Source organism: Pandoraea sp. (assembly GCF_041919235.1).
Taxonomy (GTDB): Bacteria; Pseudomonadota; Gammaproteobacteria; order Burkholderiales; family Burkholderiaceae; genus Pandoraea.
In genome coordinates, this window is sequence record NZ_JAYRUC010000022.1 from 1 (window position 1) to 57,671 (window position 57,671).

At 64.8% G+C, this 57,671-nt stretch carries 41 protein-coding genes, 1 pseudogene and 1 riboswitch (1 of these 43 running past the window's edge); of the genes and pseudogenes, 28 read left to right on the forward strand and 14 right to left on the reverse strand.

The genetic code is table 11. The annotated features are described in order from the left end of the window. Positions 1-852 precede the first annotated feature (852 nt). Both ACE3UG_RS17150 and ACE3UG_RS17155 read left to right on the forward strand, forming a co-directional pair. On the forward strand, positions 853-1,893 hold the full coding sequence (locus ACE3UG_RS17150) for a porin (RefSeq protein WP_374626069.1): 1,041 nt from the start codon (positions 853-855) through the stop codon (positions 1,891-1,893). A gap of 90 nt (positions 1,894-1,983) precedes the next feature. Further along, on the forward strand, positions 1,984-3,276 hold the full coding sequence (locus ACE3UG_RS17155) for an NCS2 family permease (protein WP_374626071.1): 1,293 nt from the start codon (positions 1,984-1,986) through the stop codon (positions 3,274-3,276). 108 nt (positions 3,277-3,384) lie between these two features. On the opposite strand, the gene ACE3UG_RS17160 is transcribed toward ACE3UG_RS17155, so the two are convergent. Beyond that, a complete protein-coding gene (locus ACE3UG_RS17160; RefSeq protein ID WP_374626074.1) occupies positions 3,385-4,110 on the reverse strand; it encodes a GNAT family N-acetyltransferase in 726 nt (241 codons plus the stop codon). A 407-nt stretch (positions 4,111-4,517) separates the two neighbouring features. Between ACE3UG_RS17160 and ACE3UG_RS17165 the strand changes: the two genes are divergently transcribed. After that, a complete protein-coding gene (locus tag ACE3UG_RS17165) occupies positions 4,518-6,086 on the forward strand; it encodes a PLP-dependent aminotransferase family protein (protein WP_374626076.1) in 1,569 nt (522 codons plus the stop codon). Positions 6,087-6,104: 18 nt separating this feature from the next. On the opposite strand, the gene ACE3UG_RS17170 is transcribed toward ACE3UG_RS17165, so the two are convergent. Both ACE3UG_RS17170 and ACE3UG_RS17175 read right to left on the reverse strand, forming a co-directional pair. Further along, complete coding sequence (locus ACE3UG_RS17170; RefSeq protein WP_374626078.1) at positions 6,105-7,325, reverse strand: MFS transporter; 1,221 nt, start codon at positions 7,323-7,325, stop codon at positions 6,105-6,107. A gap of 179 nt (positions 7,326-7,504) precedes the next feature. Further along, the gene (locus ACE3UG_RS17175) at positions 7,505-12,544 is read right to left on the reverse strand and encodes an NAD-glutamate dehydrogenase (protein WP_374626080.1); all 5,040 of its coding nucleotides are present in this window, start codon (positions 12,542-12,544) and stop codon (positions 7,505-7,507) included. A gap of 129 nt (positions 12,545-12,673) precedes the next feature. Here ACE3UG_RS17175 and dbpA point away from each other — a divergent pair, with 129 nt between their 5' ends. Then, entirely contained in the window at positions 12,674-14,086 is a 1,413-nt protein-coding gene (dbpA, locus tag ACE3UG_RS17180) for an ATP-dependent RNA helicase DbpA (protein WP_374626082.1), read from the forward strand. A 100-nt stretch (positions 14,087-14,186) separates the two neighbouring features. Continuing rightward, the gene (locus ACE3UG_RS17185; RefSeq protein ID WP_374626084.1) at positions 14,187-14,798 is read left to right on the forward strand and encodes a hypothetical protein; all 612 of its coding nucleotides are present in this window, start codon (positions 14,187-14,189) and stop codon (positions 14,796-14,798) included. A 15-nt stretch (positions 14,799-14,813) separates the two neighbouring features. Here the strand turns inward: ACE3UG_RS17185 and ACE3UG_RS17190 are convergent, their stop codons facing one another. Further along, a complete protein-coding gene (locus ACE3UG_RS17190) occupies positions 14,814-15,773 on the reverse strand; it encodes a LysR family transcriptional regulator (protein ID WP_374626086.1) in 960 nt (319 codons plus the stop codon). Positions 15,774-15,992: 219 nt separating this feature from the next. Between ACE3UG_RS17190 and ACE3UG_RS17195 the strand changes: the two genes are divergently transcribed. The 6 genes from ACE3UG_RS17195 to ACE3UG_RS17220 all read left to right on the forward strand — a co-directional run bounded on the left by ACE3UG_RS17195 (position 15,993) and on the right by ACE3UG_RS17220 (position 24,983). Beyond that, positions 15,993-17,249 (forward strand): D-amino acid dehydrogenase, encoded by a 1,257-nt coding sequence (locus tag ACE3UG_RS17195; protein ID WP_374626088.1) that lies wholly within the window; start codon positions 15,993-15,995, stop codon positions 17,247-17,249. Between the two features lie 190 nt (positions 17,250-17,439). Continuing rightward, positions 17,440-18,342: a transporter substrate-binding domain-containing protein gene (locus ACE3UG_RS17200; RefSeq protein ID WP_374626090.1), complete on the forward strand. Its 903-nt coding sequence runs from the start codon at positions 17,440-17,442 to the stop codon at positions 18,340-18,342. 99 nt (positions 18,343-18,441) lie between these two features. After that, a complete protein-coding gene (locus ACE3UG_RS17205; protein ID WP_374626092.1) occupies positions 18,442-19,170 on the forward strand; it encodes an aspartate/glutamate racemase family protein in 729 nt (242 codons plus the stop codon). 430 nt (positions 19,171-19,600) lie between these two features. After that, positions 19,601-21,340 (forward strand): putative bifunctional diguanylate cyclase/phosphodiesterase, encoded by a 1,740-nt coding sequence (locus ACE3UG_RS17210; protein ID WP_374626094.1) that lies wholly within the window; start codon positions 19,601-19,603, stop codon positions 21,338-21,340. Positions 21,341-21,358: 18 nt separating this feature from the next. Next, a complete protein-coding gene (locus ACE3UG_RS17215) occupies positions 21,359-22,858 on the forward strand; it encodes an HDOD domain-containing protein (protein ID WP_374626096.1) in 1,500 nt (499 codons plus the stop codon). Between the two features lie 754 nt (positions 22,859-23,612). Beyond that, the gene (locus tag ACE3UG_RS17220; protein ID WP_374626098.1) at positions 23,613-24,983 is read left to right on the forward strand and encodes a nucleobase:cation symporter-2 family protein; all 1,371 of its coding nucleotides are present in this window, start codon (positions 23,613-23,615) and stop codon (positions 24,981-24,983) included. Between the two features lie 110 nt (positions 24,984-25,093). Here ACE3UG_RS17220 and ACE3UG_RS17225 read toward each other — a convergent pair whose 3' ends face one another. From ACE3UG_RS17225 to imuA, 3 genes are read right to left on the reverse strand one after another with little or no spacing between them, the layout of a single operon-like run. Further along, on the reverse strand, positions 25,094-28,414 hold the full coding sequence (locus ACE3UG_RS17225) for an error-prone DNA polymerase (protein WP_374626100.1): 3,321 nt from the start codon (positions 28,412-28,414) through the stop codon (positions 25,094-25,096). Between the two features lie 21 nt (positions 28,415-28,435). Next, on the reverse strand, positions 28,436-30,082 hold the full coding sequence (locus ACE3UG_RS17230; protein ID WP_374626102.1) for a DNA polymerase Y family protein: 1,647 nt from the start codon (positions 30,080-30,082) through the stop codon (positions 28,436-28,438). Further along, positions 30,012-30,890 (reverse strand): translesion DNA synthesis-associated protein ImuA, encoded by an 879-nt coding sequence (gene imuA / locus ACE3UG_RS17235; protein WP_374626104.1) that lies wholly within the window; start codon positions 30,888-30,890, stop codon positions 30,012-30,014. Before imuA ends, ACE3UG_RS17230 begins: the two co-directional genes overlap by 71 nt. A 208-nt stretch (positions 30,891-31,098) precedes the next feature. Between imuA and ACE3UG_RS17240 the strand changes: the two genes are divergently transcribed. Continuing rightward, complete coding sequence (locus ACE3UG_RS17240) at positions 31,099-32,445, forward strand: Nramp family divalent metal transporter (protein ID WP_374626106.1); 1,347 nt, start codon at positions 31,099-31,101, stop codon at positions 32,443-32,445. 71 nt (positions 32,446-32,516) lie between these two features. Here the strand turns inward: ACE3UG_RS17240 and ACE3UG_RS17245 are convergent, their stop codons facing one another. Then, entirely contained in the window at positions 32,517-32,993 is a 477-nt protein-coding gene (locus ACE3UG_RS17245) for a DUF1348 family protein (RefSeq protein ID WP_374626108.1), read from the reverse strand. Between the two features lie 305 nt (positions 32,994-33,298). Here ACE3UG_RS17245 and ACE3UG_RS17250 point away from each other — a divergent pair, with 305 nt between their 5' ends. The 3 genes from ACE3UG_RS17250 (at position 33,299) to ACE3UG_RS17260 (ending at position 35,101) form a co-directional block, all read left to right on the forward strand. Next, positions 33,299-33,940, forward strand: a complete 642-nt coding sequence (locus ACE3UG_RS17250) for a CsgG/HfaB family protein (RefSeq protein ID WP_374626203.1) — start codon at positions 33,299-33,301, stop codon at positions 33,938-33,940. Positions 33,941-34,067: 127 nt separating this feature from the next. Then, positions 34,068-34,439 carry a DUF4810 domain-containing protein gene (locus ACE3UG_RS17255; protein ID WP_374626110.1) on the forward strand — a complete coding sequence of 124 codons (372 nt, stop codon included), beginning with the start codon at positions 34,068-34,070 and terminating at the stop codon, positions 34,437-34,439. Further along, entirely contained in the window at positions 34,436-35,101 is a 666-nt protein-coding gene (locus tag ACE3UG_RS17260; RefSeq protein WP_374626112.1) for a DUF799 domain-containing protein, read from the forward strand. Before ACE3UG_RS17255 ends, ACE3UG_RS17260 begins: the two co-directional genes overlap by 4 nt. A 384-nt stretch (positions 35,102-35,485) precedes the next feature. Here the strand turns inward: ACE3UG_RS17260 and ACE3UG_RS17265 are convergent, their stop codons facing one another. From ACE3UG_RS17265 to ACE3UG_RS17280, 4 genes and pseudogenes are all read right to left on the reverse strand, one after another. Further along, positions 35,486-35,626 (reverse strand): DUF3563 family protein, encoded by a 141-nt coding sequence (locus ACE3UG_RS17265; RefSeq protein ID WP_374626114.1) that lies wholly within the window; start codon positions 35,624-35,626, stop codon positions 35,486-35,488. A gap of 493 nt (positions 35,627-36,119) precedes the next feature. Next, positions 36,120-36,500: pseudogene (gene cueR, locus ACE3UG_RS17270) on the reverse strand (Cu(I)-responsive transcriptional regulator); the annotation flags it as partial. Positions 36,501-36,507: 7 nt separating this feature from the next. Further along, positions 36,508-37,314: an endonuclease/exonuclease/phosphatase family protein gene (locus tag ACE3UG_RS17275; RefSeq protein WP_374626116.1), complete on the reverse strand. Its 807-nt coding sequence runs from the start codon at positions 37,312-37,314 to the stop codon at positions 36,508-36,510. Positions 37,315-37,488: 174 nt separating this feature from the next. Next, on the reverse strand, positions 37,489-40,062 hold the full coding sequence (locus tag ACE3UG_RS17280; RefSeq protein ID WP_374626118.1) for a heavy metal translocating P-type ATPase: 2,574 nt from the start codon (positions 40,060-40,062) through the stop codon (positions 37,489-37,491). Positions 40,063-40,332: 270 nt separating this feature from the next. On the opposite strand from ACE3UG_RS17280, the gene ACE3UG_RS17285 reads away from it, so the two are divergent. The 3 genes from ACE3UG_RS17285 (at position 40,333) to ACE3UG_RS17295 (ending at position 42,444) form a co-directional block, all read left to right on the forward strand. After that, positions 40,333-40,533 (forward strand): heavy-metal-associated domain-containing protein, encoded by a 201-nt coding sequence (locus tag ACE3UG_RS17285; RefSeq protein ID WP_374626120.1) that lies wholly within the window; start codon positions 40,333-40,335, stop codon positions 40,531-40,533. Between the two features lie 148 nt (positions 40,534-40,681). After that, positions 40,682-40,861: riboswitch (FMN riboswitch) on the forward strand. Positions 40,862-40,958: 97 nt separating this feature from the next. Beyond that, positions 40,959-41,711: a 3,4-dihydroxy-2-butanone-4-phosphate synthase gene (gene ribB / locus ACE3UG_RS17290; protein ID WP_374626122.1), complete on the forward strand. Its 753-nt coding sequence runs from the start codon at positions 40,959-40,961 to the stop codon at positions 41,709-41,711. A 166-nt stretch (positions 41,712-41,877) separates the two neighbouring features. Further along, positions 41,878-42,444: a PaaI family thioesterase gene (locus ACE3UG_RS17295; protein WP_374626125.1), complete on the forward strand. Its 567-nt coding sequence runs from the start codon at positions 41,878-41,880 to the stop codon at positions 42,442-42,444. Between the two features lie 107 nt (positions 42,445-42,551). On the opposite strand, the gene ACE3UG_RS17300 is transcribed toward ACE3UG_RS17295, so the two are convergent. Continuing rightward, the gene (locus ACE3UG_RS17300; RefSeq protein ID WP_374626127.1) at positions 42,552-44,333 is read right to left on the reverse strand and encodes a cation:proton antiporter; all 1,782 of its coding nucleotides are present in this window, start codon (positions 44,331-44,333) and stop codon (positions 42,552-42,554) included. Positions 44,334-44,789: 456 nt separating this feature from the next. On the opposite strand from ACE3UG_RS17300, the gene ACE3UG_RS17305 reads away from it, so the two are divergent. The 4 genes from ACE3UG_RS17305 (at position 44,790) to ACE3UG_RS17320 (ending at position 48,385) form a co-directional block, all read left to right on the forward strand. Further along, positions 44,790-45,476, forward strand: a complete 687-nt coding sequence (locus ACE3UG_RS17305) for a DUF2848 domain-containing protein (RefSeq protein WP_374626129.1) — start codon at positions 44,790-44,792, stop codon at positions 45,474-45,476. Positions 45,477-45,496: 20 nt separating this feature from the next. After that, positions 45,497-46,225, forward strand: a complete 729-nt coding sequence (locus ACE3UG_RS17310) for a GntR family transcriptional regulator (protein WP_374626131.1) — start codon at positions 45,497-45,499, stop codon at positions 46,223-46,225. A 2-nt stretch (positions 46,226-46,227) separates the two neighbouring features. Beyond that, positions 46,228-47,613: an amidase gene (locus tag ACE3UG_RS17315; RefSeq protein WP_374626133.1), complete on the forward strand. Its 1,386-nt coding sequence runs from the start codon at positions 46,228-46,230 to the stop codon at positions 47,611-47,613. Positions 47,614-47,872: 259 nt separating this feature from the next. Next, positions 47,873-48,385 carry a disulfide bond formation protein B gene (locus ACE3UG_RS17320; protein WP_374626135.1) on the forward strand — a complete coding sequence of 171 codons (513 nt, stop codon included), beginning with the start codon at positions 47,873-47,875 and terminating at the stop codon, positions 48,383-48,385. Between the two features lie 137 nt (positions 48,386-48,522). Here ACE3UG_RS17320 and ACE3UG_RS17325 read toward each other — a convergent pair whose 3' ends face one another. Beyond that, positions 48,523-49,488: a LysR substrate-binding domain-containing protein gene (locus ACE3UG_RS17325; RefSeq protein ID WP_374626137.1), complete on the reverse strand. Its 966-nt coding sequence runs from the start codon at positions 49,486-49,488 to the stop codon at positions 48,523-48,525. Between the two features lie 188 nt (positions 49,489-49,676). On the opposite strand from ACE3UG_RS17325, the gene xdhA reads away from it, so the two are divergent. The 6 genes from xdhA to guaD all read left to right on the forward strand — a co-directional run. Further along, positions 49,677-51,149: a xanthine dehydrogenase small subunit gene (xdhA, locus tag ACE3UG_RS17330; RefSeq protein ID WP_374626139.1), complete on the forward strand. Its 1,473-nt coding sequence runs from the start codon at positions 49,677-49,679 to the stop codon at positions 51,147-51,149. Positions 51,150-51,162: 13 nt separating this feature from the next. Then, a complete protein-coding gene (xdhB, locus tag ACE3UG_RS17335; protein ID WP_374626141.1) occupies positions 51,163-53,511 on the forward strand; it encodes a xanthine dehydrogenase molybdopterin binding subunit in 2,349 nt (782 codons plus the stop codon). Further along, a complete protein-coding gene (gene xdhC, locus ACE3UG_RS17340) occupies positions 53,511-54,590 on the forward strand; it encodes a xanthine dehydrogenase accessory protein XdhC (protein WP_374626143.1) in 1,080 nt (359 codons plus the stop codon). Before xdhB ends, xdhC begins: the two co-directional genes overlap by 1 nt. Positions 54,591-54,668: 78 nt before the next feature. Then, positions 54,669-55,709, forward strand: a complete 1,041-nt coding sequence (locus ACE3UG_RS17345) for an adenosine deaminase (protein ID WP_374626145.1) — start codon at positions 54,669-54,671, stop codon at positions 55,707-55,709. Between the two features lie 263 nt (positions 55,710-55,972). Continuing rightward, on the forward strand, positions 55,973-57,397 hold the full coding sequence (locus ACE3UG_RS17350) for an NCS2 family permease (protein WP_374626147.1): 1,425 nt from the start codon (positions 55,973-55,975) through the stop codon (positions 57,395-57,397). 18 nt (positions 57,398-57,415) lie between these two features. Continuing rightward, positions 57,416-57,671, forward strand: partial view of a guanine deaminase gene (gene guaD, locus ACE3UG_RS17355; protein WP_374626149.1) — the beginning only. It continues 1,073 nt past the right edge of the window; only the first 256 of its 1,329 coding nucleotides appear in the window; it begins with the start codon at positions 57,416-57,418; its stop codon lies beyond the right edge, outside the window.

Here is a 57,671-nt window from a genome sequence, read left to right on the forward strand (position 1 = left end):
CGCTTTGGAAAACGGGTGCCGGCCCGACGACACGAAACACGCCTACGCATCGTCGCACCCCACCTCCCTTCCCCCCTCGCGTCACGCACCATCGTCGCCGTCTCGACGACACCGTCTCTTCATGCGCACAGGCGCTCGTCGACCGCCCCCGCGTGCTTTGCATCTGCGAGGAACGATCGCCGAGCACCTCGTCACCCCCAGAGCACATCTCCCCTCCCGGTATCGCAGTCGCATCGTGGCGCGATTGCGCCAGGGGGCACCGAATGTGTTCCTGCGTTGTCGGTAGCCACGGCGTTCGCAGACAGGGCGACGCCTGCACCGACGCGATGTCGAGGGTCTCGCCGCCCGTCACCAGCAGATGCAGAGCACGTGGGGACGGGCGGCGAGACCCTTGGCGCATGAAGAGACGGTGTCAACGTGACGAGGAGGTCACGGCGAGTGGCGAGGCCTGGTTTGGGGGTGGTGGCGGGGGTTGGGTGGGCGGGGGGTGGCCGGGGGGGGGGCCCCCTTTTTCCAAAGCGAATTTCGTGGAGCGACGAAAACGGGGACCCCGCCGGCGGCAGACCGCAGACGTATGCATAGGGGGGCCAGCGGCAGACCGCAGAAGCACGCATAGGGAGTGCCGCCGCCAACCCGCAACACGTGACTCAAGCAACGGAATACCGAGTATCAACGCCGAGTGATATGTCGTGTGACGCATCTTGATAATAATGATCACGCCTCGAAGCAACACCGATATCCGCGCAACGTGAAGTCAGTGTGTCAATGACTCAGGCGTGCCCCCTTGCACTCTTCGGTGAAAAGAGCGGTACAGAGGCACGCACAAATCAAAAACGAGACGGAGACACATTCATGAGCAAGGCAGCAAGTTGGCTGCGGGGCACGCTCGCCCTAGCGGTTTGCGGTGCAGTGGGCGTCGCCCACGCGCAATCGAACGTATCGCTGTATGGCCAGGTCGACGCCTGGGTCGGTGCCGCGAAAGCTCCGGGCGGTGAACGCGCATGGACGCAGGGTGGCGGCGGGATGTCCACGTCCTATTGGGGGATGAAGGGCTCGGAGGATCTTGGCGGCGGCCTCAAGGCGATCTTCACTTTGGAGGACTTCTTTCTGCCGCAGCGCGGACAATCCGGGCGCTTCACGGGCGACAGTTTCTTTTCCCGCAACGCTTACGTCGGCCTCCAGTCGGATACGCTCGGCACGGTGACGATGGGTCGCCTCACCACGTCGTATTTCGTCTCGACGATTCTGTTCAACCCGTTCGTCGACTCCTATACGTTCAGCCCGATGGTGTATCACACGTTCCTTGGACTCGCGGGTCAGGGCATCGTCGGCGATTCGGGATGGAGCAACGCGGTGATGTACGCCACGCCCGATTACAAGGGGCTCGGCGCCAGTGTCTCTTATGCCTTCGGCAACAAAGCCGGTGAAACGGGCCAGAACAAGTGGAGCGCCGCCGCGATGTACTTCCACGGCCCGCTCGCTGCGTCGCTCGCGTATCAACAGGTGAAGTTCGATTCGACGCCCGACGATCAGGCGGGTATCACGGGCTTTCGCAATCAGCAGGCATTACAAGCCGGCCTGACGTACGATTTTCAGGTGGTCAAGCTCTACGGCCAGTATCAGTACATCAAGAACACGATTACCGGCGGCAACCTGACCTCGAACGGCGCTCAGTTGGGGGTGTCGGTGCCGCTTGGGGGCGGCAGTGTCATGGCGTCGTACGCCTATACCCGGAATTCGGGGATGAACGACATCAGCCGAAACACCTGGGCCGTCGGTTATGACTACAACCTCTCGAAGCGCACCGATCTGTATCTGGCCTATCTGAACGACAAGGTGTCCGGGCTGGAAGCCGGAAATACTTTTGGGGTGGGCATGCGCACCAAGTTCTGACAAACTCGGCGGCACGGTCGCGCTCGCAGTACAATGCGCGCGCCCCGCTGCACACGGACAACGGCATAACAACGTCACAAGGAGAGAGCGTTGCTGACCAAATTTTTCAAACTCGAGGAGCACGGCTCCAGTGTACGCACCGAAATGGTGGCAGGTCTCACGACCTTCCTCACCATGTCGTACATCATTTTCGTCAACCCCAATATTCTCGGCACGACGGGCATGGACAAGAGCGCCGTGTTCGTGGCGACCTGTCTCGCCGCCGCGATCGGCTCGGTGGTGATGGCCTTCGTCGCCAACTACCCGATCGGCATGGCGCCCGGCATGGGGTTGAACGCCTTCTTCGCTTTCACCGTCGTGGGCGCGATGGGTTACACGTGGCAGCAGGCACTCGGGGCCGTGTTCATCTCCGGGTGTCTGTTCATTATCCTGACCGTCACGGGCATACGCTCGTGGCTGATTGCCGGGGTGCCCAAATCGCTACGATGTGCGATTGCCGCCGGTATCGGGCTGTTCCTCGCGATCATCGCGCTCGGTAACGCAGGCGTGGTCGTTGCCAATCCGGCGACGAAGATCGGCCTGGGCGATCTCCACTCGCCGCAAGCCCTGCTCGCGATCTTCGGCTTCTTCCTGATTGCGGTGCTCGACGCGCTGCGTGTACGCGGCGCCATTCTGATCGGCATTCTGGCGGTGACGATTCTCTCGATGGTGCTAGGTCTGAACCAGTTCCAGGGCGTATTCGCCATGCCGCCAAGCCTGGCCCCAACGTTCCTCCAGCTAGACATTCCGGGCGCACTGCACGCAGGCTTCGTTCACGTCATTCTGGCGTTCGTGCTGGTGGAAGTGTTCGACGCGACAGGTACGCTGATGGGCGTGGCCAAGCGCGCCGGTTTGCTTGAAGGCACGCATTACAAGGGCCTCGGTCGCGCGCTCTTCGCCGACTCGATTGCGATTTTCATCGGGTCGCTGCTGGGCACGAGCAGCACGACGGCTTATGTCGAGAGCGCCTCGGGCGTGCAAGCGGGCGGACGCACCGGCCTGACCGCGCTCACGATCGCCGTGCTCTTCATTCTCGCCCTGTTTATCGCGCCCCTCGCCGGCTCGGTCCCCGCTTACGCGGCTGCCCCGGCACTGCTCTATGTGGCCGGTCTGATGCTGCGCGAGCTGCTCGACGTGGAATGGGACGACATCACCGAAGCAACCCCGGCCGCATTGACCGCGCTGGCAATGCCGTTCACTTACTCGATCGCGACGGGCCTCGCCTTCGGCTTCATTTCGTACGCCGTACTCAAGCTGTTCACGGGCCGCGCGAAGGAAGTCCACCCAGCCGCCTGGGTGATCGCGGTGCTCTTCGTGCTGAAGTACGTGTTCTTCCCGGGTTGATCGCTGCGACATCCCCGTAGTAAAAACGGCCCGCCGGCGATGTCCCCGGCGGGCCGTTTTACTTGGCGGTGCAAGCGCGTACCGACGGTGGCCGCCGCGACTCGCCGCCTACGCTTTCGCTGCCGAAATCAATGCGGCCAGCCCCGCACGTTGCCGGCCCTGTGCGTCGAAATTCTCCGGCGAGAGCCATTGTTCGAAGCCACGACTGATGGCCGGCCACTCACCATCAGTGATGGAGAACCACGCAGTGTCGCGGCTGCGGCCCCGGTAGACGATCGCCTGCCGGAATATGCCCTCGAACGTGAAGCCGTAACGCGCCGCAGCGCGACGCGATGGGGCATTGAGCGAATCGCATTTCCACTCGTAGCGACGATACCCCATCTCGTCGAATACACGCCGCATGAGCAAGTACTGCGCCTCGGTGCCCGCACGCGTACGTTTGAGCAACGGCGAGTACGCCACGTGCCCGACTTCGACCACCCCATTCGCCGCATCAATGCGCATGAGCGCCAACGTGCCCACCGCTTTTCCCGTCGCCAGATCGATGATCGCGTGATGCAACGGGTCCGCAGACGCCGCCATCTTGGTCGCATGCGCGTAATAGCTGTCGAAGTCCAGGAACGGCCCCACACTCATGTACGTCCAGTCACGACCGTCCGCAGCACTTGCGTAGGCCTCGTACAGGTCCTTCACATGACGCTCCACATCGATCGGCTCAACCCGACAGTACCGCCCACCAATCGACGCCCTCGGCGGCTGCGCTCGCGGCACCCAATCAGGCAGCGGCCTGCCAATCGGTTGGTCGTATTCGTTGAAGTTCGGCGCGTCAGTCATGTCGTTTGTCTCCAGAAATCGACTCGGCACTCAGATCATGACGCCCACAGTATCGCGTCGGTGGTACGATGAAAAGCACCACGATCACGGAATCTCATGGTGCCAACGCCTCAGCTACCCAAACCTCGGCCCCATCCCGCCACCCACATATCTCCGCAAGCCGGACCGGAAGCCCTCCCCCGTCCCCCAAACCCGTCTGCAAGCCAGGGACCCGAAGCCCCTCCCAACCCCCAACCCCCTCAGCAAGCCAGACCGGAGCCCCATCCCGCCACTCAAACAGTGACCCAACTCGTTGCAGGATGGGGCCCCGGTCCGGCCTCAAACGCCCACAGTCAGGCCTGAACACCTCCCCCCCATTCCCCATTCCCTATTCCCTATTCTCTTTCTCACCCTTCTCCTTCGCCACCATGCCCGCGCCCCACGATCAAACTCCCCAAAACGTCGCCGATCTATTCGATAGCCCCCTGAACACCACGCCCGAACGCAGTTCCTCCCTCCAAAAACAACTCCTCACCCGCCTCAAACTCGCCATTCTCGAAGGCCGTCTACCCGCCGGCGCTCGACTCCCCGCCTCCCGCACCCTCGCCGATAACCTCGCTATCTCGCGCAACACCGTTTCCATCGTCTACGATCAACTCGCCGCCGAAGGCTTCATCCTGCCCCACCGACTCGGCACCCATGTCGCCCACCTCTGCCTCGATCCGCTCTCCGCCACCAAAGCCACCCAATCCGCTCAGCCCAAATCCCCCAACGACTCACCGTCACCTCCCCCTCCCTCCCCCCCCAACGACACCCCTCCCACGCCGCGCGCCTCCCGCCGCATCCAACGCCTGCCCGCCACCCGCCACGCAGCGCGCGCCGATGAATCCCCCCTCCCATTTACACCCGGCGTCCCCGCCCTCACCCGCTTTCCCTCAAGCACCTGGCGCCGCACGCTCGAACGCGTCATGCGCGAAGCCCAACCCCGCCACTACCATTACGGCGACCCACTCGGCGAACCCGCGCTGCGTGATGCCATCGCCGCACATCTGCGTATCTCGCGTGGCGTCCGTTGCCACCCCTCGCAAGTCGTAATCACGGAAGGCGCTCACGAAGCGCTCATCCTCTGTGTCCGCCTGCTCACCGACCCAGGCGACACGGTTTGGATGGAAGACCCCGGCTATCGCGGCGCCAAGGCCGCGTTCCACGCCAGCGACGTCCGGCTCCAACCGCTGCGAGTCGATAATGAAGGTGTCATGATTCCAAGTGAACTATGGGAACGCGCGCCCCCACGACTGGTGTATGTCACTCCCTCGCATCAATATCCGCTCGGCAGCGTGCTCTGCGCATCGCGCCGCCTCGATTTGATCGCTCAGGCACGCCGTCACGGCACCTGGATTCTGGAAGATGATTACGACAGCGAATTTCGCCATCAAGGCGAACCGATCGCCGCCATGCAAGGAATGGTGCCCGACGCACCCGTGGTCTACGTAGGGACGTTCAGCAAGACGATGTTTCCCGCGCTGCGTCTGGGCTTTCTGATTCTGCCCGCGACGCTCGCCACGCAAGCGCGCGACGCGCTCGAAGAACTCCTGCGCGGCGGACACCGCTTCGAACAACTCGCGCTGGCCGATTTCATCCGCAGCGGTCAGTTCGCACGGCATCTCGGTCGCATGCGCCGCCTCTATCGGGAACGCCAGACCGCGTTGCGCAACGCATTGGCCTCCGACTTCGACCCGGCATATGCCGTGATCGGCGAGCGCTGCGGGCTTCACCTGACCGTGCGGCTCGACCCCGCTTTCCCCGATCAGACCATCGTGGCGGCAGCACAGCGCGAAGGCATCGGCCCCCGCGCCCTATCAAGCTTTGCACTCGATCCGCAACCAACGGATAACGGCCTCGTGATCGGCTATGGCGATACGGACGCGACGCGTATACCCGAACTGGTCAAACGACTGGCCACTCTTGTGGCCGCCCACCGAAGCAAGGCGACCTAGGCACACCGTTGAAGGGCATTACGCGGTTTGGACGACTTTCTTGCCTGCGTCGCGCGCCTGTTCGGCACGCGCCATCCACAGTGTGAGTACGACGGCCGCGAGGGCAGCCACGGCAGCACACAGGTAGACTTCGGCGTACCCGTAGGCACCCACGATCAAGCCAGCCACCGGTCCCGTCACGCCAAGCGCGACATCGAGAAACACGGAGTACGCGCCAAGCGCCGCGCCACGGTTTTGTGCCGGGACCAGGTTGACCGCCGCCACACCCAGCGACGGGAACACCAGCGAGAACCCAGCCCCCGAGAGCGCCGCACCAAGCAATGCCGTGAATCCCGTCGGAGCGATGCCGAGCACGATCAAACCGAAGGCCTCGAGCGCAAACGACGTCATCGCTACACGGTAACCGCCGAAGCGGGCAATGCTGCTGCCCAGGATCAGTCGTACCCCCATGAAGCACACGCCGAATGCGGTCAACGCAAGCGCCGCGTTGTCCCAATGATGGCTGGCGTAGTACAACGTGATGAACGTGGAGATGGCCCCAAAACCAATGGAACCCAAGGCAAGGCCCATGCCAAACGGCAACACGCGGCCGAGCACAGCCCGAAACGCAAGACGCTCGCCATGTATGACTGGCGTCGCACGCTTCATGCGCGCCAGCAGCAGACCGGCCACGCCGGCCAGCGCGACGGCACCGCCAAGCACTTCGATGCCATACGCATTGTCGAGGGCAACGCCCAGCGGAGCACCCAGCGCGAGCGCGCCATAGGTCGCTACGCCGTTCCATGAGATAACGCGCGCAGTGTGCGACGGACCCACCTGGCCTATCCCCCACATGATGGCGCCCGTCGATACCCAGCTCTCGCCGAAACCGAGCACGAGACGTCCGACGATCAGCGTGAGGAGCGACAACCACGGCACGCCGGAGAACACGCCGCCCAAGGCCACGAGCAACCCCGATGCGCCGCACGCCACGAGCCCGCACAAGACCGTGCGCTTGGGCCCCCAGGCATCTGCGGTGCGCCCGGCGTAGGGGCGCGAGAGCAACGTCGCAAGGTACTGGACACTGATGGCCAAGCCGGCGATGACCGAACTGTATGCCAGATCGACATGCACGAACGACGGCAGCACCGCGAGCGGCAAACCGATCGTCAGATAGCAAAGGAACGTGAAGAACACGGTGGAGACGATCTGCAACGTCGTCGCGAACTGTCCGTTCGCAGGGCGGGTTTCGTTAGGCATTGCGCAGGAGTTCAGGAATCGACGAAACCCCAGGAAGCGCCAACCTGCACGACGGGCAAGCATTCGCGCAGGTCAACTCAATCCTAGGGTTTTCCCGGATGATACGCCGTTTCACGCGTTTTGTGTAAACGCTTAAAAGTGGACGTTGCTTGGAGGCGTATTGCGGGGGGTTCTGGGCGTCAGCTCCCCACTTCCGCAAGCGCTTTCAGGCTGACCGATAACATCGCGAGGTCGGCATTGCCGGATGCGACTTGATCGGCCAACACACGGTGGTAGCGCGCCAGCGACTCCGCATGTGCCGCCTCCCAGTGGGCAACGCGCTTGGCCGCGGGACTTCCGTCGGCACCCTCGGCGGCATGGCCGTCATCGCGAGACGCCACATCGGTAGCCAGCACGCTCGCCGTCACGCGCCGGCGCAGCACCGACAATTCCTCTAACAATGTGGCACGCGCCAGACGCTGCCAGTGCGTCTGCATCGGAAGCCCCAGCACGCCGGCCTGCAACCAGCCATAGCCGAGCGGCGCATCGAGCGCGAAATACACCTGCGCGGCAAGCGCCGGTTCGCACCCGCTGGTGTTCGCCACTTCGGCAACGTCGAGCAACGCCACCCGCGCGCCAATGCCCGCCGCCGTTTGGGCGAGCGACGGCGGCACCCCCGCATCGATCATGGCCTGGCATCTGGTGCGCGCTTCATCGGCCGCCTCGCCGCTCACCAGCGTGTCCAGCGTCGGCAGAATCGGGGCGAGCACGTTGCGCAAACGCTCGACCGTCTGCGGTACGTCGGTCAAGCGCCGCCGCAGGAACCACAAGGTGGCTTGCTCATGCCACTGCGCAATGGCGGCGAACAACGCCGCCTGCGTCTCGTGCGAGACCCGCGCGTCGAGCGCGTCGATCTCGCCCCACAGCGTGTCGAGGCCGTAGGCCCCACGCGCTGCCAGGCTGGCCCGCACGACATCCGCCGGCTCGGCGCCGGTCTCCTCGCTGAGCCGATGCACGAACGTCACCCCCGCCCGGTTGACGAGCGCATTGGCGTGCATTGTCGCGAGTATTTCCCGCTTGAGCGGATGACGCAGCATCGCCGCCCCGCATCGGCTCGCGAGCGGCGTAGGAAAGTACGAAGGAAGGTCTTCGGCGACGTACTCGGCATCGGGCAGATCGCTCGCGAGCAACACGTCGTAGAGCCACATCTTGCTGTAGGCCATGAGTACCGCGCGCTCAGGGGACGTCAGCCCCGCGCCAGCCGCACGCCGCGCGTCGAGCGCGTCGTCGTCAGGCAGAAACTCGATGGCGCGCGCAAGCCGCTGCGCCCGCTCCAGATACCGCATGAAGCGCGCATCGTCGTCGAGCGACGCCACCGAACGCAGCCGCCCGAGCGACAGCGCCTGTGTCTGTAGATAGTTGTCGCGCAGCACAAGCGTGCCGACTTCCTCGGTCATTTCGGCGAGCAACGCGTTGCGCTGCTTGAGCGTCATTTCACCATCCGTCACGACAAGGCCTAGAAGTATCTTGATGTTGACTTCGTGATCGGAACAATCGACACCCGCCGAATTGTCGATGGCGTCGGTGTTGATGCGACCGCCACGCTGCGCATACTCGATCCGCCCGAGCTGCGTCAGCCCGAGATTGCCCCCCTCGGCCACCACCTTGCAGCGCAGCTCGGCACCATTCACGCGCAAGCCGTCGTTGGCGCGATCGCCCACCTGCGCATGCGTCTCGGTGCTCGCTTTCACGTATGTACCGATGCCACCGTTGTAGAGCAGATCGACCGGCGCTTTGAGCAACGCGCGCAACAGGTCGTTCGGCGCCATCTCGGTGGCCTCGGTGCCGAGCAGTTCACGCACCGGCGCCGACAGGGCGATGGCCTTGGCCGTGCGTGCGAACACGCCGCCCCCGTCCGATATCAGCCGCGTGTCGTAGTCGGCCCAACTCGAGCGCGGTAGCTGAAACATGCGCTCGCGCTCCGCGAACGACGCCGCAGCATCGGGCGTAGGGTCGAGGAAGATGTGCCGATGGTCGAATGCCGCTACGAGACGAATGTGCTTCGAGAGCAACATGCCGTTGCCGAACACGTCGCCCGACATGTCGCCAATGCCCACCACCGTGAAGTCCTGTGTCTGCGTGTCGACCCCCATCTCGCTGAAATGACGCTTGACGGACTCCCACGCGCCACGCGCCGTAATCGCCATCTTCTTGTGGTCGTAACCGACCGACCCGCCCGACGCGAAGGCGTCGCCAAGCCAGAACCCATACTCCGCCGAGATGGCGTTCGCATAATCGGAAAAGGTCGCCGTTCCCTTGTCGGCCGCAACGACGAGATAGGGATCGTCTCCATCGATGCGCACGGTTTGCGGCGGCGGCACCAGTTGGCCGTCGACATAGTTGTCGGTCAGATCCAGCAAACCGCGCAGGAAGGTCTGGTAACACGCCACGCCCTCCGCCAGGTACGCATCCCGGTCGCCCTGCGGCGGCGGCTGCTTCACCACGAAACCGCCCTTCGAGCCGACCGGCACGATGACGGTGTTCTTCACCATCTGCGCCTTGACGAGCCCCAGCACCTCGGTGCGGAAGTCCTCGCGGCGATCCGACCAGCGCAGGCCGCCACGCGCGACTCGCCCGCCCCGCAGATGCACCCCCTCCACACGCGGCGAATACACCCAGATCTCGAACATCGGCTTGGGCTCGGGCAGGCCCGGCACCTTCGACGGATCGAACTTGAACGACAGGTAAGTCTTTTGCGTCACGCCATCGTCGCCCGTCTGGAAGTAGTTGGTGCGCAATGTCGCCTCAAGTACCCCCAGGAATTGGCGCAGAATGCGGTCCTCGTCGAGATTGGGAACGTCTTCCAGCGCCGCATGAATTTGCCCACGCAGTCGCTCTGCATGCGATGCCCTCGCCTGCGCCTCCAGCGACGGATCGAAGCGCGCAAGGAATAAACGCACCAGCATGCCCGCAATCGACGGATTGCCCGTCAACGCATTCTCGATGTACGCGTTGCTGAACGTCGAACCCACCTGGCGGATGTACTTCGCGTAGGCACGCAAAATACGCACTTCGCGCCAGGTCAGTCCGGCGCGCAAGACCAGCCGGTTGAGGTCGTCGTTCTCGACGTCGCCCGCCCAGATACGCGCGAAGGCTTCCTCGAAACGCAAGCGGCCATGCTCCAGATCGACATCCGCACCGTCGAGACTCGTCATCCCGAAGTCGTGCATCCAGACAACGCCCCCGTCGGCAGGCTCGATGCGATACGGGCGCTCGTCGTTGACGCGCACGCCGAGGTGCTCCAGCATCGGAAGGCTGCGCGAGAGCGCAATGGGCTCGCCCGCCTGATAGATCTTGAAGCGCAATGTGCCCGGCGCGGCCTCCAGCGGCCGGTAAAGCTGCATCGCAAGCGGCGTGGCGACGCCAGACTCCGCTTGCTCTCCCTGCTCCGCCTGCACGGCGCTCAGCAGCGGCTCGATCAGTTCGACGTCGCGTACCGCCACGCGTGCAACGTAGTCCTCTCGATACCCGGAGGGAAACGCGTGCGCGTACCGTCGTAGTGCACGCGTGCCGCGCTCTTCGCCCAATTGCTCGCGCAGCGCGTCGGACAGGTCGTCTTGCCAGCGGCGGGTGGCCTCGACGATGCGCGCTTCCAGTTCGTTCACGTCGACATCCGGCACATGCCCCGGCTCGGTGCGCACGGTGATGTGAATGCGTGCGAGCATCGACTCGGAGAGCTGCGGTGTGAACTCGACACTGGTCCCGTGATAGGCCGCCTGCAACAGATTCTGCACGCGCACGCGCAGATCCGTGTTGAATTTGTCGCGCGGCACGAACACGAGGCACGACACGAAGCGATCGAAACGGTCGCGCCGCACGAACAGCCGCGTGCGCTGACGCTCCTGCAAACGCAGTATGCCCAGCGCGATGTCGGACAGCGGATCGACATCGATCTGGAAAAGTTCGTCGCGCGGGTATTGTTCGAGGATCGTGGCGAGCGTCTTGGCCAGATGCCCGTTGGGCAGGAAACCGGTGCGTCCGATCACTTGCGCAACCTTGCGCCGCACGAGCGGAATTTCGTCGGCCGGCACCATGTAGACGTTCGACGTGTACAGCCCAAGGAAGCGCCGCTCGCCGCACACGCGCCCTTGCGCATCGTAACGCTTGACACCCACGTAATCGAGATAGCCGGGACGGTGCACGCTCGCCCGCGAGTTCGCCTTCGTCAGAAAGATCGGCGCACTCGTCTGGATGATGCCGATCGCGCCGGGCGACAGCGGCGTCATATCCGGCGCGCTGGCATCGCGGCGTGCCTCGCGCAGCACGCCGAGGCCGGTGCCGGTCACCCCTTGCAGATAGTGCTCGCCGTCCCGTACGACCAGTTCGTAGTCGCGATAGCCGAGAAATGTGAAGTGGCGTGCCAGCATCCAGTTGAGAAACGCCTGCGCTTCGTCGATCTCTGCGCGCGCCTGCGGACTCACCCCCGGTTGCTCGGCACGCTGCGCAAGCGCTTCCACAGCGGCCTGAGCCGCGCCCTGCATCGCACGCCAGTCCTCCACCGCCGCGCGGACATCGCCAAGCACGCGCTGCAACCCGTCGGCCAGCGCCTGCATGCGCTCGGGCTCGGAAAATCGGTCGACTTCAATATGGATATAGGATTCGAAACGGCCGCCGTCGGCCGTGGCATCGACGCCGTTGGACACCGTCTCGCGAGCCTCGCCGGGCGCGAGTAACGCCCCAACGTCCGCCCCAACGTCCGGCCCGGCGTCGGCACGCTCACCGGCGAACGCCGCCTGCCCCAGACCGCCGCCCGGCGCCACCGAGAGGCGCTTACCCGAGGCATCGCGCTTGATGCGATAGACCGGGTGAAACGCGGAATGCAGTGCAAGGCCCTGCCGGTTGATCTCCATCGTCACCGAATCGACGAGAAACGGCATGTCGTCGTTGACGATCTCGACGACGGTATGGCTGCAATGCCAGCCGTGCTGATCGAGGGTGGGATTGTAGATGCGCACGCGCGGCTCGCCGCTGACGAACTTCTGGCCGAGTTGCCAGTGCGCCATCGCCGCGCCATAAAGATCGGCGACACTGCGTGAGACAACGTCCTCGGGATCGGCCAAACCGTAGTAATGCCTCACGAACGGCTCGAACAGCGCCGCGACATCGGGCGCGCGCTCGCCAGCCATCGTGACGACTTCCGCCATGTGCTGGCGGACCTTCTCTTCCGAATTCGCGGGCATGGGCAACCTCTGCTGGAATGGACCCGACATCGACAGGCAAGGCCATGCTACGCCCAGCGGCCCCGGACTGGCAACGCCGCATTCGCTTAACCGATACTTGCGGCCCCGACCTGCCCGGTATAATTGCGCATGAACTCAAAAGCCACCGATTCGCGCACCGACAGCGCCCCCTTCTCGAGCCTGCCGCTCTCGCCTGCCATGCAGGAGAACCTCGCACGGCTCGGTTACAACGCGATGACGCCCATTCAACAGGCGTCGCTGCCCGATATCCTCGCCGGGCAGGACATCATCGCCCAAGCCAAGACCGGCAGCGGCAAGACCGCAGCGTTCGCGCTCGGCCTGCTTCAGCGCGTCGACGCCCGGGATTTCGCGGTTCAGGCCGCCGTACTCTGCCCCACGCGCGAACTCGCCGAGCAGGTCGCGCAGGAAGTGCGACGCATCGCCCGCGCCGAAGACAACATCAAGGTACTCACCCTGTGCGGCGGCTCGCCGCTGCGTCCGCAGGCGGAAAGCCTCGCCCACGGTGCCCACGTCGTCGTCGGCACGCCGGGCCGCATCATGGATCACCTCGAACGCGGCACGCTCTCGCTCGCCGGGATCAAGACATTGGTGCTCGACGAAGCCGATCGCATGCTCGATATGGGCTTTTTCGACGACATCGCCACGGTCGCACGCCAAACGCCCGCCTCGCGCCAAACGCTGCTCTTCTCGGCCACGTATCCGGAGGGCATCGGCAAGCTCGCACAGCGCCTGCTGCGCACGCCGCGCGAAATTCGTCTGGCCGAGAAGCACGACGCGAGCAAGATTCGCCAGCGCTTCTATGAAGTGCGCGACGAGGAACGGCTGCACGCCGTGGGCCAGTTGCTCGATCATTTCCGCCCGGTCAGCACCATCGCGTTCTGCAATACCCGCGCGCAATGCCGCGATCTGACCGACGTGCTGCACGCCGAGGGCTTCCACGCCCTGACGCTGCACGGCGAACTGGAACAGCGTGAGCGCGACCTGGTGCTGATTCAGTTCGCGAACCGCAGTTGCTCGGTGCTGGTCGCCACCGATGTGGCCGCGCGCGGGCTGGACATCGCGCAACTCGAAGCCGTAATCAATGTCGACGTGACGCCCGACCCCGAGGTGTACGTGCACCGCATCGGCCGCACCGGCCGCGCCGACGAGGAGGGCTGGGCCTTCAGCCTGGCAAGCATGGACGAGATGGGCCGCGTGGGCAACCTCGAAGCCGCGCTCGGGCGTGAAGTGCCATGGCACAAGCTCTCGGAACTCACGCCGTCGGGGAGCGGGCATCTGCTCCCACCGATGGTCACGCTCCAGATGCTGGGCGGGAAGAAGGACAAGATCCGTCCGGGCGACGTCCTCGGCGCACTCACCGGAGAGGCCGGCTTTGCCGCCAGCCAGATCGGCAAGATCAATGTGCTGGATAACTTCACGTATATTGCAGTGGAGCGCGACATCGCCCCCGTGGCGTTGCGCAAGTTGTCCGACGGCCGCGTCAAGGGCCGCAAGGTCAAGGTAAGATTCCTGCAGGACTGACGTTCGCCCCTGTTCGTTCGCCCCTGTTCGTTCGCCCCTGTTCGTTCGCCCCTGTTATCGGGTCGTCCCCCTGAGCGCCGCGCGCGGCGAGGAGGCAGCAATGAGGTCATTGCGTACCCTGTGGTGCTCTCCTGTCGCGCGGCGTGCGCGACGCGCAGCCCTCGCCCTACCCGCCGCTGGCTGGCTGGCCGCGTGCAGTACTCAGGGCGTGCCGCCGAACCCGGCCCTCACGGCGGACACGCTCGACGAGTACGCCATCGTCATCGTCGGCCTCGACACGCCGCTGCAAAGCACCTGGGGTCCGTGGAATTATTCGGACTTCTCGCAGACGGTCAACGGCATTGTCGGCGGCAAGTTCACCCGCACCCTCAACACCAATCCGCCCACGCACGGCTTCGTGGCAATGCGCGTCTCGCCCCTCATGCGCAACGAGCGCTTCGGTCCGATGGAGTTCACCCCAGCCGACAACAGCTATCGCTTTCGCTATTGCAAAGGCCGCAAGGTGCCCACGGTGCAGGTGCGCCGAGGCGACGTGATCTACGCGGGCACGCTGGCACTCGATAGCCATGACGGCAAAATCTGGCTGCGCACGGCGTTCGACATGGCGGGCGCGCGGCGCTTCGTGCAAGCGAACTATCCGTCGTTGGCCAGCAAGCTCCAGCCTCAGCCGTTTACCTACTTTGAAGTGAAAAGCGAACCCGGCTGCCGGTGAGCCTTGGCGGCAGACTCACTGCTCGTCGGCATCCTCGTCCGGCGCCAGCACGATCTCCCGCGCTTCGCACAGCGCATCGGCGCGTTCGCTCAGTTCGCCGGCCACGTCCGCCAGATGCCGCCGCAGCGTGTCGGCGAGTACGGACTCCGGTTCGTGCGACGGTCGCAACATCTCGACCGGAAATTCGATGGCCGGTGCGACGCGGTAAAGTCGCTGCGCCTGCACATGCGCACTTGCCGCCGTGAATTGATCGAGCAGCGCATAGCCCAAACCGTGCTCGACGAGCGCGGCGGCGAGCGAATAGGTCTGCACCATCACCTCGGCGTCCTGCAGCAATTCGGTCTGCTCGAGACGCTCGTTGATCAAGGCGCCAAGCGGCGTGTCATCGTGCAACTTGATGAGATCGCGCCCCGCGAGCGCGTCTGCACTTGCCGGCCCGCGACGCGAGAGCTTCGGCCACGACGCAGGCACCGCCAGCACGATATGCCCCTGCGCCACCGGACGACTCACGATACCGGCCGCCATCGGCGGCGCCGAAACGATGCCCACGTCGACCGACGACGTGAGGATCGCCGTAATCATCTCGGTCGTATGGTGCGTGATGAGCTCGAAAACGACGTCCGGATGCGCGCGCCGCATGCGCTCGATGGCCGCAGGCAAGAGACTCTGCGCGAGGCTCGGCGTCGCGGCGATGCGCAGATGCCCCACGCCATGCTGACGCAGGTTGCGCGACGTGGTGCGCAGCCGTTCCAGATCGCTGAAGATGCGTTCGACATCGGGATAGAGACGGCGGGCTTCGGCCGTGGGCACGAGCCGGCCCTTGACCCGGTCGAACAGCTTGAAGCCGAGTTGCTGTTCGGCGTGTTGCAACACGCGCGACACGACCGGTTGCGATACGTTGAGCAATTGCGCAGCACCGCTGGCCGAGCCTGTGAGCACCACCGCACGAAACGTCTCGATATGCCGCAATTTCATGCCTGACGTCGTCTCCCGGTCGCCGATACCGGATCGGCGGCGCCGACCCTATAGCCAAAAGACATATGCTGCCTCAAATCCGCATAGGTTACCGAATTTTCTCGCTCTACACTGCGTAGCAAAGGCTGTGCAGGAAAACGACCGCGAGGGCCCCGTCCTCCCTCTGCGAATATTTTCCCGCCTTGCATTCCCTGGCGTTTTTCGTTGTTATTCATTGCTATGCATATTGGAGTCATCGGGGCGGGCATTGTCGGCCTCGCCAGCGCGTATCAGTTGCTTCGCGCAGGCCACGAGGTCACTGTCGTTGACGCAGCGAGCGCGCCGGGTCTGGGGACCAGTTTCGCCAACGGCGGCCAACTCAGCTACGGCTACGTTTCGCCGCTCGCCGCGCCCGGCGTGCTCTCGCAATTGCCATCGCTGCTGTTCTCTCGCACGGGGCCGCTGCGAATCAAACCGTCGTTGGATCCGGACTTCTGGCGCTGGTCGATCGAGTTTGTCAAGCATTGCAATGCGCAGGCGAACGCAAGCTCCACGCTACGCCTGCTCTCGCTCGGCCTGCATAGCCGCGAGGTGATGCAGGAATTTCTGACGCAGGAATCGGTATCGTTCGATTACCGATTGAGCGGCAAGCTGGTGGTGTACCGCGACGCAGGCAAGCTGGCCGCCGCCGAGCGATCGCTCGAACTCGCCAACGGCCTCGGCTATGCGCAACGGCGTGTCGACGCCGCGACCTGCGCGACGTTGGAGCCCGCGCTGGACAAGATCGCCGGAGAGCTGGCGGGTGGGATTCATACGCCGGGCGAAGGCACCGGCGACTGCCACTTGCTGTGCAAGGAATTGGCGCGGCTCGTGGGCGAACACGCGAGCGGCACGCTGCTGTTCGAGCGCGAAGTGACCGGATTCGATGCGCGCGGCGGCACCGTGCGGGCCATTCGTACGCGCACGGGCGACATCGCCGTCGATGCCTGCGTCGTAGCCAACGGTCTGGCGGCCATGCCGTTGCTGCGCACGGCCGGCGAGTCGGTGTCGCTGTACCCGCTCAAGGGCTACAGCCTGACGTACCGCGACGCGCCGGTCGACGCACGGCCGCAGGTCTCGGTGACGGACGCCGACAACAAGGTCGTCTACGCCAGCCTCGGCGAGCATTTGCGCGTGGCGGGCATGGCCGACCTGGTGGGTTACGACGATCGCATCGCCGCGACTCGCATCGATGCATTGCGCACGCTCTCGGCGGGGCTGTTCCCCGCGTTGAGCGCGGCGCATGCCCCGCTGGCGTGGACCGGCATGCGCCCGGCCACACCGCACGGCCGCCCGATCATCGAGCGTGCGGCCACGCTGGGCAATCTGTGGCTGAACGTCGGCCATGGGGGATTGGGTTTCACGTTGTCGATGGGCGCGGCGCGCATGATGGCCGATGCCATCGACGGCAAGCGTCCCGCCGTCGATCTGGCAGGGTTTGCCCGGCAGGCCGGGTAAATCACGCAGCTCGATGCTGGCGGGCCGCCCGGGTCGATTGCCGTCACGTCGAGGCAGGACGCGGCGTATCGAAGGCATCGCTCCCACGGGGACCGGCGGGAGAACGTGCCGGGTTGTATCAGAGTTTTTGGCGTTTGGCATTCCAACGGCGCGGACCACCGCGCCATTCACTTCCGATAGGACAGAGACCATGAAGAAGCTGTTTGCTCCCCTGCTGCTCGTCAGCGCCGCTGCCGCCCTGTTCGCGCAAACCGCGAGCGCGCAGGAACTCACGGGCACGCTCAAGAAGATCAAGGACACCGGCGTGATCGCTCTCGGGGTGCGCGAGTCGTCGATTCCGTTCTCGTACACGGACAACTCGGGCAAGACGATCGGCTACTCGCAGGAAATCGCGCTCAAGATCGTCGACGCCGTGAAGAAAGACCTCAACCTGCCGAAGCTGAAGGTCACGGAAACGCCGATCACGTCGCAGAACCGCATCGCGCTGGTGCAGAACGGCACGATCGATCTGGAGTGCGGCTCGACCACGCACACGTTCGAGCGCGAGAAGCAGGTGGGCTTCTCGCACAACATCTTCCTGTACTCGATCAAGATGATCGCCAAGACGGGCTCGGGCATCACCGACCTGAACAGCCTGAAGGGCAAGACCATCTCGACGACCGCCGGCACGACCGCCGACCGCATTCTCTCGGGCAAGAAGGGCGAGATCGGCTTCAATCTGATCCAGACGAAGGAACACTCGGATGGCTTCCTGACCGTCAAGCAGGGCCGCGCCGTGGCCTTCGTGATGGACGAGCCGCTGCTCTATGGTCAGCGCGCCGCCCTGTCGCCCGAGGAAGCCAAGGGCTATGAAGTCGTCGGCCCGAACCTTCAGTTCGAAAACTACGCGTGCATGTTGCGCAAGGACGATCCGGCCTTCACCAAGGTCGTCGACACGGTCATCGCCAACATGGAAAAATCCGGCGAAATGGAGAAGCTGTACAACAAGTGGTTCACGCAACCGGTTCCGCCGAAGAACCAGAACTTGAACTACCCGATGACGGCCGAGATGCGCGCCATGTTCAAGGATCCGATCACCAAGGCTTACGACTGATCCTGACGGACCGTGCGTTGTGCAGGGCCCCCCGCCGGGTCCCTGCACCGCACTCGATCCCGACCGACGTTCGCCGCTCCCCCCCAGATGGCCACCCTCATGAACTCGCACGCCACGCTCGGCATCCTCGGCGGCATGGGCCCCGCCGCCGGCATCGACCTTTGCCGCAAGATCGTCGACCAACATCCAGCCAACCGCGATCAGGATCACATCCCGTTCATTCTGTACTCGGTGCCCCAGATTCCCGACCGCACCGAAGCCCTGCTGCGCGACGGCGCCTCTCCGCTCGACGGCATGCTCGACGGCGTTCACGCGCTCGAACAATCGGGCGTCGGCTGCATCGCCATCGCCTGCAACACGGCCCACGCGTGGCTCGACGCGCTGCGTCATCGCACGCGGCTGCCCGTGCTCGATGTGGTGGAAGCGGTTGCAGGCGAGTTGTCGCAATGCGTCGGTCCCGGCGCCCCTATCGGCCTGATGGCCACCGAAGGCACGCACCACGCCAACGTCTACCGGCCAAGGCTCGAAGCGCTGGGCTATCGCTTCGTCCAGGCGAGCGAACCGCTGGCGCACCAGGCGCTCGTGAACGAAGGCATCCGGCTCACCAAGGCCGGGGAGATGCGCCGCGGCGGCGAGGCGCTCGCCATGGCGATGGAGCAACTGCTCGCCGCCGGGGCGCAACGCGTCATTCTCGGATGCACGGAAATCCCGGTAGCGCTGGCCACCTGTGAAACGCCGCTGGGCCGCTTCGGCCTGGACGCCTCGGCGGCCCTCGCCCGTGCGTGCATCGCCTGGTCGCTCGCCCACGAGTCCCCCGCCCAGGCATAGACCGGCCTTTGCCGGGCGTCAGCGTTCAGCCCACCCAGCCTACACAGCCCACTCTGCGCAGCCCACTCTGCGCAGCACGCTGCCGCCAAGCGGTCCGAGCGGTCGGACACGTCGGTGGCGATGCTGCACCGCAATGGCCGAATCCGGGCGTGCGCCTGCCGTCACGCAGGAAAAAATACCGATTGCCTTGTAGGAAAAAAACCCACAAGGGAAATCCTGTCGAAAGCGGCATGAAACCGGGATTGCGGGTACCAAAATCGCTGGCGTCTTTAGCTATAATGGCCCACAATCCATCGGACACCTGCCGGACCGAGGTTCGGCCATGAGCGCGTTTGCCTGTACGGGGAAACACATGAGCCGCAGCGCGCTCGACGTGATGCATGCACAGACAACAACAATGAGTTCAGATCGACTCCCAGCCGGTGTGCCTTTGGTCGAACCTTCGACCCCTGCGCTGGCAATCGCCGAGGCCAATTCCCCTGTGCCGGCCCCGGCATTGTCACGAGCGCTGGTCGAACTGACCGGCGGACTCTCGGCGCACGTCGCCGCCGATGGCCGTTTTCTTTTCATTGCCGAAACATCCCTGCGCCTGCTCGAATATTCGCGCGAGTATATCGATCACGCCACGCTCTTCGAGCTGACCGGCATCGAAGACGTGCCGCTGCTGCAGGACGCGTTTTCCGCCGCCCAGACGCTGGGCCCCCAACAGTGCACGGTACGTCTGCTGCGCGGTCTGACCGACCGGGTCTGGATGCGTTTGCGCATCGCTCAATACACCCCTCGTATCGCCGGTGCGGGCGCGTCGTTTCTCGTGCACGGCGAAGACATCACCGCCTTCAAGGAAAACGAAGCCCGCCTGTCCGATCTGGCCGTGCGCGATGCGGTGACCGGCTTGGGAAATCGGCAATACATTCAGCAGTGCATTGTCGAAGCCATTCAGCACGCCCGTGAAGGCGGTCCGAACTTTGCCGTCGCCCTGCTCGATCTGGACGGCTTCAAGAAGGTCAACGATTCGCTCGGCCACGACGTGGGCGACCAACTCCTGCGCGACGCCGGTCTTCGCCTGATCGCACAGATCCGCGAGACGGACATGGCCGCGCGCATGGGTGGCGACGAGTTCGTGCTCGTGCTGCCCGGCTGCGATAACGAACAGGCGCTCGGCGGGATCATGAAGCGGCTGCTCTCGGCCGTGCAGCAACCGTTTCAGGTCGGCGACCAGTTGCTGCACCTCACGACGAGCATCGGCGTGTCGTTTTTCCCGCAACACGGCGACTCGGCCGGCCTGCTCATCAAGCACGCCGACGCCGCCATGTACTGCGCGAAGGACCGCGGCCGCAACGGCCTGTGCGTCTATACGGACGATCTCGGCGCGCTGCATCGCAAGGCGTTTTCTCTGGAATCGGCCATGTTCGAGGCGATTCACAACGGGGAATTCAGCCTGCATTACCAGCCGATCTGCGATCCGATTTCGCTCAACGTGAAGGGTGTCGAGGCGCTCATGCGCTGGCATCCGGCACTCGGCCCGGTCTCACCAGCCGAGTTCATTCCGCTGGCCGAAGCCAATGGCCTGATCAACCTGCTGGGTGGCTGGGCGTTACGCGCGGCCTGCATGCAGCTCGCGCGCTGGGACCGCACCCGGCTCGACGGGCTGTACATGTCGGTCAACGTCTCGGCACAGCAATTTCACCATCCCTCGTTCCCCAGCCTCGTCTGGCAAGCAATTGCCGATTCGGGCGTGGAAGGCCACCGGCTGGTGCTCGAAATCACCGAGAGCGTGCTCATGCGCGACCCGGAACAAGCCAATTTGGTGCTGCGCGAACTGCAGACGCTGGGCGTGCGCTTTGCTGTCGACGATTTCGGTGCGGGGTATTCGAGCCTGGGATACCTCAAGCGTTTCCCGCTCTCGGCGCTCAAGATCGATCGCAGCTTCGTGAAAGACATGCCCACGTCACCGAACGACCGTACGATTGTGACGGCGGTCCTGGGACTGGCGCGCGAACTGGGTCTATCGTCGATCGCCGAAGGGGTCGAGACGGAAGAACAACGGCAGATGCTGATCGATCGCGGCTGCAATTCCATCCAGGGCTGGCTGGTGGCGAAGGCCTTGCCTGCGGGTGAACTGGAGGCCGCCTTTGCGAGCAGGCGTCTCAACGTGGATGTCGGCCACTGACCGGACAACCCCGCTACCATGAGCCTGACTAAAGAAAAAACGCTCGAACTGTTGTGGCAGCGCATGGCCGAGCGCGGCGAATTTCCGTCGCTGCAGCGCTCTGTCACGGGCATTGTGACGGCCATGCAAAGTGAAAGCACGAGTACGGCCGACCTGGCATCGTCGGTACTGTCCGACTTCGCCCTCACCCAGAAGGTGATCCGCCTGGCGAACTCGGCCATGTATGCGCCATTCGGCTGCAACGTGACGACCGTGTCGCGCGCGATCATGATTCTGGGCGTCGATACGATCGGTCACCTCGCCCTGAGCCTGAAGCTGCTCGAGGGCTTCGGTGAAGTGGCGGCGCACCGCGACGATATGGCCCGCGAACTGGCGCGCGCCACGCTGGCGGGCGCTTTCGCGCGCGACATCACGTCCAAGAACGGTATTCGCGACGGTGAGGAAGCCGTCGTCTGCACGTTGCTGCACCACGTCGCACGCCTACTCGTGACCTATTGTTTTCCGGCCGAATGGGTGGAAATCCAGACCATCGCTGCCGAGCAAGGCATCAGCGACAGCGACGCCTGCGAACAGGTGCTGGGCATCTCGTTCGCCGAGCTGTCCGAAGCGGCGGCTCGCAAGTGGGGGTTGCCGGAGTCGATTGCGACGAGCATGCGCCCGATCGATCTGGACGGCGACGCCCCGCTCTCGCACGCCGACTGGCTGTGCGCCGTGGCGAACATGTCCAACGAGATGGTGACGGAACTCACGCGCGGGGCCGACCCCGCGCGTCTGGCCGAACTGGCAGAACGCTACGCCGATCGGCTCGCCCTGGACATTGGCGAAGTGGTCTCGGTGGGCGAGGAAATGGCCCGCGACACGAGCCATCAGGAATTCATTGCGATCAGCACGGGCGCGTCGAGCACGCGTCAGCCGCCTGCGGGCAAGCCGCTGGATTCGGCACGGCGTCTGGCCGACGGCCTCTCGGAAGTTCGCGCGGCCACCGGCGAAACCGATGCGGTCGGTCTGCTCAATCTAACGCTCGAAGCGATTTTGCAGTCGCTGGGCTTCGTCAACTGCGCGGCCTTCGTGCGTGCGCCTGCGGGCAAAGTGTTCGAAATGCGTTTCGGCATCGGACGCGACGTGCAGCCTCTGCTCGGCCTGACGTTCCCCGAAGCCTTCGAACCGGACGTCTTCCATCTGGCGCTGACCAACGGCCGGGCCATTCTGATCGACAATGCCCGTGAGCCGCGCATCGTGCCGCGCATTCCGATGTGGCACCGTGAGCATTTCTCAAACGTGAAGTCGTTCTTCCTGCTGCCGGTTCGCCAGCGCAACCAGACCGTGGCACTGCTCTACGGCGACTGGGGCGGTGCCCTGTGCGCAGGGGGCATCGGCGCGAAGGAAATGGAGTTTCTGCGCCACATGGGCGAAGAGATCTCCAGCAAGCTCGAAAGTGTGGCGCAGCAAAACGCCAGCACCGGCAATACGGGCGACACGCTCGCTCGTAAGCCGTCCGGCACGACCGGCGGGCGCTGAAGCACACTGCCTCACCCCGTCGCCGACCTGCCAGCGTGCGGCGGCTTGGCGACGCGTCATCTCCGTCGTCGCGCAGCCCATCGCAGTCCTCCACACCCTTCGGCATCCGTCGCGCCCTCTCGCATCCTTGCGCATCCTTTCCCCTCCTTCCCTTCCTTTCGCCCCCTCTCGCTCTATTTAGCTCCCTTTCGCTTCGCATCCGTCGCTCGTGCCCATCCCGCGCCCATCCCGCGCCCATCCCGCGCCCATTCCGCCCACATCCCGCGTTCGCACCGCGTCGACACCCCCGTCCCGGCGGCTGTCTGCCGCCCCGGCATGCTTGCTGGCCGATTCCGCCACGCTCACCGAGACGGTGGGGCCAGCAGGCAACGAGTGTCTCCGAGATTCATACGCCAAGCGCAATCTTTAGTATTTCGGATTCGATATGATCGCCGACCGCCGGCCGGCGTCATCCGCCCGGCACTGGACGATTCGAGCGCGGCCGATCCTGGTGCGCACCGCGTCGCGGCACGGCGCGCGGCGCGTTTCACCCTTACGCAATAAGGCTTTGCGGGCCATCGACCATCACCGCGCAGGCGGGCATACTATGTCGCCGTACGGCAGTTTTTCTCCATGACGGCGCGCCTGTGGTCGATCTCGGTCAACGTGAGGCGCTGCGCCCGTGGTTTTTGACCGCACTCGCTGCACTTCGGTAAAAAATTTACGCTCGATTTGGCCCTGTAAATCCATTCGTACCGTCGTCTCAGGAGAAGACATGACGCAACCTGCTGCTGCACCGGTGCATCCGGTCGACGAGCGCCTGCCGCTCCCCAAGTTGTTCACGCTGGGATTGCAACACGTGCTGGTGATGTATGCGGGAGCGGTCGCGGTGCCGCTGATCATTGGCGGCGCGCTCAAGATGTCGGTCGATCAGGTGGCGTTTCTGATCAACGCGGATCTCTTCGCCTGCGGGATCGCCACCTTGATCCAGACGCTCGGCCTCTGGATCTTCGGTCTGCGTCTGCCGATCATGATGGGGGTGACGTTTACCGCCGTCACGCCGATGATCGCCATCGGCACCAATCCCGATCTCGGACTGCTCGATATCTATGGCGCGACCATTGCGTCCGGCCTGATCGGCATTCTGATCGCGCCGCTCATCGGCAGACTGCTGCGACTCTTCCCGCCGGTCGTGACCGGGACCGTGATCACGGTGATCGGCATCTCGCTCATGGGCGTGGGCATCAACTGGGCGGCGGGCGGCTTCGGCAATCCGGACTACGGCAATCCTCTGTATCTGGGCGTGTCGTTCGCCGTGCTTCTGTGCATTCTGTTCATCACCAAGTACGTGCGCGGCTTCTTCGCCAACATTGCAGTGCTGCTGGGCATTCTGTTCGGCACGATCGTGGCGATGGTGCTTGGCAAGGTGTCGTTTGCGGGCGTGTCCGAAGCGCCTTGGTTCGGCTTCGTCATGCCGTTCCATTTCGGCGTGCCGCGCTTCGATCCGATCGCCATCGCGACGATGACACTGGTCATGCTCGTGACGTTCATCGAGTCGACCGGCATGTTCCTGGCCGTGGGCGACATCGTCGGGCGTCCGGTCGATCGGAAAATGCTGGTGCGCGGCTTGCGCGTCGACGGGCTGGGCACGATGATTGGCGGCATTTTCAACACGTTCCCCTATACCTCGTTCTCGCAGAACGTGGGGCTGGTCGGCGTGACCGGTGTCAAGAGCCGCTGGGTATGCGCGATGGGCGGGCTGATCCTGATCGTGCTGGGTTCGTTTCCGAAGGTGGCGCACGTGGTGGCGTCGGTGCCGCAGTTCGTGCTGGGGGGCGCCGGCATCGTGATGTTCGGCATGGTGACGGCCACGGGCGTGAAGATTCTCTCGACGGTGGACCTCTCGAAGAATCGCTACAACCTGTACATCATTGCGATCAGTATCGGCGTGGGGATGATTCCGGTGGCGTCGGACAAATTCTTCATGAAGCTGCCGCACGCACTCGAACCGTTCTTCCACAGCGGCATTCTGCTCGCGTCGGTCAGCGCCGTGCTCCTCAACGCGCATTTCAACGGCTTGCGCAGCGAAGCAGAAGCGAGCGCACTTGCGCAAGCGACCGGCAAACAGGCGGATGTCGCACATTGAGTTGCATGTGCTGCGTCAGTCGGCGCGTCACGGCGTCGACTGACAGGCTGTGCAAGAGCGATCGCACACGGCCGAGGCGCCGAAGACACGCCCCGCCCGTCGAAATCCCCTCAGTGAAAGTTCCGGCTCGATACCGTGAGTTCCCCGAGCATCGACGAGAGATCGACCAGACGATGCGCGACCAGATGGGTCACACGCGCCTCGCGCTGCCATACCCCTTCCACCCCCAATAAGGACGACGCCAGCAATTCCTTGCGCTGCGATTCGACCAGGTCGGGCCAGACGATCACGTTGATGACCCCCGTTTCGTCTTCGAGCGACACGAAGACCGTGCCATTGGCCGTGCCCGGCCGCTGCCGTCCCGTCACAATGCCCGCCGTGCGCACCCGGTGTCCGTGCACGGCCTCGGTCTGCAACGCCTTCGCCGTTCGCACCCGCATCCTGGCAAGCTTCTCGCGCAACAGCAGCAGCGGATGACGCCGCAGCGTCAGCCCCGTGCTCGCGTAATCGGCCACGATGTCCTGGCCCTCGGGCATCGGTGGCAACACCACCTGCTCGCCGGCACTGCCCGGCACCGCGTCGCGCAACGCCGTCGCCCCCAACAGCGGCGTGGGCGGCTGCCATGCGGCGACGGTCCAGCGCGCCTGACGCCGCCCGCCCAGCAATGCCGACAGCGCGTCGGCGGCCGCCAGGGCGTCGAGATCGCGTCGCGACAATGCGGCTCTCGCCGTCAGATCGTCGATGTCGGTCAACGGTCGCTGCCGGCGCGCACGCTCGATCGCCCGTGCCCCTTCGGCAGACAACCCCTTGACCAGCGACAGCCCCAGCCGCACGGCCGGCCGGCCGGCGTTGCCATACCGCCCAATGCGTGCCTCGGGACGCGACTCGACATCGCTCACGCAAACGTCGACCGAGCGCACCTCGACACGATGGCGCCGCGCATCCTGCACCAACTGCGACGCCGAATAGAATCCCATCGGCAAACTGTTGAGCAACCCGCACAGGAACATCTCCGGCGCATGGCACTTGAGCCATGCGCTCGCATAGGCGAGCAGCGCGAAGCTTGCCGCATGGCTCTCGGGAAAACCGTACTCGCCGAAGCCCTCGATCTGCCGGCAGATGGCCTCGGCAAACTCACGCGGATACCCGTTCTTCAGCATCCCGTCGACGATGCGGGTCTGGAACTTCTCAAGGCCGCCCTTGCGCTTCCATGCAGCCATCGAGCGGCGCAACTGATCGGCATCCCCGGCCGAGAAATCGGCGGCGATCATCGCGATCTGCATCACTTGCTCCTGAAAGATCGGCACGCCCAGCGTGCGTTCGAGCGCCGCCTTGATCTCCTCTCGCGGATAAACCACGTCCTCCTTGCCCTGCTTGCGACGCAGATACGGATGCACCATCCCGCCCTGAATCGGCCCCGGCCGCACGATCGCCACCTCGATCACCAGATCATAGAACTTGTCCGGCTTCAGACGCGGCAACATGCTCATCTGCGCGCGCGACTCGATCTGGAAGACACCGACGGTATCGGCGCGGCGAATCATCCCGTACGTCGCCGGATCGTCTCGCGGAATGTCCGCCAGACAGATCGGCTCACCGCGCCATTCCCCCAGCAGATCGAGCGTGCGACGCAACGCGCTCAGCATACCGAGCGCCAACACGTCGACCTTGAGCAGCTTGAGCGTCTCGATATCGTCCTTGTCCCATTGAATGACGTAACGATCCTTCATCGCCGCCGGCGCAATCGGCACCAGCCGCGAGAGCTTGTCGCGCGAAATCACGAAACCGCCCACATGCTGCGACAGATGCCGGGGGAAGCCGATCAGCCGTGCGACCAGATCGGCCCATAACCGCGTGGTCGGCGCGTCGGGTGAAAGCCCCTGCGCCGCCATGCGCGCGAGCAGATTCTCGCGACCGTCCCACCACTGCTGACTCTGCGCAACCTGCTCGACGATCGACAGATCGATGCCCAGCGCCCGCCCCGTGTCGCGCACTGCACTGCGCATGCGATACGAGATCACCGTCGCGGCGAGCGCCGCCCGGTCGGTGCCGTACTTGTTGTAGATGTACTGGATCACCTCTTCGCGGCGCTGATGCTCGAAGTCCACGTCGATATCGGGCGGCTCGTTGCGCTCCTTAGACAAAAACCGCCCGAACAGCAACTGCACCTCGTCAGGGTTGACCGCCGTGATCCCCAGGCAATAGCACACGGCCGAGTTGGCCGCCGAGCCCCGCCCCTGACACAGAATGCTCTGGCTGCGCGCGAAACGCACAATGTCGTAGACCGTCAGGAAATACGGCTCGTACTCAAGCTCCCGAATGAGCTTCAGTTCGCCATCGATGAGACGACGAACCTTCTGCGGCACCCCGTTCGGATAGCGCTGCCTCGCCCCCGCCTCGACCTCCTGACGCAGATACGTCACAGGCGTATGACCAGCAGGTACCAATTCCTCGGGATACTCATAGCGCAGGCTACGCAGATCGAAATGGCATCGCGAGGCGATGGCTATCGTCTCGGCCAGGGCGTCGGGCGGGTAGAGCCATGCGAGCCGCAGCCGCGTGCGCAGATGCTGCTCCGCATTGGCGGCAAGCGCCAACCCGCAAGCCTGCACCGGCTTGCCCAGTCCGATAGCGGTGAGCGTGTCCTGCAACGGCTTGCGCGAGCGCACATGCATGAGGACATGGCCGGTAGCGACGAGCGGTACGCCGCACTCGACGGAGATCGCGCGCAGATGCGCCAGATGCCTGTCGTCGTCGGCGCGATGACGGCGCTCGAGCGCCAGCCACACCCGCCCCTCGCCGAACGTCTGCGCGGCCCAGCGGGTTTGGGCCAGAGTGCGCTCGGGACTCGCGTCGGCATCCGGCACCAGGATCATCAGGCAACCCGGCAAACCACGCAGATGCGACTGCTCATTGGCCGGCGCGCTGAAGTCTTGCGCATGGAGACGATAGCTGCGCTTCGGGCCGCGCATGCGCCCCAGCGTAATCATCTCGGCGAGATTGCCGTAGCCTTCGCGATGCTGCGCGAGCGCCACCAAATGCACGCTCCCCAGCGCGAGCGACGGGTCCTCAGGCGTCAGACGAAACTCACTGCCCACGATCAACGACAGCGATGGATGCTGCACCGCTTCGGCCAGCGCGCGCACGACGCCCGCCAGCGAGCACTCGTCGGTGATCGCCAGCGCGGTATAGCCCAGATGCGCCGCGCGCGCGATCAGTTCCTCCGGGTGAGACGCGCCGCGCTGAAACGAGAAATTCGATAGACAGTGCAGCTCGGCATACGCGGGCAGACTGCCGTCGTCGGCGGCACGCGGGTCAGCGGGAGCCGCGGGCGCGATACCAGTCGCGATACCAGACGCGTCGGCACTGTCGTCATTGGCGGCCAGCCCTTCGGTCGGGCCTTGCCACGGCAGGAAATCATCGGCATTCATAAGACTGTGGCCCCACCGAATTCAGCCGAACAGGCCATGCAAGTACCACGCGGCATCCGCCCCCGTCACGGGACGCTCACGAAACACCCACAGCAGCGCCCCCGTGGTATCGGCCGCAATGAAGTAGTCGCGCGTCACGGTGTCCGGCGCCCACCAGCCGGCTTCGATACGCTCGGGACCACTCACCAGTTGCAATGGCCCCTGCCGCCACGGACGCTCCTGACGCACGTTGAGCCGCTGCGGCGCATCGAGCAGCCACGCCGGACGCGGCGGCCTCCCCTTCTCGCCCTCAGGCTGAGGGCCACCCGCGCGGGACGCCGTACCGCCGGCGGCATGGGGCGTATGGCCGGCGGCCCCGTGCGGCACGCTCACGAACGCCGCCTCGGGCCGGTGATCGCCGCGCACCTGCAAACGCCGCACGTGCTCGTCGCCCAGACGCGCCGCCACACGCTCCATCAGTTGCACATAATCCTGCCGGGCACGCCCCGGCTCGGGCAAGAGCGAACCGCTTTGCGCAACGTGCGGGGCCGTCTGCGTGACATCGAGCCGCAACGTCAGCACCGGTGCGACCAATGGCGTGCGGGCCAGCCGTTCCTTGCACAGCGACAATAAATGTGCGGGCGCGGCACTCGCTTCGGCAAGACGGATGTCGAAACGCGTCGGCGCCAGCGTTTGCCGCCCCATCGGCTCATGTTCGAGCACCAGTGTGAGCGCGCGCGTGGCCAGTTGTCCCGCAGCAAGCCACCCCGTGAGCTGAACGAGCAGACGGCGCAAGCCGAAAAGCAACACGTCAACGTCATGCGTGAGCGACGGCAGCGGCAGCACCGCCTCGAAATGAGGCGGCGCACGATACCAGACCGGCGCTTCCGGCGTCTCGCCATAGGCCCGGGAAAGCGCAGCGGGCAGTTCAGCACCACAACGGCGTCTCACGCCCGCTGCGGGCAGCGTGCGCAGCTCGCCCAACGTCGCACAACCGATTTGCGCAAGCCAGTCGAGCCACGGCTGCGCCTCGGGCAGCAACGCGACCGGGAGCGCATCGAGTTGTTGCGCCAGCGTCAGCGCCATCGGCGATGGCGCCGACGGCATCGTGGCCATCGCAGGCGCTGTCACGGTGACTGGCACTATCGAGCGACGCGACGCCCGTGACTGCATCGCCGCCTGTATCTGCCCGGGGGTCGGCGCATGGGGATCGACGGGCATCGGCAGCGCCTCGCTGGCACGCGCGAGAAGCGCCGCTGCGCTCGCCGTGGCGGCAATGCCCAACGACGCCCGGTGCCCGAGCGCCTCGGCACTCTCGTGCACCTGCGCAACCAGCGATGCCAGACCGCCGAAAAGACGCAGGCTCGGTGCCGCGTCGATCAGCACGCATTGCGGCGCGGCGATGGCAACGTCGGGACCGAAGCGCAGCAACGCCAGCGCCAGCGCTTCGAGCGCGGCCGTCTCGGCCGCTTCGTCGCGATCGTGAAATCGTGCCTGCGGCAATAACGCCAGCACACCGCCACGGCGCATGCCGGGTTGCACCCCGGCCGCCCGCGCCGCGTCACTCGCCTGCCAGACACGCGACTGCGCCAGCACGACCGTCGTGTCGGTCAGCGCATCAGCCGGTGTGGGCGCAGAGGCGATCTCGAGTGCCAGATACGGCAGATGCAGGGCGATCCAGCAAGCCATGCGAGACTCCGGAAGCAGAAACAAAAGACACCGTGGACGGTGAAGACGAAGGTGCCGGATCGGGCCTGAGATGCGCCGGCTGCTCGTCGTCGGCGCCTCCCGTCACCGATTGCGGGACGCGCGCATATGGTGCGGGCAACGTCAGCCAGAGCGGTTCGAGACGAGGCGGCCCGCGACGCTTGTGGAACTGCACGCCGAGACGACTTCCCTCTCCGACGGCAAGTCCCAGCCTCAACGGTGCCGCCGAGGCTGTCGCGGCGGCCGCGGCCCCACGCATCACCCAGGCCAGTGTCTCGCCGCCACCGGCCGCGACCTGAAGCCGCCGGATCTGTTCGGGCGTCGCAGCGGGCAGCCAGGTGAGCACAGCACCGCAGCACGCGCTTTTGAGTGCCTGTTCGGCACACCAGAGCATGTCGCGATCCTCGGTCCTCATGCTCCGCCCGCCACGCGCCCGAGGCCCCTGACGCTGCACATGTGCCGCATGCGCCGGACGCATCACGACACTGAGCCAGCGCAGATCGATCCCCCATCCCGCCAGCGCCGGCGCGTACGGCAGCATGGGCGGCGCAATCACCATCACCGGCTGGCCCGCTTGCGTGAGATCGCGCAACGCCGGTGCCAGCAACCGCCACTCCCCGATGCCCAGACGCTCGCTCAACAACTCCGTCACCGCGCCACGCGGCCACCCGGCGCCCGGCAGTTCGGCGTCGAGCGCGGCAAAGCCGGTGGAGTGGCCGGCGCGGTGGCAATGCGCCAGTTCACTGGCACGCCACAGCCCGGCAGGCAAGGTGGAAAGCGGCAGGGTCATCGCACACGCAAAATACTGTATGAATGTACAGTATAGCAGTTCATACGCTGTTGACGGGATATTCACGCCCTCGTCTACCGTCACGATCCCGCTTGCGGGCGAGCGCCGGCCCTGCTAGGGTCTGTTCTCCCAAGCGTCGGGCAAGACGCGCCTGAAATCCGGATGAACAAGCCCGACCGTTGGCGCCATTGAACGAATCCCTTCCCTCATGCCGCTGCCCACCACTGCCACTGCCCCCTTCTGTCCCTCCGAAGTCAAAGGCAGCATCGTCATCGACGCGCGCGCATCGCGCTGGACCAAGCTCAAACGCTTTGCGGGCCCTGGCCTGCTCATTGCCATCGGGTACATGGACCCCGGCAACTGGGCGACGGACATTCAGGCGGGGTCGCAATTCGGCTACGCATTGCTCTGGGTGGTGGCGCTATCGAGCCTTGCGGCCATCTTTCTTCAGATGCTCGCGGCACGGCTGGGACTGGTCGCGGGGCGCGATCTCGCGCAGGCCAGCTACGACCGCTACGGTCGCGCGGGGCGCCTCATCCAGTGGATCACCGCCGAGATTTCGATCATCGCCTGCGATATCGCCGAAGTCCTCGGCTGCGCGCTCGCCTTCAAGCTGCTGCTCGGCGTGCCGATCGCCTGGGGCATCGCTCTCACCGCGCTCGACACGATGATCGTGCTCGGTCTGCAAGGCAAAGGCTTCCGCCAGATAGAAGCCATCGTCTTCGGGTTGATCGGCACGATGGCCTTCTGCTTCGTCGCCCAAGTGGCGATGGTGCCGCCCGACTGGCACGCGGTGGCCGCCGGGCTCGTCCCCGGTGTACCCAGCCACGACCGGCACGATGCCCTCGTACTGGCGCTCGGCATCGTCGGCGCCACGATCATGCCGCACAACCTGTACCTGCATTCGTCGGTCGTGCAGACGCGACGGGTCGTCGGCGGCGAACGCGGCAAACGCGGCGAACGCGGCGAACGCGGCAAACACAGCGAAGTGCGCGACACGCTCGCGCTGGTGCGTATCGACACAGGCGTCTCACTCGCGATCGCCATGTGTGTGAATGCGGCAATTCTGATTCTTGCCGGCTCGCTGTTTCACACCAGCGGCCAGACCAACGTCACCGATATCGAGCAGGCGTATCGGCTGATTACGCCCATTGCGGGCAGCGCAGCCGCGTTCCTGTTCGGCATCGCGCTGCTCGCTTCGGGGCAAAGCTCAACGCTCACGGGGACTATCGCGGGGCAAGTCATCATGGACGGCTTTCTGCACATGAAGATCCCCTGCTATCAGCGCCGTCTGATCACGCGCGGACTTGCGCTCGTGCCTGCGCTGATCGGCGTGCTATGGCTCGGCGACGGCGCCGTGGGCAAGCTGCTCGTGTGGAGCCAGGTGCTGCTCAGCTTGCAACTGCCCTTCGCCATGTGGCCGCTCATCCGTTCGGTCAGCGACCCGCGCGTGATGAACGGCAACACCCTCGGACGCCCCGCACAAGTGTTCGCATGGGCCCTCTTCGCCGCCATTACCGCCACCAATCTGCTGCTCATCTTCGGGCTGAACTGAGACGTGCGAAGGCGGCGCGACGCTCTCGATTCGAGACTTGAGACTTGTCGGCGCCGCCATGCCGGTCCGCCTTACAGACCGAGCTCGCTCAGTCCCGGATGATCGTCGGGACGGCGTCCCTGGGGCCAGTGGAACAGGCGCTCACGCTCCGCGATGCGCGAGTCGTTGATACTGGCATGGCGCTCGGCCATGAGTCCTTGCGCGTCGAACGCCCAGTTCTCGTTGCCATACGAACGGTACCAATTGCCCGAATCGTCGCGCCATTCGTAGGCAAACCGCACCGCGATGCGGTCCTCGGTGAACGCCCACAGCTCCTTGATCAGCCGATACTCGAGTTCGCGTTGCCATTTGCGCGTCAGGAATTCGACGATCTGCTCGCGGCCACGCGGAAATTCGGCGCGATTGCGCCAGCGACTGTCGACGGTATAGGCCAACGCAACCCGCGCAGGATCACGCGAGTTCCAACCGTCCTCGGCCATACGAATTTTCTGAATTGCGCTCTCCCGCGTGAATGGCGGAAACGGCGGACGGGACTCACTTGCGGCCATGGCAACACTCCTATCGGAAATAGCAGGGAAGAAAAGAGAAGACCGTGCGAGTGTATCGCCAAGCCGCTTTCCGCGCTGGACGTGCGGAACGCGCACACCGTATCGCTACGCATTAACGTCACGGCGACGCATGCTAAGATCAGTACACCTTACCAAATCTCACAAAAGCAGAAGGCTGAAAATCGGTAAGGGACCAGATGCCCGCGACGGGTCGACGTCATCACAGATCGTCCGCCGGGTGACAACACATACAGGGGATCACCGTGCAGAAAAGTCAGTCCAGCATTGCGCTGTTTGGCGCCGCCATGCTCGCCGTCGGCGTGCTCGGCGGTTGCGCCACCGAAAGTTCGCGCACCGTAGCAATCGCCAAGGTCGAAAGTGCCAGCCGTCCGTACGTCGGTGTGCGCACGCCGATCGCCGTCGGCAAGTTCGACAACCGTTCCGCGTACATGCGGGGCGTTTTTTCCGATAACGTCGACCGTCTCGGCAGCCAGGCCAAGACGATCCTGATCACGCATCTGCAGCAAACCAATCGCTTCAACGTGCTCGACCGCGACAACATGGCCGAGATCCGCCAGGAAGCCGACATCAAGAAGACTCGGCAGGCCCTCAAGGGCGCCGACTACGTGATCACCGGCGACGTCGTCGAGTTCGGCCGCAAGGAAGTGGGCGACAAGCAGCTTTTCGGCATTCTCGGCCGGGGCCGCGAGCAGATCGCCTACGCCAAGGTCAACCTGAACGTGGTCGACATTGCCACCAGCGAAGTCGTGTTTTCGAGCGGTGGTGCGGGTGAGTTCGCGCTGTCCAACCGCGAAGTGATCGGCTTCGGCGGCACCGCAGGCTACGACTCGACGCTCAACGGCAAGGTCCTCGACCTCGCCATGCGAGAGGCCGTCAACAACCTGGTCGCCGGCATCGAAGGCGGCGCCTGGAAACCCGGCAAGTAAGCCGTCCCCTTTGGGTTGAAGCCTGCCGCTGCGCGTCGTTCGCGACGCGCCCGGTCTCGCACGCCATGTGCAGGCCGGGCACGATGCATGCGCGCGCCGCAGCCTACCTGTCAGGATCTTTATCGTTATGAATTTCAAGTTCGCATCCGGGCGCGCCGCCGTGGCGGCCGTCCTCGGTGGCGCCCTGCTCACGGGTTGCGCCACCCCGCCCAAGCCCTTATACGACTGGGAAAGCTACCAGCCGCAAGTCTACGAGTACTTCAAGGGTGAATCGAAGGAGGCCCAGATCGTCGCGCTCGAGCGCGACCTGGAGAAGATCAAGGCCGCCAATAACGCCGCGCCGCCGGGCTATCACGCCCACCTCGGCCTGCTCTACGCATCGGTGGGCAAGCCAGACAAAATGGTCGAGGAATTCCTGACAGAGAAGCGATTGTTCCCGGAGTCGGCCGGCTACATCGACTTTCTTCTCAAGAACAAAACGCCGGAGGCCAAGCAATGATCGTACGACTCTTTCGATGGGTGACGGTGGCGGCACTGGCCGCCGTCATGACCGGTTGCGCGGTTCATCAGGCCACGCCGTATGACTACACGGCGTTCAAGGAAAGCAAGCCGAAGTCGATTCTGGTGTTGCCGCCGCTGAACGAATCGCCCGACATCGACGCGACTTATAGCGTGCTCTCGCAGGTCACGGTGCCGTTGGGCGAGGCCGGCTACTATGTGATGCCCGTGGCACTGGTCGACGAGTCGTTCCGTCAGAACGGCCTGACCGTCGCCGGGGACATCCATCAGGTGAGTCCGGCCAAGCTGCGCGAGATCTTCGGCGCCGACGCCGCGCTCTATATCAAGATCTCGCAATATGGCACCAAGTACATGGTGCTCGACAGCGCCACGGTGGTGACGGTCTCGGCCGACCTCATCGATCTGCGCAATGGCGCCAAGCTGTGGAGCGGAGCGGCCAGCGCGTCGAGCAACGAGGGGAACAACAACAGCGGCGGCGGCCTGATCGGCATGTTGATCACGGCAGCGGTCAAGCAGATCGTCAACAGCGTGTCGAATGCCGGCTACACGGTTGCCGGCACCGCCAATGCACGCCTGCTGTCCGCCGGACGCCCCGACGGCTTGCTTTACGGCCCGCGCTCACCAAAGTACGGCACCGACTGAGGCTATTCCACGCGCCCCCTCGGCGGTGCGGTGGCTCGCTCACTGCACCGCCCGGGGCGGCGCACGCCTGCGCAGACGCCGGCTTGTCATCTATAGTGATAACGCATCACCTGGACCGATAGCGACACCGCGTCTCAACGCGGGAGCGTACGCGCAAGCCGACGCAACGCAACGCAACGAGGGACACGCATGAACGACAAAGCCCGCCGAAGTGGCGGGCTTGCGCGAGCCAATCCCGGGAAAGCAGGAATTGGCATCCGGACTCACGGCTGGGCGCCGTCGCACGCCATCACATCGATGACGGGGATCGCCCGGTGTGACGATCGACTTGCCTGATTGCGCCAGCGACGACCGTTCGTCCGGAAGGACTTGCTACAGCGTTGCTTAGTAACCGGCGGTTTCGAGCGCGCGGATACGGTGCTCCAACTCGATGATGTCCTTCGACTCGGCCAGGAAGGCCTCACGACGACGACGCTCAGCTGTTTCGAACCAAGTATTCACGACTTCAAACAGGGCGACAAACATGACGTTTCTCCAGTTCATTTAGTGTGCTGCATTGCAGCAGTGCTTTGCATTATATAGGGTTTTCCCGTTAAGGGTTAGCCCTTATTTGCGAAAATCCCCAAAAATCTGCTAGAGGGCTGCTTCGAATGCCTCGAAGTTAAAATAAAGCTATTTAAAATCAAGAACATAAACAACTGTCGGCACGTTGCAACATCCCCCTGCGGCGCACGGTCGCAGGGGGTCGATCAAAATGAATGGGGCAAAAAAAAGCGCCGCTGCTGCGGCGCGTCATGCGGAAATTCGGCGGTGGAGCGCTCACATCGCCTGCCACGGCTTAGCCCTGGGGGCCGCGACCGACCTGCCCCTCACCGTCACCGGCCAAGCCGTCTGCGCAGGCGCTGGCATTGGTGACAACAGCGTCCGCTGCAATGGCCTCCTGCGCCGGACTGCACGCGGCCTTCGCGCCCGAAGAAACATCCGCCTTGGCGCCGAGGTCGCCAGAAAGCGCGCCACCCGCAATCCCTTCCAGTATCGGACACTCGGGACGGTCGTCGCCGTGACAATGCACGGCGAGGTGAGAGAGCGTGTCACGCATCGCCACCAGTTCCCCAATGCGTTGATTGAGTTCGTCGACATGGGATTGCGCCAGCGCCTTCACTTGTGCGCTGGAACGGCCGCGATCCTGCCATAGCGCCAGCAACTGTCGGATCTGATCGATCCCGAAACCCAGCCGCCTCGCCTGGCGAATAAACCGAAGCAGATGGAGATCCTGCTCGGCGTAGCGCCGATAACCCGCCTCGGAGCGAGGACTCGGGGGCATCAGGCCGATACTCTCGTAGTACCGGATCATCTTGGCCGTCACGCCGCTGGCCTGCGCCGCTTGTCCGATGTTCATGGCTGCCTCACTGGGGGAAACGAGGGTTGAACGACGGGGTCAAGGAACCGCTCACTCCCTTGCCGGCGTCCGACGGCACGAGTCGAGCGCTGATCGGTGAATGATCGGAAATCCGTGACCAAGGGCGCCCGTGCAAAACCTGCGCCCCTTCGATATGAAAGCCGCGCGCGTAAATGCGGTCAAGTCGTAGAAGCGGCAATCCGCTCGGAAAACTGCGCGCCGGACGCCCTTCACTGTTCTGAAACACCTCGGTCAGCGCCAACCGTTCGGCCAGCAGCCGGTCCGCCTGATTGCTCCAATCGTTGAAGTCGCCTGCAATAATCAACGGCGCATCCGCAGGAATGGCGTCGGCCACCCGCTCCGTCAGCATCTCGAACTGGCGGCGGCGACCGCGACCGGCCAGCGACAAATGAACACACAAGGCATGTAACGGCTGCGACAGGCCCGGCACGGCGATCTCGCAGTGAAGCATGCCGCGCTTCTCGAAACGATAGGTCGTGATGTCGTGGTTGTCGGACCGGACAATCGGATAACGGCTCAGAATCGCATTGCCATGATGCCCGTGCTCATAGACGACGTTGCGTCCGTACGCGTGATCGTTCCACGTGGCGCCCGCCAGAAACTCGTGCTGCGGTTGCATCGGCCAATTGCTGTGACGCTCGGCGTGTCGCTGGTGCATGCCCTGCACTTCCTGCAAAAAGACGAGATCCGGTGCAAGCCCCTCCAACCCCTCGCGCAGTTCGTGAACCCGCAAGCGATTGAATGCGGAGAATCCCTTGTGGATGTTGTAACTCGCGATGTGCAGACTATTCATATATGGCAGCATTGCCCTCACGCCGGAAGACAGACGATATCACCTAGATGGCGTCGCGATCGGCGAATTTCAAGACAAATTGGAACCTGGACGGCGCATGAAGCAATCTCTGCCCATGCGCCGCGTCTCTAATTTCATTATGCGCCGTTCGCCTTGTGCCCGGGCAAGCCACCCTCACGCGCCGACGCCATGGGCTTCGCCCATCTGCCCCGCTGTGCGGGTGTTGACGTCCTGCACTGCCGAACGCCAGCGGCGCAACAACAACGCGTTGCTCACCACGCTGACACTGCTGAGCGCCATCGCCGCGCCCGCGATCATCGGGTTCAACAGCCCGAATGCCGCCAGCGGAATCCCGACCACGTTGTACGCGAAGGCCCAGAACAGGTTCTGACGAATCTTCGACCATGTGCGACGCGAGACGTCGATGGCATCGGCAACCCGCAGCGGATCGCCGCGCATGAGCGTGATGCCGGCCGTCTGCATGGCCACGTCGGTGCCCGAACCCATTGCAATGCCGACGTCGGCCGCCGCCAGTGCAGGGGCGTCGTTAATGCCGTCGCCAACCATCGCGACGACCGCGCCGTTGCGCTTGAGCTGTGCGATCACCTCCGCCTTATGCTCAGGCAGCACGTCGGCATGAACTTCGTCGAGCCCCAACGCGTCGGCCACCGCCCTCGCGCTCCCTGCGTTATCTCCCGTCACCATTACGCAGCGCACGCCCAAGGCATGCAGACGCTCGATGGCGGGCCGTGCCGTGACTTTGAGCGTGTCACCGAACGCCAGCAGTCCGAGCAACCGCGCCCCCGCCCCGACGTTTGCGCCCTCGTTTGCGCCCTCGTTTGCGCCCTCGTTTGCGCCCTCGTTTGCGCCCTCGTGCGCGCCTGCGCCCGAACCAGCGGTTTCGACCAGCCATGAGACAGTGCGCCCCTCGGCCGCCAGCCGCGCAGCTTCCTGCGCAAGCGTCGCTTGCGAAACGCCCAGTTCGTCGAGCAGCCGCGCGTTCCCCAACTGCAGCGTGTGGACGTCGCTCGGATCGCCCCCTGCCTCGATACGGGCGCGCATTCCTCTGCCAGGCAGCGCGACAATGTCGGACGCCACCGGTATCGCCGACGTCAGCCCGGCCTCGTCTGCGGCCGTCGCTACGGCCTTCGCAAGCGGATGAGAACTGCCCGACTGCACCGCAGCGGCCCAGCGCAGCAACCTATCGGCCGTCATTCCGGCCGCAGGCAGATGGGCCACGAGACGCGGCTTGCCTTCGGTCAAGGTGCCGGTCTTGTCGAACGCCACGATGCTGATGCGATGCGCCAGTTCGAGTGCTTCGGCATCCTTGATAAGAATGCCCTGCCGTGCAGCGGCGCCCGTGCCGACCATGATCGCGGCCGGCGTTGCCAGCCCGAGCGCACACGGGCACGCGATGACCAGCACTGCGACTGCATTGAGCAGCGCCGCCTCGAAGCCGATGCCAAGCGCCCACCCGCCGATCACCGTCACGATCGCGATGAGCACCACCACCGGCACAAACACGGCGGCCACACGGTCGACGGCGCGCTGGATCGGGGCCTTGCCTGCCTGTGCGTCTTCGACCATGCGGATGATGCGAGCCAGCGCAGTATCGGCACCGACAGCCGCTGTCTCGATCTTGAGCGTTCCAGCCCCGTTGATCGAGCCGCCGACAACGGTGTCGCCGCCCGCTTTGTCGATGGGCAACGGTTCACCGGTGAGCAGCGATTCGTCCAGTTGGCTTTCGCCCTCGCGAATGACGCCATCGACAGGCACCCGTTCACCGGCACGTACCACCACCCAGTCGCCAACCTTCACTTGCCCCAGCGGCACCGACACCTCGCTTGCCGCGCCCTGCGGATCGCGCAACACACGCGCCGTCTCGGGACGCAGGGCCGCAAGCGCGCGAATCGCTTCTACGGTGCGACGCTTTGCCCGCGCTTCAAGCCACTTGCCGAGCAGCACCAGCGTAATGACGACGGCCGCCGCCTCGAAATACAGATGCGGCATGCCGTCGGCCGGGGTGCGCCACCATTCGTACAGACTCAGCCCGTAGGCGGCAGAGGTGCCCAACGCCACCAGCAAATCCATATTGCCGCTACCGGCGCGCAACGCCTTGTAACCCGCCCGATAGAACCGCGCACCCAGCCAGAACTGCACCGGTGTGGCGAGCAACCACTGCCCCCACGGCGGGAGCATCAGATGAATGCCCACCGGTTCGAGCAGCATGGGCAGCAACAACGGCAGGGACAATGCCGCCGCGACGGCAACCGGCCACCATGTCGGGCCTTCGCGAGACGCACCGGCCTGCGCCGGGTCCGTCGCAGGCAACGCTTCATAGCCTGCCTTCTCGACGGCAGCGATGAGCGCCCCCGCGTCGACCACGCCACGCACCCCGCGCACGGCCGCGCGCTCCGTCGCCAGATTCACATTGGCCTCGACCACCCCGGCCACTTGACGAAGCGCCTTTTCCACACGCCCCGCGCATGTCGCACACGTCATGCCGCCAATGGCCAACTCGAACGACTGCTCTGCGACTCGATATCCCGCGTCGTTCACGGCCGTCTCGACGGCACCGAGCAGCGCCGCAGGCGTGACGTCGGGTGAGGCTTCCACAGCGGCCGTTTCGGTCGCGAGATTGACGTTGGCGTTGGCCACTCCCGGCGCGCGCCGTAACGCCTTCTCGACCCGCATCACACATGAGGCGCAGGTCATGCCTTCGATACCGACCGACCAGTTCCGAGTCATCTTCAGGTCTCCAGAAAGACTGTCTTCATGTATCACAGCATAGACCTTGCCATGGCGGGAAGGTCAAGCCTCCGGCGTCAACATGTCGCAGTCCGTGCAGAGACAGTCTCGTCGAACATCACGATAGCGCGCCTGCCACCGCTCAGGGTTGGGCCGCGTCTGAACGAATGCGCGAATACACTGAAAAAGCCCTTGAGCTTCCCTTGGCAGGAAGGTCTATGATGACTTCGTACGATCAATGTCACGGAAACCGCTTTCAAGGAATGCAACATGCAAGTGCAAGTCGAAGGAATGACCTGCGGTCATTGCGTCAAGGCCGTCACGCGTGCGATCACCGAGTGCGACGCTTCAGCGAAGGTCAATGTGGATCTGGGCTCGGGTCGCGTAGACGTCGAAAGCCGTCTCTCGCCGACGGAAGTCAGCACCGCCATCACCGACGCCGGTTACACGGTCAAAGGCACCCAGGCCTGAGCGTCACACGGCGCTTCGGATGTCGCGAGCCGCATGCGGCTGCGCGGCCTTCCCTGCAGACTGGCGACACCCTGTGCTACGCTCTGTCTCGCCAAACACGTAACGGCACCCCGCAATGCGTAACTGCGAGCTGCCTTGCGAATGGCATACACGTCTTCAGGGCGGGGTGAAAGTCCCCACCGGCGGTAGGTGACGTTGCGCAGTGCAAGCTGCGTACGTCACGAGCCCGCGAGCGCTTGCCCCCGTCGCTTTCGCGACACCGGCAGGGTCAGCAGATCTGGTGCGATGCCAGAGCCGACGGTCATAGTCCGGATGAGAGAAGATGCGTCGATACCCGCGCGCCATGGAACTACGTTCCGTGGTGGCGTCCGTTCGCATGCCCCGAAAACGTTTTTCGCCCGATTGATTTACGCGAGGAGCGTTTCATGTCCGATATCACAAGCCCTACCCACGCAGCGCAGCAACAGGCCGCATCGGCCGCCCATTCGACTGGAGCAACCGGAACGACTGGCGCGACCGGCGATCTGCACGCCTACCCGGCATTCGCCAACCTGCCGCCGGTCGAAGTCCGCCTGGCGGCATCGCTCGAGGCCATGCGCGAAGGCCGTCCGGTCATTCTCATGGACGATCTCGACCGCGAAAACGAAGCCGATCTGATCGTCGCCGCCGAGAAAATCACCCCAGCCACCATGGCCATGCTGATTCGCGAATGCAGTGGCATCGTCTGCCTATGCCTGCCCGACGAGACACTGCGCCGTCTCGATCTGCCGCCGATGGTCGAGCAAAACCAAAGCCGTTACGGCACGGCCTTCACGGTCACGATCGAAGCGCGTCAGGGCGTGAGCACCGGGGTCTGCGCCGCCGACCGCGTGACCACGATTCGCGCGGCCATTGCCGACGATGCCCAGCCCTCCGATCTGTCCCGCCCGGGCCACGTCTTCCCGCTGCGCGCACAGCCGGGCGGCGTGCTCACGCGTCGCGGTCACACCGAAGGCTCGGTCGATCTGGCCATGCTCGCCGGTCTGAAACCGGCCGCCGTGTTGTGCGAGTTGATGAATCCGGACGGCACAATGACGCGCGGCGTCGACATCGAGCGCTTCGCCGAGCAACACGACCTGCCGATACTGACCATCGATGAGTTGGCCACCTATCGCCGCGGCCGCGCACAAGCGGCCTGAGCCCACGCCCCGACGTGCGCCCCCGAAGTCACGACGACGGTGTCAGCCGCCATCGCCGTGACTTCGGCTCGATGCCGCCCTCTAACGCAGAACGCCATAAGCGAACACCACGACTTTTATAATCGGACGATTTCGCTAGCATCATAAAAGCCACGAGGAAGACGTCATGAATATCCGACCGGATGCCGCCGCCGTATTGGCGCAATGGAATGCGGACGAAAGCGCCGTGCGTGAGCGGCTTGCACGCAATGGTCCCCTGCGCTACGGCGTCGCCGCGCCTTCGGACGTCATCGGTCTGTCGGGCCAGGAGATTTTCCAGGCGATGTTCGACGGCAAGCTCCCGATGCCCCCCATCAGTGAGACGCTCGGCTTCATCGCCATCGAAGTCGGGAATGGCCGCGCCGTATTTCAGGGTCGCCCGGCGCTGCCGTATTACAACCCGCTCGGTGCGGTCCATGGCGGCTGGTTCGCCACCCTGCTCGACTCGGCCGTCGCCTGCGCGGTTCATTCGACGTTGCCTGCGGGGCGCAGCTACACCACGCTTGAACTCAAGACGAACATGGTCCGGGCCCTCACGCGCGACATACCGTGCGTACGGGCAGAGGGCGAAGTCATTCAGGTGGGGCGCCAGGTCGGCATTGCCGAGGGCCGCATCGTCGGTCCGGACGGCACGTTGTATGCGCACGCCACGACCACCTGTCTTATTTTCGACTTCCCGCCGCGCACGGCATAAACGACACGCCGCATTCTGAAAAAACCCGCCGGAGGGAATGAATCGGCCTCCGGCGGGTTTTTTTGCGGTATGCCGCCACGCGGTCGTCGCAACGGCATGCACGTCATTCAATGCGGCGAACCGCCGCCTTTCTCGCTATCGGGTTGATGTTCGAGCGTTTCCTTGAGCGCGATCTGGAGCTTTGCGTGCATCCGCACGAACCAGCTTCGCATGACGATGGCCAGCACCACCGTGCCTGCGACGATCAGCACAATCATCTCCGTGGACGGCAGAATGCTCGCCGACAGGGCCGCCACCAACAGGATCACGCCAACCATCGCGGCAATGGGCAGAATCTCGGCCACCACACGTCGCACCTGGAGCGTGTAACGCCCGGTCAGGCTCGGCGGCACCGACAACTCCACCAGCAACAGCGAGAGCGATTTGAGCTTGCGGTACACCGCGATCAGGAACGGCAGCGACAGCACGAGCGCCACGCCCCAGACCACCGCACTCTGCAGGCTCGGGTCGCGCACCCACGGCGACATCAGTTCGGCCAGTCGCCGATAGAAGAAAGCACCGCCGAGGAAGATCGTCACGACGAGCGCAAGATTGATCGCCACGCTCACCACGATGCGACGCACGATCGCGACAAGCGCAGCGCTATCGCCCGTCAGATGAATGCTCTGCAGCCACTGGGTGTACTGCCCGAGCACGTAAGTCAGGCGCCCCGGCATCGCGCGGCCGAGCCAGCCGGTGACCGGATCGGCGCTCTTGATCAGGTACGGCGTGAGCAGTGTCGTGATGACCGAAACCGCGACGGCAATCGGGTAAAGAAAGTCGCTCGTCACCTTGAGCGAAAGGCCCAGCGCCGCAATGATGAAGGAGAACTCGCCGATCTGCGACAGGCCCATGCCCACACGCATCGATGTGCGGCCGTCCTGCCCCGAGAGATACGCGCCCAGGCCGCACGACACGATCTTGCCGACCACGACCGCCAGGGTAATGACCAGAATCGGCCAGATATACGTGACGAGCACGTGCGGGTCGAGCAGCAGACCGATGGTGACGAAGAACACCGCGCTGAACATGTCGCGCAGCGGCGCAACCAGCCGCTCGATGGTGTGCAGCTCACGCGCTTCGGCCATGATCGCGCCGATCAGGAACGCGCCGAGCGCCACGCTGTATCCCATCTTGATCACCAACAGGCAGAAGCCAAAACACAGGCCGAGCACGACCACCAGCAACATCTCGTCGCTCTTGAATTTCGCCACATACGCCAGAATGCGCGGCACGAGCAGAATGCCCACGACGAGCGACACCACCATGAACAGCAGCAGCTTGCCCAGCGTGAAGGTGGCCTCGCCTGCATCGACCGAGCCGCTCAGTGCAATGCCCGAGAGCAGCGCGATCATGCCGATGGCAAGCACGTCTTCCACGATCAGCACGCCGAAAATGAGCTGGGCAAAGCGCTCGCGCTTCATGCCGAGTTCGTCGAGCGCCTTGACGATGATGGTGGTCGACGAGACCGCGAGCATGGCGCCGAGGAAGATCGAGTCCATCGCCTTCCAGCCGAAGAAGCGCCCGATTTCATAGCCGAGCCAGAGCATCAGCACGATTTCGGTGATCGCTGCCACGAATGCCGTCACGCCCACCCGCGCGAGCTTGCGCAGGCTGAACTCCAGCCCCAGCGAGAACATCAGGAACACGACACCGAGTTCGGCCAATATGCCGATGGTCTTCTCGTCGTGTATCAGCGCGAACGGCGGTGTGTACGGGCCGATGATCACGCCCGCCACAATGTAGCCGAGCACGACCGGCTGCCGAAATCGGTTGAAGATGACCGTCACAATGCCGGCCAACAGCATGATGACGGCCAGATCCTGAATGAAGTCGATGGCGTGATGCATCCGATACGTTCTCCCCGAGGCGCGTTGCGCCGTTATTGATGTTCTTGAGGCCACGCCCGCTACGCGCCGCTCCCGTCGGGATGCTGCGGTAACACAAGGCGTGATGCTTGATGAAGGTGGGAAGCCGGCGGGGTGCCACCGGCTTGATAGACGTTGCCTGGATTCGCCCGTCGCCCCCCGACGAATCTGTCGCCGAGGCGCTGACCTGCGCCCCCCCGGAGGGTCTCCGGCCCCGTGCCCGGATCGGCAAAACCCGCCGAACGGCCCGCCCGAGCGCGGCGAAAAACCAATATACGCGATGGGCGAACACGCGCGCAACCCAAGATTGACGGGGCTTTTCATAAAAAATTCCCTTCCCGGTCACACTCAATGAAATTTTTCTTCTTGCCTTTTGTCTCGTCCCCTTGTGAAATATCACATAAATATCAATTGAATTTCATGGGGAGTTCACGACGTATGCGTTTTCGTCTGTCGTTTAGCGTGTCGGGTGACGGCGCCGAGAAGAATGTCGACGTGCCGGTCGACACATTGATCGTCGCCGGCTGGGCGGGACGCGATCTCGACGCGGTCGAGCACCACATCGCCGAGTTGGCCGCACTGGGGGTGCGCCGCCCGTCGAGCACGCCGTGCTTCTACCGGCTCGCGCCCGCGCTGCTGTCACAGGGCGAGGCCATCGACGTCGTGGGCCAGACCAGCAGCGGCGAAGCCGAATGCGTGCTCCTGCGCCACGGCGACGAGCTGCTCGTGAGCGTAGGCTCCGATCACACCGACCGAGAGGTCGAGGCGTACGGCGTGACCGTCTCGAAGCAGGTATGCGCGAAGCCGGTCGCGCGTGAGGCGTGGCGCTTTGCCGACGTTGCCGCGCACTGGGATCGATTGGCGCTGCGCTCCTGGGTGACGCAGCACGGAGAACGGCGTCTATATCAGGACGGCACGGTGGCAAGCCTGCTCTCGCCGCAGACGCTGATGGCCAAGCTCGGGCCGCACGGCTTGCCGGCGGGCGCCGCGATGTTCTGTGGCACACTCGCTGCCATTGGCGGCGTGGCCGGCGGCGAGCGGTTCGAGATCGAACTGCACGACCCGGTCCTCGGCCGCACCCTCCGGCACAGCTACGCCACGCAGGTGCTCGCTATCGCCGACTGACTGCGCCCAACCCCAACCCGATGCCCAACGACACGCCTCTCAAGCCCGATCCCGCCGCTGCCGCTGATCCCGCTAATCTCGCTGATCCCGCCACCAACGTGACGCAAGCCGCTGCCGATGGCCGCAGCCTGACCGAGCGCGCTTACGAAGCGATCAAGCACGACATCATCACCTTGCGGCTGCGCCCTGGCGAGACGCTCAACGAAGTCCAGTTGATGCAGTCCACGGGGCTTGGGCGCACACCGGTCCACCAGGCGATGCACCGGCTGGCGCTGGAAGGGTTGCTGGTCATCCTGCCGCGCAAGGGCGCGCTGGTGGCGCCCGTCTCGCTCAACGACGCGCTCGAGATCATCGACGTTCGCATGATCAACGAGGCGTATTGCGTGGAACTGGCCGCGCGCGCGGCCACCCCGGCCGACCTCGCGGCCATAAAGGCTGTGCTGGCGCGCTCGCACGAGGCCATCGCCACGCGCGATGTCGCCGAAATGATGCGCATCGACCGCGACTTCCATCTGGCGATCTCTCGTGCCTCGCGCAACCAGACGCTCGCCGAACTGCTGCGCGGCCTGCACGAACGCTCGCTGCGTTTCTGGTTTCTCGCCCTGTCGACGCCGAGTCATCTGGAAGGCGTCTACGAGGAGCATCTCGAACTGTTCGAAGCGCTCGCCGCGCACGACGCCGAGCGCGCCCGCCGGGCCATCGCCCGCCATATCGAAGAATTCCGCACCCATATCCTGAAAGCGATCTGAACATGAGCACCGACGCCATCGATCTGAAACGCCCCCTGCCCGAACTCGCCGCCGCGCTCGACGCAGGGCGCACCACAAGCCGCGCATTGACCGAACAGGCGCTCGCGCGCATCGCCGATCCGGCGGGCCAGGGCAACGTCGTCTTCACGCACGTCGATACGCAAGCCGCCCGCGACGCCGCCGACGGCCTCGACGCCCTGCGCCGGGCCGGCGTGCGTTTGTCGCCGCTGATGGGCATTCCCGTGTCGGTGAAGGATTTGTTCGACGTGGCCGGGCAAGTTACGCGCGCGGGCTCCAAAGTTCTGTCGGACGCCGCCCCGGCCAGGCACGATGCACTTGCCGTGGCGCGCCTGCGTCGGGCCGGCGCGGTGATCGTGGGGCGCACGAACATGACCGAGTTCGCGTTCTCCGGCCTGGGCCTGAACCCGCACTATGGCACGCCACGTTCGCCGTGGCAGCGCGCGGCGGGTCACGTCGCCGGCGGGTCGTCGTCAGGGGCAGCCGCGTCGGTGGCCGACGGCATGGCAGCCGTCGGACTCGGCACCGATACGGGCGGCTCGATCCGCATTCCTTCGGCGTTTTGCGCGCTGACGGGCTTCAAACCGACGGCGGCGCGCACACCGCGCGAAGGCGCCCTGCCGCTCTCGACCTCGCTCGACTCGGTCGGCCCCATCGGCCGCTCCGTCGATTGCTGCGCCTGGGTCGATGCCATTCTTTCGGGCAATGCCGTCGACGAAACCTCGCAGGCGCCGCGCGACGTTCGCGGCATGCGCTTCGGCGTGTTGACGAACTTCGTGCTGGACGGCGCGCAACCCGAGGCCCTGGCCATCTACGAGCGTGTGCTCGCGACCCTCGCCAAGGCAGGCGCGACGCTGGTGACGTTCGACTTCGCACCGTTCGACAATCTGCCTGCGATCAACCGCTTCGGCTTTTCGCCCATCGAGGCGTATGCGTGGCATCGCGCGCTGCTGGCCGAGCGTGCGCAGGACTACGATCCGCGCGTGCTGGTACGCATCCGGAAGGGCGCGCCGGCCAGCGCGGCCGACTACATCGACTTGCTGAACGCGCGCGCCGCCCTCATCGCCGCTGCGACCCGCGTCTGGCAACGCTTCGACGCAGTGCTGTGCCCGACCGTGCCGATCGCGCCACCGGCCATCGCGCCGCTCGAGGCGAGCGACGACGCGTTCACGGCAACCAACGCGCTGGTGCTGCGCAACCCCACGGCCATCAACATGATCGACGGGTGCGCGTTCTCGCTGCCGTGTCACGCTCAGGGAGAAGCACCGATCGGCCTGATGGTCAGCGCAGCGGCGGGCGACGACGCTCGCCTGTTTCCGGTCGGCCGCGCAATCGAGCACGCCCTGCGCGCGGCGGGCCTCGGCGGTTGATGCTGCAAGCGCGGGCGCGGGGCGGCCGCGCCACCCGCGCATCACGTGTCACGCGTCACGCGTCACGCGTCAACCGCGGGCATGGCGGGCTCGGCTGTCGGCGCAATGCACGCAAGCGTCTGATTTTCGGGCAAAAAGTTCCGCACTTTTTCGGCTCACGTATGCATCGGGCTGGGGTTACAATGCCAGCCCAAGTGCCTGCCACCCGGCGTCATGCGGGGTTTCGCGGGATTCGTGATGGCCCACTGCCCGAAGTGACATGAACGCTCAAATCGACCCGGCCCTGCGCCGCGAACGCCTGCTGTACCTCCTGCTCACCGTCGTCTGCCTCGCCCTGTTGGGCGGCGCGCTGTACTTCCAGTACGTGCGTCACGAAGACCCGTGCCCGCTGTGCATTCTGACGCGCTACGCGCTCGTGCTGATCGCGATCTTCGGTCTGGTAGGCGCGCTCTCGCGTGGCTGGGCGAGCATTCAGTTCGCCCGCGTGCTTGCCGCGCTGTCGGCGATCGGCGGCATGGCGGCGTCGGGATATTTGATCTACGTGCAGGCCAATCCGCTGGTGAGCTGCGGGTATGACGTGGTCGAAGCGTTCGTCGACGCGTTGCCGACGTCGCGCATGCTGCCGCAAGTCTTCCAGGTGCAGGGAATGTGTCAGACGATGTACCCGCCGATCCTTGGTCTCACACTGCCGATGTGGTCGCTCGCCGCGTTTGTGGTGATTTTCCTGTCGCTGGCGCTGCATCGCCCGCGCCGCGCGATTTCACTGCGCTAAGCGTCACAGATCGTACCGGCCGCCTGTCTTCGGGCAGCGGCCGCGATTTCTCCGTCCCCCGCCTCGCCGCCCGCAGTCCCGCCTCGCCACAATCCCGCCTTCCCGCAGTCCCGCCTTCCCCGCACCGTCCCTCGCTCTCAAGGCCGCGCCAGCGCAGGCGTGTCCGTTCCGCCGCCGTTCGCGGCATCGAGCTCCGTCGCCACCTCCGCCACTCGCCGACGCAGCCACGTCACCTCCGGCGCCGCATGCGTACGCTCGTGCCATAGCTGGTAGAACCGCATCGGCGGGAAGGCGAACGGCGACGGCAGCACGCGAATCGGCAGATAGCGGGCATAGTGCTGTGCGAACTGGCGTCCCGTCGTAAACACCAGATCGGTGCGCATCAGCACATACGGCACGAGTCCGAAGTACGGCATCGTCATCTGAATATTGCGGCGCAGGCCCTGTTCGGCCAGACACCCGTCGATGAAGCTATGCCGCTCGGCCACGTACGGGGTAGGCGCCAGATGCGGCAATTCCAGATAATGCTTAAGCGAAATGCCCTTGTTCGCGAGGGGATGCTGCGCGCCGAGCATGCAAACCACCTCGTCGTCGAACAGACGCGACATGTGCAGTTGCGGTGGCGGCTCCAGCCAGTTGCCGATCACGACGTCGAGCGCTCCGTTCTCCAGCGCGCCGGCGTAGTCGAAGCCCGTGTTGATCGGCTGTACGTGCAACCGGGCCGACGGCGCGTCACGGCGCAGCACTTCGGCGATGTTGGGGAGGAAAACGGCGTCCAGATAATCGGGCGCGCCGAGACGGAACGCCCGCGTGGTGGTCTGCGGCGCGAATTCCGTGGCGGGATGGGTAATGCGCTCGATGGCGGCGAGCGCGTCGGTCGCGTAGCCCAGCAGTTCCCGGCCGCGCTCGGTCGCCACCATGCCGCTCTTGCCACGCACCAGAATGGCGTCGCCGGTGATCTCGCGCAGGCGGCGCAGCGAGTTGCTGATGGCCGGCTGCGACTGGCCAAGCTTGAGCGCGGCGCGCGAGACGCTTTGCTCGGTCAGCAGCGTATGCAGCACCCGCAGCAGGTAGGCGTCGATCTGTTCGCGGGGTCTTTGCATGGACGAGGACGCTCTGGGCAGCTTGGGTTGAGCCATAGTTTATGACAATGCCGCCTCATCGGGGCGATCGAATAGGCATCATCATGGCCGCGAAATATTTACCTCCGCCGCCAGTGCTATCTTCGGTTCATCCTCACGCCGGCCATGTCCTGGCGCGTCTGCAATCCCACTGCACTACACTGAGAACCATGGAGACACAAGCCATCCGCTTTTTTTACCGCGGCAAGGTGCACGAGGTCACTGGCGAGGCCACGACCCGCACCGTGCTTCAGTACACGCGCGAAGACCTGCATTGCACCGGCACCAAGGAAGGGTGTGCCGAAGGCGATTGCGGTGCCTGCACGGTCGTGATCGGCGAACTGGCCGACGATGGCAACGTGGCGCTGCGTGCCGTCAACGCCTGTATCCAGTTCCTGCCCACGCTCGACGGCCGCGCGCTCTTCACGGTCGAAGACCTGCGTGCCCCCGATGGCGCGCTGCACCCGGTGCAACAAGCGCTCGTGGACTGTCACGCCTCGCAGTGCGGCTTCTGCACGCCGGGCTTCGTGATGTCGCTGTGGGCCATGTATGTGAACCGCCCGGCGCACGCCGGCTGCCCAACCCGGCGCGAAATCGACGACGTGCTCTCCGGCAATCTGTGCCGTTGCACCGGCTATCGTCCGATCGTCGACGCCGCCCAGGCGATGTTCGACCTGCCGCGCCGCGACTTCGACCGCCCGGCGCTCGCAAAGCAACTCCAGGCGTTGCAGCGTGGCGACACGTTCTCGTATGCGCACGACGGCAGCGTGTTCCATGCGCCGCGCACGCTGGCCGCACTGGGCCGCCTGCGCGCGGCTCACCCGGACGCGCGCATTCTGGCCGGCAGCACCGACGTCGGCCTATGGGTCACCAAGCAATTCCGCGAGCTCAAGCATCTGATCTATATCGGACAGGTCGCGGAACTGCGCGAGATTTCCGAAGGGCCGAGCGGCCTCTATATCGGTGCGGGCGCGCTGCTCAACGATGCGTTCGATGCCCTCGTCGCGCACTATCCGGCGCTGGCCGAGATGCGGCAGCGCTTCGCCTCGTTCCCGATCCGCAACGCCGGGACACTGGGCGGCAACGTGGCGAACGGCTCGCCCATCGGCGACTCGATGCCTGGATTGATCGTGCTCGGAACGCGCATCGTGCTGCATCGCGAAGGGGCGGTGCGCGAGATGCCGCTCGAAGACTTCTATCTGGCCTATCAGAAAAACGCACTCGAAGCGGGCGAGTTCGTGCAGGGCATCCGCGTGCCGCTGCCGAGTGCGGCGCAACGCTTTCGCACCTACAAGCTGGCCAAACGCTTCGATCAGGACATCTCGGCAGTGTGCGCCGCCTTCGCGGTCGAACTCGACGGCGAGACCGTGCGCTCGGCGCGCGTGGCCTTTGGCGGCATGGCCGCCACGCCCAAGCGTGGCAGCGCCATCGAAGCCGCATTGACCGGCCAGCCGTGGACCGAAGCGACGGTGCGCGCCGCGATGGCGGCACTGCCTGCCGATTTCCAGCCGCTCTCCGACATGCGTGCGACCAGCGCCTACCGGCTGGCCGGGGCGCAAAATCTGCTGTATCGTTTTTTCCTGGAAACGCGCATCGATGCGCCGCTTGCGGCGCACGAAGTCAACGCGTTCGCCCACAGCTAACCGGAGGGTGCCCATGAACACGCAAGTCGAAGGCTTCATGACGCAATCCGGTGCCAACGCAGCGGCCGGCGCACAGGTGGGCCGCTCGCGCGCGCACGAGTCCGCCGAACTCCACGTGGCCGGCGAAGCCACCTACACCGACGACATCCCCGAGGTGCAAGGCACGCTGCATTGCGCGCTCGGCGCGTCGCCCAGGGCGCACGCCCGCGTGCTCTCGCTCGACCTCGACGCCGTGCGCCGCGCGCCCGGTGTGGTCGCAGTGCTCACCGCCGCCGACATCCCCGGCGTGAACGACTGTGGCCCCGTCATTCACGACGACCCGATTCTCGCGGACGGCATCGTCCAGTACATCGGTCAGCCGATGTTCGCCGTGGTGGCGCAATCGCACGACGCTGCCCGCCGCGCAGCGCGTCTGGCCAAGGGCGAATACGAAGACCTGCCCGCCCTCCTCACACCGCAGGCTGCCAAGGCAGCCGGTGCCGGCGTGTTGCCGCCCTATCACCTGCGCCGGGGCGACGCCGACGCCGCACTGCAAGCCGCACCGCACCGGCTGAGCGGCACCTTCGAATGCAACGGGCAGGAGCAGTTCTATCTCGAAGGGCAGATTTCGTATGCCATTCCGAAGGAAAACGACGGCATCCATGTCTATTGCTCGACGCAGCACCCGACCGAAATGCAGGCGCTCGTCTCGCATGCCCTCGGCTGGCACAGCCATCAGGTGCAAGTCGAATGCCGTCGCATGGGCGGCGGCTTCGGCGGCAAGGAATCGCAATCGGGCCTGTTTGCCTGTGTCGCCGCGCTCTGCGCCACGCGTCTGAAGCGCCCGGTGAAGCTGCGACTCGATCGCGACGACGACTTCATGATGACCGGCAAGCGCCACGGCTTCTACTTCGAGTACGACGTCGGCTTCGACGACGACGGCCGCATCACGGGCGCGAAGGTCGACATGACGCTGCGCGCGGGCTTCTCTGCCGATCTGTCGGGACCGGTCGCCACGCGCGCCATCTGCCACTTCGACAATGCCTATTTCGTGCCCGATGCCGATCTGCGAGCGCTGTGCGGCAAGACCAACACGCAATCGAATACGGCGTTTCGCGGCTTTGGCGGCCCGCAGGGCGCGCTCATCATGGAGGTGGTGCAGGACGCCATCGCACGGCGTCTGGGCAAAGACGCGCTCGACGTTCGCCGCGTGAACTTCTACGGCAAGACCGAGCGCAACACCACACCGTACGGACAGGTCGTCAAGGACAACGTCATTCACGAGCTCGTGGCGCAACTGGAGCAAACCAGCGAGTACCGCGCGCGGCGCGACGCCGTGCGCGCGTTCAATCGCACGAGTCCGGTGCTGCGCAAGGGACTCGCGCTCACGCCGCTCAAGTTCGGGATCTCGTTCAACGTGCAGGCTTTCAATCAAGCCGGGGCGCTGGTGCACATCTATCGAGACGGCTCGATGCTGGTCAATCACGGCGGCACCGAGATGGGCCAGGGCCTGAACACGAAGGTCGCACAGGTGGTGGCGCACGAGCTGGGGGTCGACCTCTCGCATGTGCGTGTCACCGCGACCGACACCAGCAAGGTGGCGAATACGTCGGCCACCGCCGCCTCGACGGGCGCCGACCTCAACGGCAAGGCCGCGCAGAACGCCGCGTGGCAGATTCGCCAGCGTCTTGCCGCATTTGCAGCGCAGACGTACGGCGGATCGGCCGACGATGTGTGCTTTGCCAACGACGTCGTCAGCGTGAACGGTCACACCATCCCCTTCCCCGATCTGGTGGAAGCGGCCTACTGGGCGCGCGTACAGCTATGGTCCGACGGCTTCTACGCCACGCCGGGCCTGTCGTGGGATGCCGCGTCCATGACCGGCCACCCGTTCTTCTACTTTGCCTACGGGGCGGCCGTCTCCGAGGTGGTGCTCGACACGCTCACGGGCGAATGGCGTCTGCTGCGGGCCGACGTGTTGCACGACGCCGGCAAGTCGATCAACCCGGCGCTCGACATCGGGCAGGTCGAGGGCGCGTTCATTCAGGGCATGGGCTGGCTGACGACGGAAGAACTGTGGTGGAACAAGGAGGGCAAGCTCATGACGCACGCACCGTCCACCTACAAGATCCCCGGCATCAGCGATTGTCCGACGGACTTCCGCGTGGCGCTGTTCGAGAACACGAACGTCGCCGACGCCATCCATCGCTCCAAAGCTGTCGGCGAGCCGCCGCTGCTGCTGCCGTTCTCGGTATTCAACGCGCTGCGCGATGCGGTGGCGAGCGTGAACGACTATCGCGACGAGCCGGTACTCAATGCGCCGGCCACGTCGGAAGCGCTGCTCATGGCGATCACCGAGCTGCGCACGCGCAGCGCCGCCTGATGCATCGCTGGGTCGACGCCGCGCACAAGCTGCTCGCCCGCGGCGAGGCGGCGGTACTGGTGACGATTGCGCGCGTGGAAGGCTCTGCGCCGCGCGAAGCAGGCACGCATCTGCTGGTGACGCGCGAGCACGTGTGGGAAACCATCGGCGGCGGCCATCTCGAATGGCGCGCAATGGACGTCGCGCGCCAGTTGCTGCGCCGGTACGCGCAGCAAGGCGCGCGGCACGTCGAGCGCTTCGCCCTCGGCCCGAGCCTCGGACAATGCTGCGGCGGTGCCGTCACCCTCGCGTTCGAAGTCCTCACGCTGGCCGATCTGGCCTGGGTCAGCGCGCTGCACAAGCGGCTCGCGGCCGGCGAGGCCAGTCTGCGCAGCGTGGCCTTCGGGGCGCCGGGGGACGATGCCGCAGCGAGCCAGCAGCAAGGCGGCCCCGTCGTACTGACGGCGCTCGACGCGAACGAACCGCTGGCGCACCCCCACACGCTGACCCGCGACGCCGACGATGCCGCCTGCTCGTTCTGGCAAGGCAGCGACGGCTGGTTCTGGTTGAGCGAGCGTCTGGCACCCAGCGACTTTCATATCGTGCTGTTCGGCGCGGGACACGTCGGACAGGCCATCGTGCAGGTGCTGGCCACGCTGCCGTGCCGCGTGACCTGGGCCGACGAACGTCACGAAACATTCCCCGAGACGGTGCCGGCGAACACCGTCGTGGAATCGACGGACACACCGGAGGCCGTTGTCACCGAAGCGCCGCCGGGAGCGTATTTTCTCGTCATGACGCATAACCACGCGCTGGATCAGCGTTTATGCGAGGCGATTTTCAAACGCGACGACTTTGCCTACTTCGGCTTAATCGGCTCGATGACCAAGCGCCGTCAGTTCGAGCATCGTCTGCGCGATCGCGGGGTGCCGCCCGAGCGCTTCGAGCAAATGATCTGCCCCATCGGCGTGGCCGGCATTACCGGCAAAGCACCGGCGACCATCGCGATTGCTGTCGCCGCACAACTGTTGCGTGTACGCGAGCAGCAGATGCGCCCAAACACCCCTGCACCGTCGCACGATACCGGCGTCACCCTCTGAAGCCGGCCGGGCGAGTGCGTGACCGGCGTTCGCCGACGACGGTAGAATCCCGCCCATCCCCCTCAACTCGAACTCTCCATGCCACTCACGCCAGAACTCGCCAAGACCCTTTGCGCCATGCCCAAGGCGGAGCTGCATCTGCATATCGAGGGCACGCTGGAGCCCGAACTGATCTTCCGGCTCGCCGAGCGAAACGGCGTCACGCTGCCGTATCCGAGCGTGCAAGCGCTGCGCGCCGCCTACGCCTTCACCGATCTGCAGTCGTTCCTGGACATCTACTACGCCGGCGCGAGCGTCTTGCTCACCGAAGCAGATTTCTACGACATGACGCGGGCCTATCTGGCGCGTGCGCTCATCGATAACATCCGTCACACGGAGATCTTTTTCGATCCGCAGACGCACACGGCGCGCGGCGTTTCGATGGCGACGGTCGTGGGCGGCATCGAACGCGCGCTGGCCGAAGCGCAGGCGCAGCACGGCATCACAAGCCGGATGATTCTTTGCTTCCTGCGTCATTTGTCCGAAGAAGACGCCCTGCAAACGCTGGAAACGGCGCTACCGTATTTCAACACCCTCGGACACCGGCTAGTCGGCGTGGGACTCGATTCGTCCGAGCAGGGAAACCCGCCCGCCAAATTCGCCCGCGTGTTCGAGCGTTGCCGCGCGCTGGGTCTGCACATCGTGGCGCATGCCGGGGAAGAAGGACCGCCCGCGTATATCCACGAGGCGCTCGACACGCTGCACGTCGAGCGCGTGGATCATGGCGTACGCGCCATCGAAGACGACGCGCTGCTCGAGCGCCTGGCCCGCGAGAAGATCGCGTTGACGGTATGCCCGCTGTCGAACGTGCGCCTCAAAGTGTTCGACGACATGGGGAAACACACGCTGCACGCGCTGCTCAAGCGCGGATTGGCGGTGACGATCAACTCGGACGATCCCGCCTACTTCGGCGGCTATCTGAACGACAACTTCCTGGCGACGTTCGATGCGCTCGACATGACGCTCGAGGACGCTTACACGATGGCAAGGAACAGCTTCGAGGCCTCGTTCATCGACGATAGCGAAAAGCGCCGTCTGGTGGGCGAACTTGAACGCTTCCGTGCTGCGCAGGCGAGTTAGCGCTCGGTCCGCCTGCCGCCCCGCCTTCTCGCTGAAACGCCCGAACATCTTTCGGGCGTTTTTTTGTGTCCGCGCAAGCCAGGGTGCCTCGCCCGGCACTTCGCCACATTAGCTCGCGATGATGAGGAACATTCCACTTGAGGAATATTTTCCTCCGGACCCGATGCTATTTTTTGAGCGTGCCCAGATAGGCGTCACGCGGTGCCCCCACACCTGCAACGTCGAGCACACACAACACCTTAGAACATCGGAGACAACACCCCATGGACTCATCGCTCAGCCCCCCGGCGGGTCGTGCCGCGCCCGACGCGATTCTCGACAACACGCGCGTGGCGGGCGCGCAACCTGTCTCGACGCTCGACCGATATTTCGGTATCACAGCGCTCGGATCGACGTTCCGCACGGAAGTCATCGCGGGCATCACGACATTTCTCGCGGCGATGTACATCATCGTCGTCAACCCGGCCATTCTGTCGAAAACCGGCATGGCGTTCCCTGCGGCGCTCACCGCCACCGTGCTCATCAGCTTCTTCGGCAGTTGTGCGATGGGACTCTACGCGCGCAATCCGGTGCTGGTCGCACCGGGCATGGGACTCAACGCGCTGTTCGCATTCACGATGGTGCATGGCGTCGGCATGCCGTGGCAGACGGCGCTCGGCTGCGTGTTCTGGTCGGGCATTCTCTTCGCACTGCTCGCCGCGCTCAATGTGCGACGCTTCGTCGTCGAGGCGATTCCGGCGAATCTGCGCTACGCGATCTCGTGTGGCATCGGCCTGTTCATCACCGTGATCGGGCTCGTCAATGCCAAGCTCGTGGTGAGCGACCCGGTCACGGTCGTGCGTCTGGCCCACTTGTCGCCACCGACCGTCACCTTCCTCATCGGGCTGGCGCTCACGACCGTGCTCGTCGCGCGGCGCGTGAACGGTGCGCTGATGATCGGCATCGTCGCCACCACGCTCATGGCCATTCCCATTGGCCGACTGTGGGGCAACGGCAGCGCGTACTTCCCCAAGGAACTCGCCACGGCCACGCTGGTGAACTTCCAGGGTTTCTTCGCGGCGCCCGACTTTTCGGGCATCGGCCAGCTCGACCTGCTGGGCGCGCTGAAGGTCGCGTACCTGCCGTTCATCTTCGTGATGCTCTTCACGGCATTCTTTGATACGCTCTCGACCTTCATGAGCATTGCCGAAGCCGGTAACATGAAGGACCGCGACGGCAATCCCCGCAATATGCGCCAGGCCATGATCGTCGATTCGTTCTCGGTGCTGATCTCCGGCCCACTCGGCACGAGCCCGGCGAACGCCTACATCGAATCGGCGGCCGGCATTGCGCAAGGGGGACGCACCGGGCTGACTGCCGTCGTATGCGCCCTGCTGTTCCTGCCGTTCCTGTTCGTGTCGCCGATGCTCTCGCTGGTGCCCGCCATCGCAACCGCGCCGGCCCTGATTCTCGTCGGCGTGTTCATGATGGAATCGGTGGCGCGCATCGAATGGCACCGCATGGATGAGGCGATCCCGAGCTTCATCGCAGTTGTGATGATTCCGATTTCGTATTCGATCACGGACGGCATCGCTTACAGTTTCCTCGCGTTCGTCGTGCTCAAGCTGTTCACCGGGCGTGTGAAGGAGATCAAGCCGGCGATGTGGATCGTCGCCGCGCTGGCAGTGCTGCTGCTCACGCAAATGTAACAACAGAAGGCCCTGTACATGTCCACGACAACCGAAGCCCTGCGCGCCGTGCGCGCGCAACTGGTCTACTTCACGCACGACCCCGCGCGTGCCTCGCTCGACGGCACGCCCGGCACCGTGCACCATACCGACGGTGTCGTCGCGTTCGAGAACGGCCGCATCACCGCCGTCGGAGACTACGCGAAGGTGGTCCCGACACTGCCGCAAGGCACCGCTATCGAGGATCTGCGCGACAAGATCGTCACGCCCGGCTTCATCGACACACACATCCACT

Coding starts and splice junctions, on each gene's coding strand:
- ACE3UG_RS17150 (WP_374626069.1), top strand. CDS start 853: ATGAGCAAGGCAGCAAGTTGGCTGCGGGGCACGCTCGCCCTAGCGGTT.
- ACE3UG_RS17160 (WP_374626074.1), bottom strand. CDS start 4,110: ATGACTGACGCGCCGAACTTCAACGAATACGACCAACCGATTGGCAGG.
- ACE3UG_RS17165 (WP_374626076.1), top strand. CDS start 4,518: ATGCCCGCGCCCCACGATCAAACTCCCCAAAACGTCGCCGATCTATTC.
- ACE3UG_RS17170 (WP_374626078.1), bottom strand. CDS start 7,325: ATGCCTAACGAAACCCGCCCTGCGAACGGACAGTTCGCGACGACGTTG.
- ACE3UG_RS17175 (WP_374626080.1), bottom strand. CDS start 12,544: ATGCCCGCGAATTCGGAAGAGAAGGTCCGCCAGCACATGGCGGAAGTC.
- dbpA (WP_374626082.1), top strand. CDS start 12,674: ATGAACTCAAAAGCCACCGATTCGCGCACCGACAGCGCCCCCTTCTCG.
- ACE3UG_RS17185 (WP_374626084.1), top strand. CDS start 14,187: ATGAGGTCATTGCGTACCCTGTGGTGCTCTCCTGTCGCGCGGCGTGCG.
- ACE3UG_RS17190 (WP_374626086.1), bottom strand. CDS start 15,773: ATGAAATTGCGGCATATCGAGACGTTTCGTGCGGTGGTGCTCACAGGC.
- ACE3UG_RS17195 (WP_374626088.1), top strand. CDS start 15,993: ATGCATATTGGAGTCATCGGGGCGGGCATTGTCGGCCTCGCCAGCGCG.
- ACE3UG_RS17200 (WP_374626090.1), top strand. CDS start 17,440: ATGAAGAAGCTGTTTGCTCCCCTGCTGCTCGTCAGCGCCGCTGCCGCC.
- ACE3UG_RS17205 (WP_374626092.1), top strand. CDS start 18,442: ATGAACTCGCACGCCACGCTCGGCATCCTCGGCGGCATGGGCCCCGCC.
- ACE3UG_RS17215 (WP_374626096.1), top strand. CDS start 21,359: ATGAGCCTGACTAAAGAAAAAACGCTCGAACTGTTGTGGCAGCGCATG.
- ACE3UG_RS17220 (WP_374626098.1), top strand. CDS start 23,613: ATGACGCAACCTGCTGCTGCACCGGTGCATCCGGTCGACGAGCGCCTG.
- ACE3UG_RS17225 (WP_374626100.1), bottom strand. CDS start 28,414: ATGAATGCCGATGATTTCCTGCCGTGGCAAGGCCCGACCGAAGGGCTG.
- ACE3UG_RS17230 (WP_374626102.1), bottom strand. CDS start 30,082: ATGGCTTGCTGGATCGCCCTGCATCTGCCGTATCTGGCACTCGAGATC.
- imuA (WP_374626104.1), bottom strand. CDS start 30,890: ATGACCCTGCCGCTTTCCACCTTGCCTGCCGGGCTGTGGCGTGCCAGT.
- ACE3UG_RS17240 (WP_374626106.1), top strand. CDS start 31,099: ATGCCGCTGCCCACCACTGCCACTGCCCCCTTCTGTCCCTCCGAAGTC.
- ACE3UG_RS17245 (WP_374626108.1), bottom strand. CDS start 32,993: ATGGCCGCAAGTGAGTCCCGTCCGCCGTTTCCGCCATTCACGCGGGAG.
- ACE3UG_RS17250 (WP_374626203.1), top strand. CDS start 33,299: ATGCTCGCCGTCGGCGTGCTCGGCGGTTGCGCCACCGAAAGTTCGCGC.
- ACE3UG_RS17255 (WP_374626110.1), top strand. CDS start 34,068: ATGAATTTCAAGTTCGCATCCGGGCGCGCCGCCGTGGCGGCCGTCCTC.
- ACE3UG_RS17260 (WP_374626112.1), top strand. CDS start 34,436: ATGATCGTACGACTCTTTCGATGGGTGACGGTGGCGGCACTGGCCGCC.
- ACE3UG_RS17265 (WP_374626114.1), bottom strand. CDS start 35,626: ATGTTTGTCGCCCTGTTTGAAGTCGTGAATACTTGGTTCGAAACAGCT.
- ACE3UG_RS17275 (WP_374626116.1), bottom strand. CDS start 37,314: ATGAATAGTCTGCACATCGCGAGTTACAACATCCACAAGGGATTCTCC.
- ACE3UG_RS17280 (WP_374626118.1), bottom strand. CDS start 40,062: ATGACTCGGAACTGGTCGGTCGGTATCGAAGGCATGACCTGCGCCTCA.
- ACE3UG_RS17285 (WP_374626120.1), top strand. CDS start 40,333: ATGCAAGTGCAAGTCGAAGGAATGACCTGCGGTCATTGCGTCAAGGCC.
- ribB (WP_374626122.1), top strand. CDS start 40,959: ATGTCCGATATCACAAGCCCTACCCACGCAGCGCAGCAACAGGCCGCA.
- ACE3UG_RS17295 (WP_374626125.1), top strand. CDS start 41,878: ATGAATATCCGACCGGATGCCGCCGCCGTATTGGCGCAATGGAATGCG.
- ACE3UG_RS17300 (WP_374626127.1), bottom strand. CDS start 44,333: ATGCATCACGCCATCGACTTCATTCAGGATCTGGCCGTCATCATGCTG.
- ACE3UG_RS17305 (WP_374626129.1), top strand. CDS start 44,790: ATGCGTTTTCGTCTGTCGTTTAGCGTGTCGGGTGACGGCGCCGAGAAG.
- ACE3UG_RS17310 (WP_374626131.1), top strand. CDS start 45,497: ATGCCCAACGACACGCCTCTCAAGCCCGATCCCGCCGCTGCCGCTGAT.
- ACE3UG_RS17315 (WP_374626133.1), top strand. CDS start 46,228: ATGAGCACCGACGCCATCGATCTGAAACGCCCCCTGCCCGAACTCGCC.
- ACE3UG_RS17320 (WP_374626135.1), top strand. CDS start 47,873: ATGAACGCTCAAATCGACCCGGCCCTGCGCCGCGAACGCCTGCTGTAC.
- ACE3UG_RS17325 (WP_374626137.1), bottom strand. CDS start 49,488: ATGCAAAGACCCCGCGAACAGATCGACGCCTACCTGCTGCGGGTGCTG.
- xdhA (WP_374626139.1), top strand. CDS start 49,677: ATGGAGACACAAGCCATCCGCTTTTTTTACCGCGGCAAGGTGCACGAG.
- xdhB (WP_374626141.1), top strand. CDS start 51,163: ATGAACACGCAAGTCGAAGGCTTCATGACGCAATCCGGTGCCAACGCA.
- xdhC (WP_374626143.1), top strand. CDS start 53,511: ATGCATCGCTGGGTCGACGCCGCGCACAAGCTGCTCGCCCGCGGCGAG.
- ACE3UG_RS17345 (WP_374626145.1), top strand. CDS start 54,669: ATGCCACTCACGCCAGAACTCGCCAAGACCCTTTGCGCCATGCCCAAG.
- ACE3UG_RS17350 (WP_374626147.1), top strand. CDS start 55,973: ATGGACTCATCGCTCAGCCCCCCGGCGGGTCGTGCCGCGCCCGACGCG.